The organism is Mesorhizobium sp. ES1-4 (assembly GCF_020164745.1).
In the GTDB taxonomy this organism is placed as follows: domain Bacteria; phylum Pseudomonadota; class Alphaproteobacteria; order Rhizobiales; family Rhizobiaceae; genus Mesorhizobium.
Map to the genome: position 1 here is coordinate 679190 of NZ_JAIUGV010000001.1, position 47163 is coordinate 726352.

A 47163-nucleotide genomic window follows, 5' to 3' on the forward strand; every position below is an offset into this window, starting at 1 on the left:
GCGACGTCGTTGTTGTCGGCTGCTCTCAGTTGGGTTCTATCTGCCATTATTGTTCCCGAACTCGCACTCATTCGGACGCCATGGACGTCGCGCAGGGTTGGCCCTTACCAGCGCAATGTGGGCAAAAGGTGACAGGTTTTTTAGTCAAACCTAACGCATTTCGGTGGGCGCGGCGGCTCCGATCAACGTCAGGCCGGACGTCAGAACATCCGAAACAGCCTGCACCAGCCCTAGTCTGGCATGCGTCAATTCTCGGTCGTTAACCTTAACAAAACGTAAGTCCGGATTATCCGTGCCCCGGTTCCAGTGTCCATGGAAACTGGAAGCCAGATCATAGAGATAAAATGCCAGCCGATGTGGCTCGAGCGCAAGTGCCGCGGACTCGATCAGGCGCGGATATTCGGCAAGCTTCCTGATCAGGCCGATTTCACCTTCGTCAGTCAGCGATGTTGCCGCGGCCGACAGTCTGTTGCGGTCGAAATTCGCCTCCCCCAACTGTTCGCTCGCTTGCCGGAACACCGAATGGCAGCGCGCCGAAGCGTACTGTACGTAAAACACCGGATTGTCCTTGGACTGCTCCGTCACCTTGGCGAAGTCGAAATCGAGCGGCGCATCGTTCTTGCGGTAAAGCATCATGAAGCGGATCGGATCGCGTCCGACTTCTTCAACCACCTCGCGCAGCGTCACGAAGTCGCCGGAGCGCTTCGACATGCGGACCGGCTCGCCGTCGCGAAACAGCTTGACCAGATTGCACAGCAGGACGGTGAGCTTGACGTCGTCGCCGGCGATTGCCCGCGCCAAAGCTTCCAGGCGCTTGACGTAGCCGCCATGGTCGGCACCGAGAACATAGATCAGGTCGACGAAGCCGCGATCGACCTTGTCCTTCAGGTAGGCCACATCGGCGGCGAAATAGGTAAACGAGCCATCGGACTTGACCAGCGCCCGGTCCATGTCGTCGCCAACCGCGGTCGAGCGGAACAGCGTCTGTTCGCGGTCTTCCCAGTCGTCCGGCTTCTCTCCCTTGGGCGGCGGCAGCTTGCCCTTGTAGATATGGCCCTTCAGCGTCAGGTCGTTGATCGCCGAGCGGATCTTCCTGGCATTGTCTGCATGCAGCGTGCGTTCGGAAAAGAACACGTCGTGATGCACGTTGAGCAGCGCCAGGTCCTCACGGATCATCGCCATCATCGCATCGATGGTCCGGTCCTTGACGATGGCCAACGCCTCGTCATCCGGCATCTGCAGCAAGGAACGGCCGAACTCCCCGGCAAGGGCTTCGCCGACCGAGACGAGATAGTCCCCGGGATAAAGGCCTGCCGGGATATCGCCGATGTCCTCGCCAAGCGCTTCGCGGTAGCGCAGCATCGCCGAGCGCCCAAGCACGTCGATCTGCGAGCCGGCGTCGTTGATGACGTATTCCTTGGTCACGTCGTAGCCGGCGAACGCCATCAGGTTGGCGAGCGCGTCACCGACGACGGCGCCCCGGCAATGGCCGACATGCATCGGCCCGGTCGGGTTGGCCGAGACATATTCGACGTTGGTTTTGTGGCCGGCGCCGATCGTCGAGCGGCCATAGTTGCGCCCCTCGCCCAGCAGCGCCGAGAGATGCGCCTGCCAGAAACCATCCTTGAGCCGCAGATTGACGAAGCCTGGACCGGCAACCTCGGCGGCGGCGACATCGCTGTCGGCCCGCAGCGCTCCCGCCAGCTTCTCGGCCAGCGCGCGCGGGTTTTGTCCGGTGGGCTTGGCCAGCACCATTGCCGCGTTGGTCGCGAGATCGCCATGTGTGGCGTCGCGCGGCGGCTCGACCGCGATACGCGACAGGTCGGGCGAAACGCCATTGCTGTCTTTCAGCTCGAGCGCTTCGACAGCCTTTACGACTCGCGCGGTGAAATCGGCGAAGATGTTCATGGTGTATGCTCTGGCGGCTTTGTGACGAATCCGGCCCGTTGGCCGGCAAATCGAGCCCGCCCTAGCTCAAATCCGGGGTCCGGTCAAACAAACGCCTGTGTTCCTTGAGCGCGTAAGTGTCGGTCATGCCGGCCAGGAAGTCGGCGACGCTGCGCGCCTTGATGCGATCCTCTGCCCGTTCCAGCCCTTCGCGCCAGCCGTCCGGCATGGCGCGCGGGTCGGCGAAATAGACGTCGAACAGGTCCCGAACGATCTGCTCGGCGTCCGCACGCACCCGCATCACCTCCTTGTGCCGGTAGAGATGCTTGTAGAGAAAGGCCTTCAGTTCCCTCTCGGCTTCTGCCATCTCGGCGGAAAAGGTCACCATGGTCTCGCCCGCCGCCCTCACGGCATCGGCGCTCTGCGGCCCGACGCGCTCCAGATTGGCGGTTGTCGACTTGATCACATCCTCAACCATGTCCGTGATCTGCCGCCGCATCAATTCATGGCCGGTGCGCACGTCATCAAGCCTGGGATAGCGCTCGCGCACGCCTTTCAGGATCGCTCCCGGCAGCGAGACGGCCTCCAGCATGTCAAGCGTCAGCAGCCCTGACCGCAGCCCATCGTCGATATCATGCGTGTTGTAGGCGATGTCGTCGGCAATCGCCGCGCATTGCGCCTCGATGCCGGCGAACCGGTCGAGTTCGAGATCCTGCAGTTCCGAGTAATCGCGGATCGCCTGCGGTATCGGCCCTTTCAGACCCTTGCCGCTGCTGTCGGTCAGCGGACCATTGTGCTTGACCAGGCCTTCCAGCGTCTCCCAACTCAGGTTCAGCCCGTCGAATTCAGCGTAGCGCGCCTCGAGCCTCGTCACGATGCGCAGCGATTGCGCGTTATGGTCGAAGCCGCCCCAAGCCGCCATCTTTTCGTTCAGCGCGTCCTCGCCCGTGTGGCCGAAGGGTGTGTGGCCGAAATCATGCACCAGCGCCACCGCCTCGGCGAGGTCCTCGTCGCCACGCAGCGCCCGCGCCAGCGCGCGCGCGATCTGCGCCACTTCGATCGAATGGGTCAGCCGGGTACGATAATGGTCGCCTTCATGGGCGATGAAGACCTGCGTCTTGTGTTTGAGCCGGCGGAAGGCCGTCGAATGGATGATGCGGTCGCGGTCGCGCTGGAACGGCGTTCGGGTCGGACTTTCGGCCTCGTCGAACAGCCTGCCGCGCGAACGCGCCGGATCCGTTGCATAGGCCGCACGCGGCCGATAGCCGAATCCGATGTCGCCAAGCTCATTTATCATGGCTGATGCCGCCGCAGTTGACTTGCCCCGTCGCGCTTCATACCTATCATGTAAAACCGAAAGCAAGGTGACGCCCATGGGCGCGGATGCCAAGACCGCCATGAAAGTCGAGATGACCGAGGCCGCCGCCAGGCGGATCGCTCAAATTGTCTCTGGCGAGGCCGGCAAGACGGCGCTGCGCGTTTCCGTCGAAGGCGGCGGCTGCTCCGGCTTTTCCTACAAGTTCGATCTGGTCGATGCGCGCAACGACGACGACGTCGCCATCGAGAAGGACGGCGCCACGGTGCTCATCGACGATCTGTCGCTGGTTTATATGGGCGGCTCGGTCATCGACTTTGTCGACGATTTGATGGGCCAGTCGTTCCAGATCAGGAACCCGAATGCGGTCGCCTCCTGCGGCTGCGGCACCAGTTTCTCCATCTAGCAGCATGCCGGCCATCGGCGCGGTCCGTCAGGTCGCGCTGTCGGCCGGGCGCGATCTCGACGCAACGCTGGCCTTCTGGCGCGATGTGCTCGGCATGAACGTGCACGCGCGTTTCGACCCGCCAGGCATAGCTTTCATCATGGCCGGCGACGTCAGGATGTTGTTCACCGACGGCATTCCAGCCGGAACCGTCTACCTCGACATTGTTGGCCTTGAAGGCTTCCACGCCGAGGCAAAAGCCAATGGCGTCCCCTTCACCGCGCCGCCGGCGCTCGTCCATCGCGACACCGAAGGCCAGTTCGGTCCGGCGGGGGAAAGCGAATGGATGGCCTTCCTAAAGGACCCTGCTGGCAATACGATCGGCCTGGTCGAACGCCTTGCGCCGGAAGAACATTGAGGTCCCCATGAAAATCGTCACCTGGAACATCAACGGCGTACGCGCCCGACTCGGCAACCTTACCCATTGGCTGACCGAGAGCGCGCCTGACATCGTCTGCCTGCAGGAGATCAAGACGGTCGACGAGCAGTTTCCGCGCGCCGAGATCGAGGCCCTTGGCTACAATGTCGAAACCCATGGCCAGAAGGGTTTCAACGGCGTCGCGCTGTTGTCCAAGCTGCGCTTCGACGAGGTCATCAGGGGCCTGCCGGGCGACGATGCCGACGAACAGGCGCGTTTCATCGAAGGCGTGTTCTCGACTGACAAGGGGGCGCTTCGCGTCGCCTCGCTCTATCTGCCGAATGGCAACCCGATCGATGACGAGAAGAAGTTCCCCTTCAAGCTGTCCTGGATGGCGCGGCTCGAGCGTTGGGCCGAAGAGCGGCTGAGGTTGGAAGAGGCGCTGGTGCTGGCCGGCGACTACAACGTCATTCCCGAGCCGATCGACGCACGGTTTCCCGAAAACTGGCTGGGCGACGCGCTGTTCCAGCCGCGGACACGGCAGGCCTTCCGCCGGCTGCTGAACCTCGGTTTCACCGAAGCGGTGCGCGCGGTAACCGATGCCCCGGACACCTACACATTCTGGGATTACCAGGCCGGCGCCTGGCAGAAGAACAACGGCATCCGCATCGACCATCTGCTGTTGTCGCCGGAAGCCGCGAACCGGTTCTCATCGGCGTCGATCGAAAAGCATGTGCGCGCATGGGAAAAGCCGTCCGATCACGTCCCCGTGGCGGTCGACCTCGCGCTGCAGCCGGCCTGACGCAGACCCTTATGCCGCCAAACCGTCCGGACCTCCTGTCGCCACAATCAGGCGCATGATAGGAAATCATCATGGCGGCCAGGGTTCCCGTGACCATTCGATTTGCTCTTTGTCCGATCGGCTTGGCATTTGCCACGGCTGCGATCATGCCGGCCTCCGCCGCTCCGGAATGCCTTGCCAATGGAAAATCCTATCCCGTCGGCCAGGTCGCCTGCCTGACGGTTGCCGGCCAGAGTCATTTGGCCCGCTGCGAGATGGTGCTCAACAACACATCATGGACCAAGGTCGGGGACAACTGCCCAGAAAACACGACGGCGCCGCATGTCGATCCAACGCCGATCTCGACACCAGCGCCGGGCACGGTTCCAACGGAGCCGACCGAGAACTGAGTGGCTTAATTGGGCGGCAGCGCTCCTTGCTCGCGGCGACAGCTAGCCCTGCCCCCTCTCCCCGTCACTGCGGGAGAAGATGCCGGCAGCCAGATGAGGGCAGCGCCACGTTTCCAGATTGAGGAATTTTTCGAGACAACCGGCAGGAAATAAGTGCCGGCCCTACTGATCGGCGTTGTTGCCCTTGGTCAGGATGTCGTCCGCCAGCGAGATCGCGGTGCGCCGGTCGGCTTCGCCGGCAGCGGCGAAAGCCTCTTCCTGCATGCCGCGGATCCACGGCTGATCGGCCGGTGACGCGCGTTCGAGCGCCGCGGTCATCATCGCCAGGCCGCGCACGATCTTGCCGCTCTGGAACAACAGGTGGCCAAGCGTTGCCTGCGCACCGGCATGGCCCTTCTCGGCGGCGAGTTGGAACCAACGCCCGGCCTGCTTGATGCTGGCCTTGACACCGCCCTCGCCCTTCAGGAACATCTGGCCCATCTCGAATTGGGCGTTCGGGTTGCGGTAGTTGGCGGCGGCGCGCATGTAGTATTCCTGTGCCGCCACCTCGTTCTCGGTGACCGGGCTGCCGGGAATGCCCTTGCGCAGATAATCGCCCAGCGCCACCAGCGCGTCCGAGACGTAGCTTTCTTCCGGAGAGCCGGGCTCGACGTCCTGGTCGACGATCTCCGAGAAGAATTTGAACGCCTCATAATCGTCGCGGGCCACGCCGTCGCCTTCGGCATACATGCGTGCAAGCTTCCAGGTGGCGCCGATCTGGCCGTTCTCGGCGGCGTATTTATAGGCCTCGGCGGCCTGCTCCTTATGGCCGTTCTTGTAGGCGGAGAACCCGAACTGGAACACCGCCCAAGGGCTGGACTGCGGCTTCACGCCGGTCTTGTCGTCGAACACCTTGTCGTCGAAGGCCATGGCCTGCCCCACGGCGCCAAAGATCGCAACCGCGACCAGTGCCGAAAGGACAGATGACTTCAACAACTCTGGTGTCGACTTCAACAACTCAGATGTCCGCATAGCAATGTGTTTCTTTCGCACCGCCCGGATGGGTGACCGCGCCATCCCTGGCCGACCCTACCGTCTGTGCGTATTTCCATATCGCGCCCGACTGATAGTCGGTTGTGCGCGCCTTCCATGTCGTCGCCCTTGCCGCCAGTTCGGACTCCGTCAGCGCCACGTCGATCGTGCCGTTCACGGCGTCGATCGTGATCACGTCGCCATCCCTGATGAGACCGATCGGACCGCCAACCGCTGCTTCCGGCCCGACATGGCCGATGCAAAAGCCGCGCGTCGCGCCTGAGAAACGGCCGTCGGTGATCAGCGCCACCTTGCCGCCCATGCCCTGGCCGTAGAGTGCCGCCGTCGTCGACAGCATCTCGCGCATGCCAGGACCGCCGCGCGGCCCTTCATAGCGGATGACCAGGACCTCGCCTTCCCGGTAGGCACGGTTCGTCACCGCCTCAAAACATTCCTCTTCCGAATCGAAGCAACGCGCCGGGCCGGAGAATTTCAACTCCACCATGCCCGCGACCTTCACGATCGCGCCTTCGGGGGCAAGGTTTCCCTGCAACCCCACGACGCCGCCGGTTTGGGTAATTGGCCGGTTGGCAGGGCGGACCACATCCTGATGTTCATTCCAGGCAACGTGCTGCATATTTTCGGCCAAAGTACGGCCAGTGACCGTCAGGCAATCGCCATGCAGATAGCCGTGGTCGAGCAACGTTTTCATCAGCAGCGGAATGCCACCGGCCTCGAACATGTCCTTGGCGACATATTTGCCGCCTGGCTTGAGGTCGGCGATATAAGGCGTCTTCTCGAAGATCTTCGCCACGTCGAACAGGTCGAACTTGATGCCCGCCTCATGCGCGATCGCCGGCAGGTGCAGCGCCGCATTGGTCGAGCCGCCGGTTGCCGAAACCACGGTCGCCGCATTTTCAAGTGCCTTCAGCGTGACGATGTCGCGCGGTCGAATGTTTTTGGCGACGAGTTCCATGATCTTTTCGCCGGAAGCGAAATTGAAGCGGTCACGCATTTCGTAAGGCGCCGGCGCGCCGCAGGAATAGGGCAGCGCGAGACCGATCGCCTCGGCGACGGTGGCCATGGTGTTGGCGGTGAACTGGGCGCCGCAGGAACCGGCCGACGGACAGGCGGCCTGCTCGATTTCAAGCAGTTCGGCATCACCGATCGTGCCGACCGAGTGCTGGCCGACCGCCTCGAACACATCCTGCACGGTGATCTGGCGGCCGCGATAGCTGCCTGGCAGGATCGAACCGCCATAGATGAAGATCGACGGCACGTTGAGCCGCACCATGGCCATCATCATGCCCGGCAGCGACTTGTCGCAGCCGGCGAGACCGACCAGCGCGTCGTAGCAATGACCGCGCATGGTGAGCTCGACCGAATCGGCGATGACCTCGCGCGACACCAGCGACGACTTCATGCCCTGGTGGCCCATGGCGATGCCGTCGGTGACGGTGATGGTGCAGAATTCGCGCGGCGTGCCGTTGGCGGCCGCCACGCCCTTCTTGACCACCTGCGCCTGGCGCATCAGCGAGATGTTGCAAGGTGCTGCTTCGTTCCAGCAGGAGGCAACGCCGACCAGGGGCTGCGCGATCTCGGCGGCGGAAAGCCCCATGGCATAGAGATAGGACCGGTGCGGCGCACGTGCCGGACCGACAGTCACATGGCGGCTAGGGAGCTTAGCCTTTGAAACGACCTTGGCGTCCATTCTCTTCCTTGCCGCGGGCGGTGCGGCCTGTCCCATCGCCGAGCCTTCTGGCGCGCATCCCGGGACCAATTCGAGGTGCGCCGGGTTTATGGCGGGAAATGGGCAACTTCCTCGGCCTGACCTTTAGCGCAGGGGTTGCTCAGAGAGTGTTGCCGAAACGTCACAATCGCAGGAGGCGGCCCCAGTGCGGCTAATATGCAACGCCCTTTGGCTAACGGGATCCTCGACGAGGTCCGGCCCGACAAAAAGGCCGGGCAATGCCCGGCCTTTCACGTTCAATTTCAGATAGTTACCACTTGATGCTGTAGCCACCCGACAGCGCATAGCCCCAATCGCCCTGCACGGTACGATTGAGCAAAGAAGGCGTATACTGGGTCTCGGACACGGACGCCAGATAGATCGCGGCAACACCCAATCGAAGTTCACCGCCTAGCTTATCCTTCATCGCGACGCCGGTACCGACTGTGTAGGTATCCCCCGTCAAATCCCAACCGGTGCTCACACCCCGGTCATAGGACGCGAAGATGGTTCCAGAAAACTGGTCGTTGAACTTATGACCAACGCCGCCCGTGACGGTCCAGCCATCGCGCCAAAAATAGTCATTGCCGTTCTCGATTCCTAAGGTCGGGGAGTGAAGGTTCAACTGCTTGGTAACCGACCAATCTGTCCACTTGACACTACCATAGACAAGCCAGTCTGGTGCTACGCCGGTTTGAGCCTTGAACTCCAGCGACTGTGGGAACTTGGTGTCGCCCGTCGCAGGCTGGGTGATGGACACTGGGAAGGGACTCAGCGGAGGGCTAGCAGTCGCCGAACCGGACGCATCGATCGATACACCGGAACGGTACATCAACTGTGCGCGTAACGCGATCTCTGGAATTTCGTAGGCAACGCCCGCACGCCACCCCAGATTGCTGTCCTTCAGATTGACATTAAGCAATCCAGCAACAGCGAGGAGATTGTAGTCGACATCCTCATGGTAGACGCCGCCAAGCACCCAAAAGCGGCCTTTCCTCAAATCAAATTTCACACCGCAGGTGACTGCGCCCTCGTAGATTGTAAAATTTTCCTTGAGCTTCAAAAGAGTTCCACTGGGCGACGACCATGTCGCTCCACCGCCATAAGATTCTGTGTAGGTACCTGCGCAAGATAGGCTGTCCGACAGCTTGAATTTCACAGCGGCCGAAGGGACAGCGTAAGCGTCTGCATAGTTCTCGCCAACCAAACTGGGATTGAGCAGGTTTTTGGAATATTTTCTCGTCGGCGCGACATAGGTCACGCTGGTGCGCATGTTGAAATTGCCGTCCTCAAAAAGAATGTCGGTATCGGCCGTGCCGCGCGAGAAGCCGCCGGCGTGCGCCGAGCCCATCAAAGCCAGCGAAAAACACCCCGCCCCCAGCAGTGCTTTCAAACGCAGATTGTTCATGAATGTCCTCCCCGAATAACCTAGTGGATCAAGCTAGAACCAATTCGGGTTAACGGCGCAACAACGAATTCAAGAGCCGTACACGTACATGTGACCCAAACGCATTTCCGACAAAATTCAAGCCGGAGTCACGCGGCCAAAACCATTCATCTCGACATCAATCGGCGGTAAAAAGCGGGAGAAAACGGCCCAAAAAGGTCGAAAATGACCAGTTTTAAGGGGTCAATGGCCTCATTGTTACATTATGGCAACAATGAGGTAAAAGTTTCCGTTTACGTCAACATTAACGCAACGGAATGCCTCTTTTCGAGGCAGTTGACGCATGGTAATTCGCGCCGGCGCAAGGGCGACTCCCGTTCTTCAGCCGGCTTCACGAACCCTGGTCAACGCCACTGAAAGCTTGTCCTGGGTGTCGCGATATTCGGCCAGCTTTTCGCGCTCGGCATCGACGATCTCGGCCGGCGCGCTGGCGACGAACCGCTCGTTGGACAGCTTCTTGTGCAGGCGCGCGATTTCCTCGGTCACCTTGGCCAGTTCCTTCTGCAGCCGCGCGGCCTCCGCGGCGAGATCGATCAGGCTGCCGAGCGGCAGACAGATCGTCGCCTCGTTGAGCACGATCTGTGCCGAGCCCTTGGGTGCGGCATCGGCGAGCGAGATGTCACCAACGCGCGCCAGCCGCTTGATCGCGGAATCCTCGCGAACCAGCCGTTCGCGCGTCACGTCGTTGGCACCGACCACGACCAGCGGCGCGATGGCCGCCGGCGGCACATTCATCTCCGAGCGCACCGAGCGGATGCCGGAGACGAGATCGACCAGCCAGTTGATGTCCGCGGCAGCTTCAGCATCCTCGAAGTCCGGCGACGGCCATGCGGCGTGGCACAGCAGCGAGGCTCGTTCCCTGCCCTCGCCCGCGGTCTGCGCCCACAGCTCTTCGGTCATGAACGGCATCATCGGATGCAGGAGCTTGTAGATCTCGTCGAGCACGAAGGCCACGCAGGCGCGGCTTTCGGCCTTGGCCGCCTCGTCCGTGCCCATGAACACCGGCTTCAGCAGTTCCAGATACCAGTCGCAGAACAGGTTCCAGACGAAGCGGTAGGCGGCTCCCGCCGCCTCGTTGAAGCGGTATGAGGTGATGCCGTCGGTGACCTCGCGCGCGGCGCGCGTCAGCTCGGTCAGGATCCAGCGGTTGACCGCCAGCTTGGCGTCGTTCAGCCAGAAATCGTCATTGCGCGCGACTTCGTTCATCTCGGCGAAGCGCGTGGCGTTCCACAGCTTGGTGCCGAAATTGCGGTAGCCGGCGATGCGCGCCGGGTCGAGCTTCACGTCACGCCCCTGCGCCGCCATCACGGCGAGCGTGAAACGCAGCGCGTCGGCGCCATATTCATTGATAAGGTCGAGCGGATCGATGACGTTGCCTTTCGACTTCGACATCTTGGCGCCGTTCTTGTCGCGCACCAGCGCATGCACATAAACCGTGTGGAACGGCTCCTCGTCCATGAAGTGCAGGCCCATCATCATCATGCGGGCGACCCAGAAGAAGATGATGTCGAAGCCGGTCACCAGCACGTCGGTCTGGTAATAGGTTTTCAATTCCGGCGTCTCATCCGGCCAGCCCAGCGTCGAGAACGGCCACAGCGCCGAGGAGAACCAGGTGTCGAGCACGTCCTCGTCGCGGGTCAGGATCTCGCCCGGCTTGAAGTTTTCCAGCTTGTCCTCGACCCAGGCCTTCCAGGGCCCTTCCAGCGCCAGATAATATTCGATCGCCGCGCCCAGCGCCTCTTCCTCGGTCTTCTCGACGAAGACACGCCCGTCAGGGCCGTACCAGGCCGGGATCTGATGCCCCCACCAGAGCTGGCGCGAGATGCACCAGGGCTGGATGTTCTCCATCCAGTCGAAATAGGTTTTCTCCCAATTCTTCGGCACGAAGTTGGTACGCCCCTCCCGCACCGAGGCGATCGCCGGCTTGGCCAGTTCCACCGCGTTGGCGTACCACTGCTCGGTGAGGAACGGTTCGATCGGCACCCCGCCGCGGTCGCCATGCGGCACGGCATGGCGATGCGGTTCGACCTTGTCGAGGAAGCCGCCGGCTTCCATCAGTTCGACGATCTTCTTGCGCGCAACGAAACGGTCGAGGCCGTCGAGTTCGTCCCAGACGGCCTGACGCTCCGGCGTCACGTCGAGGCCGGCGAGGAAATCCTCATTGTCCCTAAGCTTGATGGCGGCTTCGACGGTCAGGATGTTGATCGCCGGCAGCTTGTGGCGCTTGCCGACCTCGAAGTCGTTGAAATCATGCGCGGGCGTGATCTTGACTGCTCCGGAGCCCTTTTCCGGATCGGAATACTCGTCCGCCACGACAGGTATCTTGCGCTGGACGATCGGCAGAACGACGTTCCTGCCGACGAGATGCCGGAACCGCTCGTCGTCCGGATGCACAGCGACAGCCGTATCGCCCAGCATCGTCTCCGGGCGCGTCGTCGCCACGACGATGAAGGTCTTCGGGTTTTCCGGATCGAAGGTCGCGCCTTCGATCGGATAGCGGAAGTGCCAGAGATTGCCGTTGACCTCCTGCTGCTCGACCTCGAGATCGGAGATCGCGGTCAACAGTTTCGGGTCCCAGTTCACAAGACGCTTGTCCTTGTAGATCAGCCCTTCCTTGTAGAGCGTGACGAACACTTCGAGCACGGCCTTGGAGAGGCCCTCGTCCATGGTGAAGCGTTCGCGCGACCAGTCGGCGGAAGCGCCGAGACGCTTCAGCTGGTTGAAGATCGCACCACCCGATTCGGCCTTCCACTCCCACACTTTCTCGATGAACTGTTCGCGCGTCAGATCGCGGCGGTGGATCTGCTTTTCCATCAGCTGGCGCTCGACCACCATCTGGGTGGCGATGCCGGCATGGTCCATGCCGGGCTGCCACAGGACGTTCTTGCCGCGCATGCGCTCGAAGCGAACGAGTATGTCCTGCAGCGTGTTGTTGAGCGCATGGCCCATATGCAGCGAACCGGTGACGTTGGGCGGCGGAATGACGATGGTGAAGGCCTCGGCCCCCTCCTCCGCCCCGGCGCCGGCGCGAAACGCATCGGCTTCCTCCCACACCTTGGCGATCTTCGGCTCGACGGTCTTGGCGTCGTAAGTCTTTTCAAGCATGGGAAACCGGTCCGCGCTGTCGGGAATTTTGCTGGTTCGGTGTAAATCGGAAGGTCTTGGCCAAGTCAACCGCGAGGGCCGCCTGGCCATCACAAGCAGATAGGCGCGGCCTTGTTCATTTCAACGAAGGCCGCGCGGTGACATCACAAGGCGTCACCGCGAACCGAGCCCTGGGGCTCCCGCACCTTCATTGTCAGCGACCCGGACGGCAACTTGATCGCCTTCGCCAGTTCGGCAACCAGCGGCTGATCTCATCACAACGACAAACGCCGCCTCGGCGGCGGCGTTTCTTCCGGAATGCAAGGCCTGGACTATTGCGCCCCGCGTGCCACGCGCTCGATCTCTTCGCGCACCAGCCTTTCGACCAGAGTCGGCAGATTGTTGTCCAGCCAATCCTGCAGCATCGGCCGCAGCATTTCCTCGGCCATCTCGTCGAACGTCTTCTTGCTGCGGCTTGCAAAGGCGTCGGACAGTTCGCCGAAGGCGGCTGCGACCTGCCGCCCTGTGTGTTCGGAAAGAATCGCGGGACGTATCGCTTGCGCCTCGTTTGCCGCCGCGCGCGTCCGAGCCGTGCCCGTTGGCACATCGTTTGACGAAGGCCGCTCGATCGCCGGCTCCGCCGCCGTTTCGCCCACCGATACCTCTGGCTGCGCCACCGGCTTGCGGATTCTCCGGTCCGGCATCGCTTCGGCTTGCTCGCCAACCGTGGCGATCTCGCGCCGCCAATCGGCGGCGATGGCTTCCCTCGCATGCTCCGCGGGGGCGGCTGGCGTGTCGCGGCTGGCAGCAGGCACCGGCTCGGCGGCAACCCGGGCGCCAACCTCGGCCAGCGTCGTGGGCGCCCTGCCCGGGGCCGGATCGGCACGCGGCGGCACTTCCGTGCGCGCGGTCGCCGGCTGTGAGCCCGGCGCCTGGACTTCGGCGATCGCGGCCGGTTTCCTGACCTCGGGGACGGCATGCAGCTCGGCGCGGAATGCGTCGATGTCCGCTGCCGGAACGGCACTCGGCGCAGGCTCCAGGTCCTGCTGCAACTCATCGGCCTCGCCGGGCTGCTTGCGACCGTTGTCGCTGTCTTCGATGATCCTCCTGATGGAAGCCAGTATCTCTTCCATCGAAGGTTCGCGCTGCGCGCTGCTTGCCGTTGCCATCGTCACATCCGCCGCCCTTGTGACCCGTTGCAGGTTTCCGCTCCGGCAAAAGCCGGATTCGAATCATGGCGACAGCGTAACCGACGGATCGCCGCGCGAGAATCCCCAATCTGGGGACATGTGGGATTTCAACAGATTAGAGTGATTCCGCCAAACCCGTGGGCCCCGTCAGCAATCAACCCGACGACAACACGGTCCGGCGCTTTCGGCCGAACCGCACAGGCGGAAATGCCGTTCGAACGGTGGCCTAGCGGCCATCCGGCGTGCGCAGGCCGATCCACTTGTCCTTGACGGCGTTGTAGTGCTCTTCAGGCCTGTACTTCGTCACCTGCAGCGCAAGCCGGTCGACCGACAGGCGGCCCACCGCGGAAAGGATCGCATAACTTGCCACGACGACGTCGTGTTCGGAGTTGGCCTGGTTGATCTTGGCGGTGATGACGGCGGCTTGCGCATTGAGCACATCGAGCGTCGTGCGCTGGCCGACATTGCGTTCCTCGATCACGCCGTTCAGCGCCAACTGCGCCGCGTCGATCACCTGCCTGTTGGCGGATACACTTTGCTGCGCGGCGGTGTATTGCGACCATGCCGTGGCGACAGCCTGGCGCACCTGGTCGCGGCTGACGTCGACCTGGATACGCGCTTGCCCGAGCGATTCCTTGCTCTGCCGCACCAGTGCGGAGGTGCGTCCGCCCGAATAAATCGGAACGGTCAACGTCGCACCGATGTTCGCCGAGGTCGAATTGCCGTTGGTGCCCGAGAAGTTGGGAATTGCGTTGCGATAGTTCTCCGAAATGCCGGCCGAGGCGGATAACTTCGGTAGCAGCGCGCCCTCGGACGATTTCACCGAGAACGCCGCGGCGTCGACCAGATGCTGAGTGGCAAGGATGGCCGGATGTTCGGCCGAGCCGATGGCGATCGCCGCATCGAGGCTCGACGGCAGTAACCTGCTCAGTGGCGAAGCGGGCTTGAGCTTGCCAGGCTCGTCACCAACGACCTGGTGATAGGTCGCCGCACTGGCCAGGGCCTGCGCGCGGGCCGCGCTCAGCGATGCCACCGCGGAAGCGCGCGAGGCATCGGCCTGCGCGACGTCGGTACGCGTGCCTTCGCCAACCTCGAAGCGCGAGCGCGCGGCGCGCGCCTGCTCGGTCAGGAACTGCAGGTTCTGCTCGGTCAGCACCGCGATCTGCCGGTCGCGAATCACGTCCATGTAGGCCGTGGCCGCGCTGAACAGCGTGTTCTCCTCGGTGTTGCGCAGGCTTTCCACCGACGCTTTGACCTGGGACTCGGCGGCCGCGACATTGTTCCTCGTCTGGAAGCCATCGAACAAGGTCTGGTCGATCTGGATGCCGTAACTGCCGCTCGTCAGCTTCGAATTGCCGCCGCCATTTGCCTGACGCGTGTTCGTATAGTCGATGTTTGCCGATCCGGTAACCGTCGGGCGCCAGCCCGACTTGGCAATGGCAACGCCCTCGTCGGTGACGCGCACGCCGGCACGCGATGCATTCAGCGTGGAATTGTATTGATAGGCCTTTGCCAGCGCGCCGGTGATGGTTTCAGCCGAAGCAGCCAGCGGGGATAGCGCGGTCGCCGAAACAAGGACGGCGGTGAAAAGTGATTTGCGTACTGACGGCACGGTATATCCCTCATTCGTTTTCCATGGGAACCGCGCCGCGCCGGCTTCTCCTTCCGGAGCAGCCGGCGTGGCGTGTTTCAGGTTCCCTGCTGCCTAGCCCAAAGTGCCCCCAGTCTGGGATCAGCAACGATCATTCGAACGCAAGCGACCATGACAAAGCCTTTGCTGCAAGGCAAAATCATTCAGAATTCGAAAGCATGCTCACGTTCGAAACCGGGTAGTGGCTTAATTGCCGCATTAAATGCCCTTCTCCCGGTTACAACCCCCCCGGCCTTGAAAAAAAGGCGCGCCACGCCCGAATTGCCCTGGCCCTCGACAGCCACCAGGCGGCCGCCTTCGGCGAGTTGGTCGAGCAGCGACGCCGGCACTTTGCCGACACTGCCGCCGATGAAAATGACATCGTAAGGCGCCTTCGCCGCATGGCCTTGCGCCAGCGCGCCCTGAACCACGGTCACATTGCCGCAGCCCAGGCTGGACAGGATCGACGCAGCGGTTTGCGCCAATGCCGAATCGCTTTCGAGCGCCACGACCGACCTTGCCAGCCGCGACAGGATCGCCGAGGCGTAGCCGGTGCCGCAGCCGACATCGAGCACCGAATCGGTCGCGTTGATCTCGGCCAGTTGCATCAGCTTGGCCAGCGGCGAAGCTTCCATCAGGTAGCGCGGGCCATCAGCGCTGTCGGCGATACGGATGTCCTCGTCGATATAGGCGAGATCGCGCTGGCGGTCGCCGACGAAAACCTCGCGCGGCACGGAAAGCATCGCGTCGAGCAGCGGTGCGCTGGTCACGTCGGTGGTACGGACCTGACCATCGACCATCTTGACGCGAAGTTCGGAGAAATCAGCGCTCATGTCCCAACCAATCCGCTTGCCGCGTCACGATCGCGGTTCATTTCGACCGGAACTTCAGGCTCCGGCGCTGATGCGCGGGAGCCCGGGGCATTGGAGGCCTCGCCCGGAATCGAACCGGGGTGCAAGGATTTGCAGTCCTCTGCGTAACCACTCCGCCACGAGGCCTCATTGCTCCCGGCGTTCCACCCGGTTCCAATAGGTTGCGGCGAAAATGCCGTCAAGCGGCCACTATGCATTCGGCGCTCTTTCCTCTGTGCCGGCTCGGGCACCCGCTTTGGATCGCCGTCACAGTCGCTCATTCATATTAGCAATTCGTTAAGCATGACGGATGATCGACCGAAACCCCGCGCACCGGCTTGCGTTGAGAAACAGGGAGGACCGCGCCATGCCCCTGCCAAAGCCGAAGGACGAAACGCACGAAACGGAAAGCGTGCCGCTTCTGGGGTGCGAGGAATTGGTGCGCTACGCCATTGAGTGCCTGAGAATTGAAGGCAGGCTTTCGCCGCGTGACCGCGCGCGTCTGGCGTCGGCTTCCGCGGTGCTGAAGGAGATCAGCGAGGATTTGAAGGCAGGCGCACAACCGGATTCGGAGGAATCCGGCGCCGGCACGCAGAGACAGCACCGCGATTGATTGTCAGCGAAGGCCGCTGCCGTGCGAGATGCATCGGCGAAGGCCGCTCAATCCGGCCGGCGCCGCCGCTCCCACCAGACGACCAGGCGGCGCCGGTGGCGGCGCACCATGGCAAATTCGTAGGAGAGCACCAGCAATCCGAGCGGCACCATCCAGAAGCCGAGGATCGGCAAGAATCCGAGAATGCCGCCAATGGTCAGCAGCACGCCAATCGTGATTCTGAGGCCACGCGACTGCGGCATGGTGAACTCGCGCCCGAAAACCGAGAGCTTTCGTGCGGGGATCCGGTTTTCGTCCGCTGCCGTCATCGCGAATAGCTGCCTGTTTGAGGGCTCGGTACCGTCTATTTGCGAAAGCTGCGGCTGCCCTTTCGGTTCCGCGCCCGTCGCCAAGACGGCTAATATGAGGGTGGGCAAGGCCGATTGCGAGAAACCGCCGCGCGAAAAAGTCTCGGAAAAATGCGAAATGCTTCTTTGCAAAGCCGAAACGGGTTTGCTATAGGCTGCGCCACTTGCTGAAGAGCCTCCGTTCCCCGGTAGCTCAGTGGTAGAGCAACCGGCTGTTAACCGGTTGGTCGCTGGTTCGAATCCGGCCCGGGGAGCCAAATCTTTCAAAATTTCATATTGGTCGGGATTCCGTCTTCGCTTCGGCCGAGACGTGCGTCAGCGTGATTTCTGACTTGGTGCCGGCTGCGGCGGGTCAAGCGGGCGCCATTCAGGCAAGCTGACCAGGAATCTCCCATGCAATCCGGGTTCAGAACCCGAACTGCTCCCTGCGCAAGGCGTCTTCATATTCTTTCTTCGAGGCCAGTACCTTGCCGCGCACTTCATCCTCCTTGAAGTGAGCCGCTTCCCATTTGTCGATTTCGGCCACCGAATGATTGCCGGAGGCAAGCTCCTCTTCTTCCCGGATCGCCGCTATCCATTCCTCCACGGCCGCCTTGTAGGCGTTCTGGAGTTGATCGAGATCTGACGTATCGACTGCCATGACACTCTCCGTCGTTGATGCCACTTTGTAGGTCAGGTCGATGAATGCACAAAGACAGCCGGGATGCCGTCATCGTCGCGTGCCTCTTCGGATGAACGGGCATCCGACCCTGGCTCGCAATCGCCGACGGTCTCGCCGGCAGGCTTGCGCGTGCGAAGTCTCCGGAGCAATGCTGCGGGCGTGGAGGAATCATGCGGAAAATTCTCGTAGCGGCATTGCTGGCTTCGGCTGCGCTGTATGCGAATTGTGCCTTGGCGCTGGACAGCGGCGGCACGCCGGTCGTCGTTACCCCGCTGGCGTCGCGAACCACCACCGCTTCCGGCCAGCCGATCACGCTGCCGCGGAAGAACGTTCAGGTGCTGGTTTCGACCTACGACATCGCGCCTGGCGCGACCTTGCCGGTCCATCGTCACCCCTTTCCGCGCTATGCCTATGTCGAGGCCGGAACGCTGAAGGTCACCAATGTCGAGACCGGCAACAGCAACACCTACAAGACGGGCGATTTCATTATCGAAATGATCGGGCAGTGGCATCAGGCCACAAACATTGGCGATGGCTCGGTCAAGCTTCTGGTGATCGACCAGGTCGAGGAAGGCGCGAAAAACACCGAATTGCGCCAGTAGCCGCCAAGGTTATCCGCGAAGGCTGGAAGGCCGGCCGCCTTCCCGCGTGGTATCTTACAGGATAGCCAAGCAGGGAAATGTCGCCTGGCCCAAAGGGCGCGTAGCGTTCACGCTTCCGCACCAGACGCCCGGGTGCTAAGGGCTTGCGCGACATCATGGATTGGATCGCCCCCCTTGACCACGAAAATTCGCCCGCCGCTGATCGAAATCTGTGTCGAGGGCATTGATGGCCTGCTCGCCGCGCAGGCTGCCGGCGCCGACCGGGTTGAACTCTGCGCCAGCCTTGTGGAGGGCGGCATCACGCCGAGCCTCGGCACGGTGCGTGCCGCGCTCGACCAGGCGTCCGTGCCGTTTCACGTCATGGTGCGGCCGCGCGGCGGCGATTTTCTCTATAGCGAAACCGAATACCGCTCGATGCTGGCCGACGTCGCGGCGCTCAGCGATCTCGGTGTGCCCGGCGTGGTGTTCGGCTGCCTGAACGCCGACGGCACCATCGACGAGAAGCGCATGAGTGAACTGACGCAGGCCGCCGGCGCCTTGAAGGTCACCTGCCACCGCGCCTTCGACATGACGCGCGATCCGGCCGAGGCGCTGGAAGCGCTGATCCGCTGCAAGGTCGGCCGCGTGCTGACCAGCGGCCAGCGCGACACCGCCATCGAAGGCCTGCCGTTGCTGGAAGAACTGGTGAGACAGGCCGGCGGGCGCATCGTAATCCTTGGCTGCGGCGGGCTCGATCTCGGCAACATCGCCGAGGTGCGCGCAAAGACCGGCCTGGCCGAGATGCACTTCGCCGCCCTCAAGGACGTGCCGAGCGCCATGCGCTACCGCAATCCGAAGGTCGGCATGGGCGGCTCCGATCTCGACCGCGAATACACCAACACACTGACCGATACACCGCTGGTGGCGGCGACGATCGCGGCGGCCAAGGCATGACCTCCCCCATGGAGCGCATAGCGCGGGACGACGAAGCGGCCATACTGGCGCTGAACAACGAGCACGCCGCCGAATTGTCGTGGCTCGAAGCCGAACGGCTGTCCTTCCTGCTCGGCGAGTCCTTCTATGCGCGCCGCATCGGCGATCTCGATGCCTTCATCATGACCTTCGACCAGGATGCGAACTACGACAGCCCGAACTTCGTGTGGTTCCGCGAGCGCTACGAACGCTTCGTCTATGTCGACCGCGTTGTCGTGGCCGCGCACGCAAGAGGCCGCGGCCATGCTCGCCGGCTCTATCAGGACCTGTTCGACCATGCGCAGAGCGCAGGCCACACGCTGGTCACCTGCGAGGTCAACAGCGACCCGCCGAACCCGGCTTCCGACGCCTTCCACGCCGCCCTTGGCTTCAGCGAAGTCGGCGACGCGGTGATCCATGGCGGCAAGAAAGCGGTGCGCTATTACGTCAGGCAGATCGCCGCCTGACGACGCAACTATTGGAACAGCGCCGCGGCACTCATCAAGGTCATCCAGAAACCCCACACCAGCGGGATGCCGACCAGTAGCCAGACCAGCGTCAGCTTGATCGAATTGCTGTTGTCTTGCGGCATGATCGTTCTCCTTAGAGCAATCTCAGGAAAAGTGCGTAGCGGTTTTCCGTCCGGAATTGCGTGAAAACAAAGAGTCTAGGCGGCCACCGGCTCGGTCTTCATGTGGAAGCGCGCATCGACCGGCCGCATCATCAGGTTGAGCACGAAGCCGACCACGAGGAGCGCAGCCATGATGTACATGGTGACGGTATAGGCATCGGCCTTGGCCACCCCGCTGTCGATCTGATACTGCCGGATATAGTTGACCAGCACCGGGCCGAGCACGCCCGCCACTGACCATGCCGTCAACAGCCGGCCGTGGATGGCGCCGACGTAGCGCACGCCGAAGACATCGCGCAGATAGGCGGGGACGGTGGCGAAGCCGCCGCCATACATGCTCAGGATCACGCCGTAGAACAGCACGAACAGGAAGACGCTGCCGGACTGACCGGTCCAGGGCACCGCCGCGTAGAGAACGACGCCCAGCGCGAAGAAGATCGCATAGGTCATCTTGCGGCCGATAAAGTCGCTGGTCGATGCCCAAAAGAAGCGGCCGAGCATGTTGAAGATCGACAGCAGGCCGACGAAGCCGGCGGCCGCAGCGGCCGAAATGCGGCCCGGAAACATCTCCTGGCTCATGGCCGAGGCCTGGCCGAGGACCCCAATGCCCGCTGTCACGTTCAGGCAAAGCACCCCCCACAGCAGCCAGAACTGCGGTGTCTTCAGTGCGTCGTCGAGGTGGACATTGGCTGATGTCACCATGGTGTTTTGTGTCGCCGGGGGCGTCCAGCCGGCGGGCCGCCAGCCTTCCGGCGGCACCCTGACTATCACTGCGCCAATCATCATGAAGACGAAATAGACGATGCCGAGCACGACGAAGGTTTCGGCGACGCCGATATGTTCAGGCGTCGAAAACAGCTTCATCAGGTAGACCGAAAGCGGCGAGGCGATGAAGGCGCCGCCGCCGAAACCCATGATGGCCATGCCGGTCGCCATTCCAGGCCGGTCGGGAAACCAGGTGATCAGCGTCTTGACCGGCGAGATGTAGCCAAGTCCGAGTCCAATGCCGCCCAGCACCCCATAGCCGAGATAGATGATCCACAACTGATGCAGGTGGACGCCAAGAGCCGAGACAATGAAGCCGCCGCCAAAGCAGCAGGCCGCCGCCACCATGGCCTTGCGCGGTCCGACGCGGTCCAGCCAGCCGCCGCCAAACGCAGCGGCTATGCCGAGGAAGAGAATCGCGATCGAGAAAATCCAGCCGAGCCCGGTCAGCTTCCAGTCGTCGGGTGCCGATTGCGTAATGCCGATCAGTTTCGACATCGGCAGGTTGAAGACGCTGAACGCATAGGCCTGACCGATGCAAAGGTGGATGCAGAGCGCCGCGGGCGGCACCATCCATCTGCTGAAGCCGGGCTCTGCAACGGTGTGCGAGCGATCAAGCCAACCGCCCGCTTCTTCTCCAGTCGTGACCATTCCATCCTCCCAGATTTGTTCTCGAACGATCTCCCCAGACGCGTCCCATGAACAAACTAGCAAGCCGACTGTGTGTGGCAACAAGGAATGGCTGGCCGTGCGTAAGACCAAGGTATAAGGCGACCAGACCATACGCAAAAGCGCGCCGCCAAGCCTTCATCATGTCCGCTCAACGAGCAGGCGAAGCTCAACAGCTATTCAGCACTGTCTGGCAGGGACGATCGCGACATTCACCAATTACGGTTGAGCCATCCGCGGGCCGGCCGCTCGATAAATGGCACCGCGAGAAGGTAGTGGAACGGTGTCGGCACCGAGCCCATGAACAGGAAAAACGCACCGACAGTCGCCGCAACGGCGACATAAGGGCTGTCAACAGGGTCGGCAGTTTGCCGAGCGCAGGCCACACGCAGGACTCGACGCAATGTGTCGAAAATAAAGAAATCGTTTATTGTGCAGCGCAACAAAGCCTACTAGGCTGCAAGGCGTTGACACAGAAGCGGTGCTGGTATGCGGACCATCGGTGATGTGCTAGACCGAAACAAAGGCATCGGGCCGGGCTTTGATTTTTTGCGGATCGCGCTTGCCATGTCCGTGCTGTTCGCCCATTCGTTTCTGATTGCCGAAGGCGAGCGATTTCAATACAGCACAGCACCTTTGGCGTTGATGCACGCAAGCATCATTCCGATGTTCTTTGCCCTGAGCGGATTTCTCATAACGGGCAGCGCAATGCGACTCCGTTTAAAAGACTTCATCCTAAACAGAGGCATGAGAATAGTTCCGGCTTTGGCCATGGATATATTTTTCGCCGCCATCGTGATAGGACCGATCTTTACCACACTCAGCCTAAAAGAGTATTTTTCAAATTACGAATTTGCATCTTACTTTGCCAATATCCTCGGGTTGATCCATTACGTTCTGCCTGGCGTTTTCGAAAACAACCCATTCCCCAATACGGTAAACGGGTCGCTGTGGACGGTCCCGTTTGAGATTGGATGCTATGTGCTCATGGCGCTGGTCATCGTCACCGGCCTGCTGAAGCACCCGCGAATTCTTTTGTGCGCCGCACTCGTTTTCGCCCTGTTCGTCTTCATCTCTCGCCTACGAATGGGTTCCCTTTGGTGGCGAAGGTCGGATATTCACGGCCACGAACCATTTCCTCAAGAGCGACGGCAGAGCCCTCTACGTCTACTTTTTCGCGGGCATTCTGCTGTATCTGTTCCGCGACAAAATACCCTTCCATCCCGCAATTTTCGGCGCTGCGATCCTGTTGTATTTCTTGGCGGCGTTTGATGTATTTGCTGCTTTGCCGCAAATGCCGGTGAAGCTTCTGCTAATTCCGGTTGTCGCCTATGCAACGGTCTACATTGGCCTATCGCCGATCCCCCGCATTCCAATCTATGATCGAGGCGACTACTCCTACGGCATCTATCTCTACGGCTACCCATTTCAACAGGCTTTGGTAAGCCTGTTCCCAAGGCTGACATCGCCATGGCTGCATTTTGGCATCTCCTTGGTCCTTGTGACAGGAGTGGCGATGCTCTCGTGGCACTTCATTGAGAAGCCCACTCTTGGATTGCGCAAAAAATACAGCTTCACCGCCCGCAAGGGTGATGCCAGGGAGGAACTCCCGACGATTGCGGCACCATCCACATCTGGCAAAAAGGAAGAAGTCCCTATGAGTGCTCTCCCGACAACCGGGAATGTCGGATAAAACATGCATCTTCGCGCAGAAAGAGGCAGCTAACACCCTTCCTTTTGATAGAAATCGACGACCGTCAGGCGTTGGCTGCCGCCACCGCGCGTTTTGCCATGACCGCAATCAGATTGGCGCGGTAGTCGGCGGAGGCGTGCATGTCGCTCATCAGGTTCTTCGCCGGCACTTTCACACCTTCGAGCGAGGCGGCATCGAAGCTCTTGGCAAGTGCCGCCTCGATCTCCTTGGAGCGGAAGACGCCGTCGTCGCCGGCGCCAGTCACGGCAACGCTGACGCCGTCTTTGCCCTTGGCCACGAACACGCCGACGATCGCGTAGCGCGACGCCGGATTTCGGAATTTTTCATAAGCGGCCTTTGCCGGCGCGGTGAAGGAGACCGCCGTGATGATCTCACCATCCTTCAATGCGGTTTCGAACAGCCCCTTGAAGAACTTGTCGGCTGATATTTCGCGCTTGTTGGTGATGATGGTGGCGCCCAGCGCCAGCAGCGCCGCCGGATAGTCCGCCGCCGGATCGTTGTTGGCGATCGAACCGCCGATGGTGCCCTTGTGACGTACCGCCGGATCACCGATCAGCGACGCCAGATGGGCAAGCGCCGGGCAGGCCTTGCGCAGCTTCTCGTCATTGGCGACGTCGAAATGCGTGGCGGCGGCGCCGATCGTGACCGCCTTGCCTGACACCTTGACGCCCTGCAACTCCTTGATGCGTGACAGGTCGACGAGGTCGGAAGGGGCCGCCAGCCGCGTCTTCATGGCGGGAATCAAGGTCATGCCGCCGGAGAGCAGCTTGGCGTCGCCGCTCTTCGCGAGTTTTGCGGCTTCGGTAACCGAAGCGGCACGGTGATAGTTGACTGCGTACATGGGAGCCTCCCTCCTGAACGTTCAGTGCTTCGTCGCGGCGCGGATCGCGGCCCACACGGTGGACGGTGTGGCCGGCATGGCGATATCGGCAATGCCGATGGCGTCGGTGATGGCATTGATCACCGCCGGCGGCGAGCCGATGGCACCGGCCTCGCCGCAGCCCTTGATACCCAGCGGGTTGCTCGGGCATGGCGTGTTCGACGTCGAGACCTTGAACGATGGCAGGTCACCGGCACGCGGCATGGTGTAATCCATGTAGCTCGCCGTCAGCAGTTGCCCGCTGGCGTCGTAGTGAGCGCCCTCCAGCAGCGCCTGGCCGACGCCCTGGGCGATGCCGCCATGCACCTGGCCCTCGACGATCATCGGATTGATGATGTTGCCGAAATCGTCGGCGGCCACGAACTGGACGATCTCGGTCGTTCCGGTTTCCGGATCGATCTCGACCTCGCAGATGTAACAGCCGGCCGGGAAGGTGAAGTTCGCCGGATCGTAGAACGCCGTTTCCTTCAGTCCCGGCTCCATGCCGGCCGGCAGATTGTGCGCGGTATAGGCGGCCAAAGCCACCTGGAACCAGGGCACATTCTTGTCGGTGCCAGCGACCTTCAGCGCGCCGTTCTCGATGACGATGTCCCCTTCGTCGGCTTCGAGCAGGTGCGCGGCGATCTTCTTGGCCTTGGCCTCGACCTTGTCGAGCGCCTTGGCGATCGCCGACATGCCGACCGCGCCGGAGCGCGAGCCGTACGTGCCCATGCCCATCTGCACCTTGTCGGTGTCGCCGTGGACGATCGACACCGAATCGATCGGCACCCCGAAACGCTGGTTGACCAGTTGCGCGAACGTCGTCTCGTGCCCCTGGCCGTGGCTGTGCGAGCCCGTCAGCACCTCGATGGTTCCGACGGCATTGACCCTCACCTCCGCCGATTCCCACAGACCGACGCCGGCGCCGAGCGAGCCGACCGCAGCTGATGGCGCGATGCCGCAAGCCTCGATGTAGCAGCTCATGCCAATGCCGCGCAGCTTACCCATCCTCGCCGCATCCGCCTTGCGCTTGGCAAAGCCGGCATAGTCGGCGGTTTGCATGGCCGCGTCGAGCGACGCTGCATAGTCGCCGGCGTCATAGTTCATGATCACCGGTGTCTGGTGCGGAAACGAGGTGATGAAGTTCTTGCGCCGCAGTTCGGCCGGGGAGACGCCGAGCTCGCGTGCCGCGGCTTCCATGGTGCGTTCCAGAAGATAGGTGGCTTCCGGCCGCCCTGCTCCGCGATAGGCGTCGACGGGTGCCGTGTTGGTGTAGACCGTGCGCACATTGGCGTGGATGGTGGGAATGTCATACTGGCCCGACAGCAGCGTCGCGTAGAGATAGGTCGGCACGCAGGACGAGAACAGCGACATGTAGGCGCCGAGATTGGCGATCGTGTCGACCTTCAAACCGGTAATCCTGTTGTCCTTGTCGAAAGCCATTTCCACCGTCGAGACGTGGTCGCGGCCATGCGCGTCGGTGAGGAAGCTTTCGGTGCGATCGGCGACCCATTTGACCGGCACGCCGGTCTTTTTCGATGCCCATAGGCAGACGATCTCTTCGGGATAAATGTAGATCTTGGAGCCGAAGCCGCCGCCGACGTCCGGCGCGATGACGCGCAGCTTGTTTTCGGGCGCGACATTGTAGAAGGCGCTCATCACCAGCCGCGCGACATGCGGGTTCTGCGATGTCGTCCAGCAGGTGTAATGATCCTCCGCCTTGTCGTAGTGGCCAAGCGCGGCGCGCGGCTCCATGGCGTTCGGCACCAGCCGGTTGTTGACGATTTTCATGCGGGTGACGTGCGCAGCCGCCTTGATGGCGGCGTCGGTCGCATTGGCATCGCCGATCTCCCAGTCGAAGATCAGATTATTCTCGGCCTCGGCATGGATCTGCGGCGCGCCGTTTTCGAGCGCCTTCGTGGCATCGACGACCGCCTTCAGTTCCTTGTAGGTGATTTCGACCGCCTCGGCCGCGTCGCGTGCCTGGCCCTTGGTTTCCGCCACCACCACCACGACCGCATCGCCGACATAACGGACCTTGTCGACGGCCAGAGGCGACCATGCGCCCATCTTCATGGGCGTGCCATCCTTGGAATGGATCATCCAGCCACAGATGAGGTTGCCGATGCCGTCGGCCTTGAGCTCCTTGCCGGTCAGCACGCCGATGACGCCCGGCATGCCCTGGGCCTTTTTCACATCGATCTTCTTGATCTGCGCATGGGCGTGCGGGCTGCGCACGAAGGCAGCATGCTTCATGCCGGGAACCACCATGTCGTCGACATAGCGGCCGGCGCCGGTGATGAACCTTTTGTCTTCCTTGCGCGCGACCCGAGCGCCAACACCTTCAATGCCCATCAGAATTCCTCCGGAATTTAGGGAATAGGTGGTAGCAAACAGTCAGTAGGAAAATTGCTCCTGATCCCTACCGTCCATTGCGTACCGCCTTGTTCATGCCACTTGTTTTGCCTTGCCCTTGACACTCTTCGACATCGTTTTCGACGCGGCGAGGATGGCCTTCACGATGTTGTGGTAGCCTGTGCAGCGGCAGATGTTGCCTTCGAGTTCTGCCCGCACGGTGGCCTCGTCGAGACCTTCGGGATGGCGGTTGATCATGTCGGTCGCGGCCATGATCATGCCTGGCGTGCAAAAGCCGCATTGCAGGCCGTGATGTTCCTTGAACGCCGCCTGGACGGGATGGAGGTCGGCGCCGCCGGCGAGACCCTCGATGGTAACCACGGTCGATCCGGATGCCTGGACCGCGAGCATCGTGCAGGACTTGACCGCCTTGCCGTCGACATGGACCACGCAGGCGCCGCATTGCGAGGTGTCGCAACCGACATGCGTTCCAGTGAGGCCGAGATTTTCACGCAAGAAGTGAACAAGAAGCGTTCGATCCTCGGCGGCGGCGACGACACGCCTGCCGTTCACCATCAACGAAACGTCTGACATGGTCCCCTCCCTGGGTATCAACCTTGGTCATCAGGCTGAAGACTGGCTCTTTGCACTTCGGCCATGCGTTATTCGTACACCGCACAACGCACAAAAAACAACACGACGGGAAAGGCGGGTCATTGTACTTTCGGTCGTGGCCAAGGCATCGAAGTGCATTCCTCCGGCCCCATTGCCAAAACGCCTCCCGGCGGCAACAATGCCTCGACGCCCGCGCGCCGGAAGTACTCGAAAAGCAGCGCACAAGAAGGCGTCGGAGGAAATGCGGGAGAACGCCGCTGACAAGTTCACGGACGCGATACGCATGCGGCTTGTCGGCGCTGACCACGGACGAGCCCGATCTGGATGTGTTCGCACGCGCGGTAGCCGCCGAGGCCTCGGCCATCGATGCCGGCTTCGCGCTCGTGTTCTTTTCCCAGAGCCTTGTCGAGGCCGGCGCCCTGTCGCGGGCACTCTCGGTCCATGCGCCGCACCTCCACCATGCCGGCTGTTCCACCGCCGGCGAGATCACACCGCAGGGGCTCGAGGAAGGTCACATGCTGGCGATGCTGCTGCCTTCGGCGTCCTTCACGGCTGTCAGCGCCATGGTCGACAATTTGTCGACATCGGGCATGGACAGGATCACCGAAGAGGTCGAGGCCCTGCGGCGCATGCTGCGCGCCCGGCTCGGCGGCCTGGGAGCCAGGAACACCTTCGCGCTCTGCTTCATCGACGGGCTGTCTTATGCCGAGGAAGCGGTCAGTTCAGCCATCCACTGGGGTCTTGACGACATACCGCTGCTTGGCGGCTCGGCCGGCGACGACCTGAAATTCGAGACGACGCGCCTGATCTCGAACGGCAGGGTCACCTCGGACAGCGCCATCATCGTGCTGATCGCCACGGAAATTCCGTTTCACGTCTTCAAGACCGACAATTTCGTTCCGACAGACGAAAAGCTGGTGGTGACGGCGTCCGATGCCGATCACCGCATCGTGCGCGAATTCAACGCCGCCAATGCGGCCGAGGAATATGCCGCTTCCGTCGGCATCGTCGCGCAGAGCCTGACGCCGCTGAGCTTCGCCTCGCATCCGGTGGTGGTGAAGGTGGGCGGCGAATATTACTGCCGCTCGATCCAGAAGATGCACCCGGACGGGTCGCTGTCGTTCTTCTGCGCCATCGACGATGGTGTCGTGCTGTCGATCGCCCAGCCCAAGGACATGGTGGAATCGACACGCGCGGCGTTACGCGAGGTCGAGGAAAGGCTCGGCGGCATCGACCTGATCCTCGGCTTCGATTGCGTGCTGCGCCGGCTCGATGCGCGCAACCGGCAGGTCTTTCGTGACATTTCGGAACTCTACCGGGTCAACAATGTCGTCGGCTTCGGCACCTATGGCGAACAATATCGGTCAATGCACCTGAACCAGACGTTCACCGGCATCGCTTTCGGTGAACGGCAGGCCGCTGAATAGGGCGGCGACACGGCATGCCGCTCAGGGACATAAACGACCTCGACAGGCTGAAGAAGATCAACGCCGCCCTGGTCAGCCGCGTCGAGCGCTCGATGGATCAGCAGGGCAATGCCTTCTCGCTGTTCCAGACCGCGATCTCACTGGAAAACCGGGTGCGCACGCGCACCGAGGAACTGCATTCGACCTTACGCAGGCTGGAGCAGTCGAACATCGACCTCAGCGCCGCCAAGGAAAACGCCGAACTGGCGAACCTCTCCAAGACACGCTTTCTCGCCGCCGCCAGCCACGACGTGCTGCAGCCGCTGAACGCCGCCCACCTCTCGGTCTCGGCGCTGGCCGAATTGCAGACCAGCGACGAGGGAAAAAAGCTCGTTAGGCAGGTCGAGCGTTCGCTGGAAACGATGGAGGACCTGCTGCGCACCTTGCTCGACATCTCCAAGCTCGACGCCGGCGTGGTCCGGGCCGACATCGGCGACGTCAGCCTGGAGGCTTTGTTCTCCTCGTTGCGCTCGGATTTCCAGGCCGTGGCGGAATTGAAGGGGCTGTCGCTGAAATTCCGGCCGGTCAATGCCGTGGTGCGCTCGGACAGGACGCTGCTGCGGCGCATCCTGCAGAACATCCTCTCCAACGCCCTGGGCTATACACGCTCGGGCGGCGTTCTCGTCGGCACGCGCCATCGCGGCGACACCATTCGCATCGATGTCGCCGACACCGGCTGCGGCATTCCGGAGGAACAACGCGAAGCGGTATTCGAGGAGTTCCATCGCGGCACATCACAAGCCAGTGCCGAATTCGACGGCGGCGGGCTTGGGCTCGGCCTGGCTATCGTGCGCCGCATGGCCGGCGCGCTTGGCCACCCGGTGACATTTTCATCCAGGGTCGGGCGCGGCACCATCTTCCATATTGATGTCCCCGTCGGCATCGGCGCGCCCGCCGACGCCATCGCCAGCGCCGCCAGCCCGGAGCGGCCCCGTGGCTACGGCCTGTTCGGCACCAAGGTGCTGCTGGTCGAGAACGACGCCGAGGTGCTGGAAGCCATGACGTTCCTGCTCGAGCGCTGGCAGTGCCTGGTGCGGGCCGCGACGTCGACCGGCGATGCGCTCGCCATGCTTGGCGACACCGACTGGGTTCCCGACATCGTCATCGCCGACCAGCATCTCGACGGTGGCGATCTCGGCACCGCCACCATATCGGAGGTCCGCGACTATCTCGGCCGCGCCGTGCCGGCGCTGATCGTCACCGCCGACAGTTCCGAGGAGATCGCCAAGGCGGCCCGCGCCGGCGGTATCGAACTGATGCGCAAGCCGCTGAAGCCGGCGCAGCTACGCGCGCTGCTGGCGCATTTGCTGGCTTAGGTCCCCGGCAGGGCGTTAGGGCTCAAAATCCCATCTGGTCGCGAAACAACTCCGCGCTGTCCAGCTTCGACACCTCGATCACCGCTTGCGTGCGGCTGTAGACGTTGAGCTTGCGCAATATCTCCGAGACATGCGCCTTGACGGTGGTCTCGCCGACCTGCAGCTCATAGGCGATCTGCTTGTTGAGCAGGCCCTGGCGCAGCATCTGCAGCACCCTCAGCTGTTGCGGCGTCAGCGTCGACAGGCGCTGGACCATGTCGGCGCGGTTGCTGCTGTCGGCGTCCCTCGGCTGGCCCTCATAGGTTTCCGGCACATAGATCGCGCCATCCATCACCGAGCGGATTGCATTGGCCAGATCGCTCTTGCGCGCCGATTTCGGGATGAAGCCGGCGGCTCCATAGGACAGCGCCTCCGAAATGATCCTTGGCTCCTCATGACCCGACACGATCACCACCGGCAGGCGCGGATAGCGGGTCCTGAGCTGCAGCAGGCCATCGAAACCATGGACGTCGGGCATGCTGAGGTCGAGCAGCGCAAGGTCGAACGGCTTTGCATCGGCCAGCAATTCGACCGCCTCGGTGATCGAACGCGCCTCCACCGTGTCGACCTCGGGATAAGCCATCTGCACCGCGCTATGCAGCGCCTCGCGAAACAGTGGGTGATCGTCGATGATCAGGAACCGGGCGCGATCGGTAGGGGCTGTCATAGGGCTCGTTCCGGTTTACCGGCCACACCTTAGTCTCCTGACCATGGCCGGATTATTGGCAAATAGTCTATCGCCGGTTGCCGGATTGATCGCTGCAAAAATGATGGGAACGCGTGAATTGCTCATGCAGCCGCGGCGAAGCCCGTGCTTTATGAAAAGCGACGCCTTGCCCGGCCCCGGAAATCGGTCGAATGTGCCGCCAGCTCCCATCGAAACGCAGAGACCACCATGACCGCCTTCGTCCTTCCCGTCCCACCAACGCCTTCTGTCGCCATCACCGGCTCAGCGGAGCGCTTTGCCGTGCGGCGTATCTTCTGCGTCGGCCGCAACTACGCGGCGCATGCGCGCGAATTCGGCAATGACGAGCGTGATCCGCCCTTCTTCTTCACCAAACCGGCCGACGCGGTGGTCGACTCCGGCACGGAGATCCCCTACCCGCCGCTGACCGAAAACCTGCATTTCGAGATCGAGCTGGTGGTGGCGATCGGTACATCAGGCTTTCGCATTGCTCGCGACCAGGCGCTCGATCATGTCTGGGGCTACGGCGTCGGCATCGACCTCACCCGCCGCGATCTGCAGGACGCCGCCAAGAAGGCGGCGCGGCCATGGGACTGGTCGAAGGCTTTCGACCGTTCCGCGCCCTGCGGCCCGCTGCTTCCAGCACGGAAATCCGGGCACCCGGCGAAGGGGCGCATCTGGCTCGCCGTGAACGGCGCGGTGAAACAGGATGCCGATCTCGCCGAACTCATCTGGCCGGTGGCCGACATCGTCTCGATCTGCAGCGAGGCAGTCGAACTGCGACCGGGCGACCTGATCTTCACCGGTACGCCCGCCGGTGTCGGCGCGGTCAAGCCGGGCGAGACGATGACCGGCGGCATCGACGGCATCGGCACGATCGAGATTACCATCGGCCAGCCGGCTTCATGAGCGACATCGTCCTGCACAATTACTACCGTTCCTCCACCTCCCACCGGGTGCGGATCGCGCTGGAGATGAAGGGGCTGAGCTATGACTACGTCCCGCATCACCTGCGCCATGGCGAGCATCTTGAGCCAGCCTATCTCCGGATCAATCCGCAGGGGCTGGTGCCGACGCTCGTATGGAACGACGGCATGTTGCTGACGCAATCGCTGGCGATCATCGAATTCCTCGACGAGAGCAAGCCCGAGCCGCCATTGCTGCCGGAGGACCCGTCGGGCCGGGCGCGTGTCAGGATGCTGGCGCAGATGATCGCCTGCGACATCCACCCGGTGAACAATCTGCGCGTGCTGACCTCGCTGCGCACCCTGTTCGGTGCCGGCGACCAGGACATCGCCAACTGGTTCCGCCACTGGGTCAACGAAGGCTTCCAGCCGCTTGAAAAGATTCTGGCTTCCTCGCCGCGGACCGGAACATTCTGCCATGGCGAGGCGCCGGGGCTGGCAGACATCTGCCTAGCGGCACAGGTCACCAGCAACGCGCGCTTCGGCGTCGACCTGGCGCCCTACCCGACCATCGCCCGCATCAACGCCGCCTGCATGGCGCTGCCGGCCTTCCAGAAAGCCGCGCCGCAGAACCAGATCGATGCCGAATAGGGAAGCCCGCCGAGTTGCCGCCGCTCTGGCGGAATCGATTTCCGCTTGACCGGTCAGGGAATCGGCTATCGTTTCCGGCAGCGTATGCCGTCCCAAGGGTGGAGTGACCGATGAAAGCCGTCGTCTTCGAGAAATTCGGCGAAGCACCGACGATCCAGACCGTTCCCGATCCGAAGCCGGCTGCCGACGGCGTCGTCATCAAGGTCGAAGCGACCGGGCTCTGCCGCAGCGACTGGCATGGCTGGATGGGCCATGACGCCGATATCCGCCTGCCGCACGTGCCGGGCCACGAACTGGCCGGAATCGTGGTCGCCGCCGGCAAGCACGTCACCCGCTGGAAGGCGGGCGAGCGCGTCACCGTCCCGTTCGCCGTCGGCTGCGGCCATTGCTTCGAATGCACGTCGGGCAATCACCAGGTCTGCGAGCACCAGTCCCAACCCGGCTTCAACGCCTGGGGCTCGTTCGCCGAATACGTCGCCATCGAGCATGCCGACACCAATCTGGTGCGCCTGCCCGACGAGATGGAATTCGCCACCGCCGCCAGCCTTGGCTGCCGCTTCGTCACCTCGTTTCGCGCCATCGTCGACCAGGGCCGCGTGACGCCTGGCGAATGGGTTGCGGTGCATGGCTGCGGCGGCGTCGGCCTGTCGGCAATCATGATCGCCAGTTCGATGGGCGCCAATGTCATCGGCATCGATCTTTCCGACGACAAGCTGAACTTTGCCAGGAAGATCGGCGCGGTCGCCACCATAAACGCCTCGACAACACCGAACGTGGTCAAGGCGGTCAAGCAGATCACCAATGGCGGCGCCCACATGTCGATGGACGCGCTCGGGCATTCAACGACGTCCTTCAACTCGATAGCCAACCTCCGCCGGCGCGGCCGTCACGTGCAGGTCGGCCTGATGCTGGGCGAGCACGCCCGCCCGCAAGTGCCTATGGACAAGGTGATCGCCTTCGAGCTTGAAATCCTCGGCAGCCACGGCATGCAGGCCTATCGCTATCAGGCGATGATGGACATGATCCGCAACGGCAAGCTCAAGCCGGAACTGCTGGTCGGCAACAAGATCAGCCTCGACGAAGCGCCCGCGGCCTTGATGGCGATGGGCGGGTTTGAAGGCATCGGCATCGGGGTCGTGACGAAGTTTTAGCAAAAGGCGCGAGCATCACTATGCAGCCGCACGCCGTGGCAGGTCCCGCTTGGCAAACTTCTTCGCCCCAAACACGCACGCCACCACGCCGAGCGTGACGAGCACCATCATCGGGCTGACCTGTTCATGCAGCAGCGTCGCCGCCAGTGCGAGGCCGAAGAACGGCTGCAGCAGTTGCAACTGCCCGACCGCCGCGATGCCGCCTTGCGCCAGACCGCGATACCAGAACACGAAGCCGATCAGCATGCTGAACAGCGAGACGTAGGCGAGGCTGATCCAGGCGTTGGCCCCGACCGCCGCGAAGGACGGTGGCAAGGTGAGCAGGGTCAGCACCAGCATGACCGGCAGCGACAGCACCAGCGCCCAGCAGATCACTTGCCAGCCGCCGAGCTTGCGCGACAATGCGGCGCCTTCCGCGTAGCCCAGGCCGCAGACGATGATGGCCGCAAGCATCAGTCCATCGCCGACCGGCGAAGCCGTCACGCCTTGCGCAAGCGCGAAACCCGCCACCAGCGCACTGCCGAGGCACGAGAACAGCCAGAAGGCCGTTCTTGGCCGTTCAGCACCGCGCAGCACGCCGAAGATCGCGGTCGCCAGCGGCAGCAGGCCGACAAAGATGATCGAGTGGGCCGAGGTGACATGCTTCAGCGCCAGCGCAGTCAGCAAGGGGAAGCCGACCACCACGCCTAGCGCAACGATGATGAGCGACAGCAAGTCATGGCGCCCGGGGCGCTTCTCGCGGAATGCAAGCAGGAGCGCCAGGCCAAGCAGGCCCGCTATGACGGCGCGGGCCGATGTCAGGAAGATCGGGTCGAGATCCATCACCGCCACGCGCGTCGCCGGCAGCGAACCGCTGAAAATCAGCACGCCGATAAATCCATTCACCCAGCCGCTCGCCGTCTTGTCCATCGCAAGCTCCCATCTGTTTTGCCTTCTATCGTGCGGAAGCCGATGGTGCAGCCAGAGACAATAGGGTACAATTCGACAAAACTGTAATGGCGGATCGAGCAGTACGGATGACGGACCTTGTTTTGGAAGCCGACGGTACGCGCACCCTTGTGGAGAGCGTCATGGCGACCATCCGTAAGCGGATCGCCGCGCGCAGCCTGACGCCGGGAACCCGATTGCCGTCGATCCGCGCCTTCGCGAAGTCCATGCAGGTGTCCAAATCCACCGTCGTCGAAGCCTATGAGCGCCTTGCCGCCGAAGGCGCGATCCGCTCCCGGCCGGGTTCCGGTTTTTATGCCGCCGGCTCGCTCGCGCCGCTGTCTTTGGCCGAGATCGGTCCCCGGCTCGACCGTGCCGTGGATCCGCTCTGGGTCTCGCGCCAGTCGCTGGATGCCAGCGGCGAGACCCTGAAGCCGGGCTGTGGATGGCTGCCGGCCTCCTGGATGCCTCAGGCCGGCTTGCGCCGCGCACTGCGCACGGTGGCGCGCGCCGATGATAGCGCACTCGCCGATTATGGCACGCCGCTCGGCCTGCCGCCGCTGCGGCAATTGCTGGCGCGGCGCATGGCCGGGCACGGCATCGAAGCTTCTCCCGAACAGATCATGCTGACGGAATCGGGCACGCAGGCGATCGACCTGTTGTGCCGGTTCCTGATCGAGCCCGGCGACACGGTGCTGGTCGACGACCCCTGCTATTTCAATTTCCACGCTTTGCTGCGCGCCCACCGCGCCAAGGTCGTCAGCGTTCCCTACACGCCGTCGGGGCCTGATATCGAATTGTTTGCGCAGTCGCTGGCCGAGCACCGGCCGCGCCTCTACATCACCAATTCCGCCATCCACAATCCGACTGGTGCGATCCTGTCGCCGGTCACCGCGCACCGTTTGCTGAAGCTCGCCGACCAGTCGGAGCTGACCATCGTCGAGGACGACATCTTCGCCGATTTCGAACACACCCCTGCTCCGAGGCTGGCGGCGTTCGATGGTCTGAGCCGCGTCGTCCACATCGGCAGCTTCTCCAAGACACTGTCGGCATCGCTCCGCTGCGGTTTCATCGCCGCGCCCCGCGACTGGATCGAGGGCCTGACCGATCTCAAGATCGCCACGACCTTTGGCGGCGGGCGGCTGGCCGCCGAACTGGTCCTGACGCTGCTGAAGGATGGCAGCTACCGCAAGCACATGGATTTGCTGCGCGCCCGCCTTGCGCGTGCCATGGTCGAGACCGGCGCCCGGCTGAAGGCGATCGGCATCACGCCATGGATCGATCAGCCGGCCGGCTTGTTCCTGTGGTGCGGCCTGCCGGAGGGCGTGGACGCGGCCGAAGTCGCTCGCCGCGCCCTCGCCGACAATGTCGTGCTGGCGCCCGGCAATGCGTTCAGCCTGTCGCAGACGGCCAGCCGTTTTCTGCGTTTCAATGTCGCCCAATGCGAAGACGACCGGATTTTCAAGGTGCTGGAAACGGCCATGAAGCGGTGATCTCAGGCGTCCGTTCGATCAGCGGCTGGCGCAGACTTCCCGCACGCGCTCACGCAGCCAGCGTTGCGCCGGATCGGCATCCAGGCGCGGATGCCAGAGCATGGAAATGGTGACCTCCACGGTGGCGACCGGCAGCGGAAAACTGCGCATGCCGGCCCGCGCACCGGCAGTGTGCCGCTCGGGCACGCTGGCGATCAGATCCGAGGCGCGCGCCATGGCAAGTGCCGCCGAGAAACCCGAGACCATGCACACGACCGTCCGCTGCAAACCAAGCGCGCTCAGGGCGTCGTCGATCGGCCCCTTCTCACGGCCACGCCGCGATACGCCGATATGCCGGCCCGCCGCGTAGCGCTCGGGGGTCACGGTGCCATCGCCCAGTGGATGGCCTGCTCGAACAGCACCGATGAAGCGGTCGCGAAACAGCGCCTGGATGCGCACTTCGGGTCCGGTTTCGCCGGCAACGCTGATTTCCAGGTCTACCGCCGCGTCGCGCAGCGACATCGAATCCTTGTCGGACTTCGGCGCAAAACGCAGCCGCACCCCAGGCGCATCGGTCTCGATGCAGGCGACAAGACGCGGCCCAAACTCCTCGACGAAGCCCTCATTGGTGCGCAGCGTGAAAACCTTGTCCAGGCGCGGGAGATCAAGCAGTTCTGTGGGGCGCAGGAGGACTTCCGCGTCCTGGACGATACGGCCGACCCGTCGCCGCAATTCTTCCGCACGCGGCGTCGCCACAAGGCCGCGCCCGGCGCGCACCAGCAGGGGATCGCCGGTCGCCTCGCGCAGTCGCGCCAGCGTCCGGCTCATCGCCGAGGGGCTGAGGCGCAGACGGCGCGCCGCGCCCGCCACGCTGCCCTCTGCCAACAGGACATCGAGGGCAAACAGCAAATTGAGATCGGGTGATGTCATCGGCCGGTCATAGCATGACATGGCGTTTGACGCACGGATAAGATGCAAATGCTGCGTCTTCCGCCACATCATACACAAGACTAAATCTCCGACAGCTCCGATTCTGGAGCAGACAGAAAGGAGATCGCCTTGGCAGTCGCTGAACAAGATCGGGAGCCAATATCGGCGCCACGACAGGTCCGTTCCACCGGCCTGGCGCTTGCGAGCCTGTCGCTCGCAACGCTGCTATCGTCGTTGGGGACCAGCATCGCCAGCGTCGGACTGCCCTCGCTGATGCAGGCTTTCGATGCATCGTTCCAGTCCGTGCAATGGGTGGTTCTCGCCTATCTGCTCGCCATCACGACGCTGATCGTCGGCGCCGGGCGGCTGGCCGACATGTTCGGCCGCCGGCCGTTGCTGCTCGGCGGCATCGCGCTGTTCACGCTGGCATCGGTGCTCTGCGGCCTGGCGCCGACGCTCTGGCTGCTGATCGCGGCACGCGCCATGCAGGGAATTGGCGCGGCGCTGATGATGGCGCTGACACTGGCCTTCGTCGCGGAAACCGTGAGCAAGGAACGAACCGGCAGTGCCATGGGTCTGCTCGGCGCCATGTCCGCGATCGGCACGACGCTCGGCCCGTCGCTTGGCGGCTTTTTGATCGCCGGCTTCGGCTGGCGGGCGATCTTTCTTGTCAATGTCCCGCTGGGCGTTCTGACCTTCGCCCTCGCCTGGCGTGCCTTGCCGGCGCGCAGCGAAACGGTGGAGGCCGGTCGCGGCACATTTGACGTCACGGGCACCGTCCTACTGGCGGTTACCTTGGGCGCCTATGCCCTGGCATTGACACTTGGCAGAGGCAATTTCGGCTTGCCCAATTTGGGCCTGCTGGTCGCGGCCGGTGTCGGCGTCATAGTGTTCGCCATCGCGCAGGCGAAGGCGAAGGCGCCCCTCGTCCAACCCGCCAGCCTCCGCGACCCGCAACTGAGGAGCGGCCTCGCCATGAGCCTGATCGTCGCCACGGTGATGATGGCAACCCTGGTGGTTGCTCCGTTCTACCTGTCGCGCGGGCTCGGATTGGATGCCGCGATGGTCGGAATGGCGCTTTCGACGGGACCGCTTGTCTCGACCCTGTCGGCGCTGCTGGCCGGCCGGCTGACCGATCGCTTCGGAGCGCGCAGGATGATGGTTGGGGGGCTGGCCTGCCTTGCCACGGGAACGTTCCTCCTGTCGCTTGCCCTGACCAAGCTAGGCATTGCCAGCTACGTCGTTCCAATCACCGTCACCTGCTTCGGCTACGCCCTGTTCCAGACCTCCAATAATGCCGCCGTGATGGGCGGTGTCGGCGCCGGTGAGCGCGGCGTCATATCGGGTCTGCTCAACCTGTCGCGCAATCTCGGCCTTATCACCGGCGCATCGCTCATGGGCGCCGTATTCGCGGTTGCATCAAGTGATGCACAGGGAGGGATTGGGCAGCAGCTCCTGAGTTCTGCTGCGGTGGCCCGAGGCATGCAGGTCACCTTTCAGACGGCGACGGCCCTGGCGCTGGTTACGCTGTTGCTCGCGCTGTTCTCATTGCGCTTTGCCGGCCATAGGCGGCCCGGGCCTGCGTGACCGTTTGGCGGTTGCCGGCCGCGGGCCGCCCAAAGGACCGCCGTTCAGGCCCCTGCCCGTTTGCGGCGCTCGTAGAGCATGACGAGGGTTTCAGCCATCAGCGCCGGCTTTTCCTCGCCTTCGATCTCGACCGTGTTGGCTGCCTTCATCAGATACTGACCTGGGCCCCGGTCTTCCATGGAAAGCAGCGTCGTGCGCAGCCGGATGCGCGCGCCGACCCTGACCGGCGCCAGGAAACGCACCTTGTCGAAACCGTAATTGAAGGCGGCCTGCGTATTCTCGGGCACGATCCCCATTCCGAGAGCCAGCGCGCCGATGATCGACAACGTCAGATAGCCATGCGCGATCGTGGTGCGGAACGGGCTTTGCCGCCGCGCGCGTTCAGGGTCGACGTGAATCCATTGATGGTCGCCGGTGCATTCGGCGAACTGGTTGATACGGTTCTGGTCGACCGTGGTCCATTCCGAGACGCCGAGCTCCTGCCCGGACATCGTTCTCAACTGCTCGTAGGTTGGCGGCGTTTTAGGCCGTACTTCCGTCATTCCTGCTTTCCCGATCGCTTCCAACGCCTCCGGACCACGAACCGGCGGCCTCTGTCAATTCGTACTGCGCAAATCCGTTCCGGCGGGCTCGAGCTCACTCGTGCCATGGCTTGCCACGCGACGGCAGGCCCCGAATTCGGATTTCCGCCTTTCGGGTTGCTCGAATCTTATGGCGTGGCGTTGATGCAACTATGTGCAACGTTACGGAATCGCCAACCGGCGTGCCCGGCCGAGGGCGAAACGACGATCACGGGACCCTATTTCTGTCCGTAACCGGCGCGGATTTCCTCCATCGCCTCCTTGATGCGAGCGCGCAGGATGTCGATCGATTCGGTGCCGGATTGCCTGGCCAATTCCGCCACCTCACCGGCGTTCTTGAGCGCGGCTTCGAAGGATTTTCTGGCGAACTCCGTCTGCTTGGCCATGAGCTCCTGCGGATTGCCCGGTGCGCGATAGCTCTGCGCCATGTCGGCAGCCTCGCGCAGCGTGTCCTGCAGCATTTCGCGTTGCCTTGACAACAACGAGGATGCCCCGGCCGCACTGGCCCGAGCTGCCTTCTCCAGCGCTTCGAGATTCTTGCGGTGATGGGCAAGGATCGCCTCGACATCGACATTGGGTACCTTCAGGTCGCGGCCGAACCTGCCGAACATCTCCATGAAGGAATCGGATTCCGGTTGCCTTGCCATGATCGTCTTCTCCCCTTTGCCGCGGTTGCGTACGCCCTCGGCGGGGACAATAGCACTCAAGCGGCGTGTGTCCATTTCGAACACGCGCCTGGCGAACCGATGCGGATCAATTGACCGGGAGCAGCAACTCGATCGTGTAGAGCGCGATACCCGCCAGCCCGCCGATGATCATGCCGTTGAAGCGGATATATTGCAGGTCGCGGCCGATGTTCATCTCGATCAGGCGGGTCAGTTGCGCCAGATCCCAGCGCTTGACCTGGTTGGCGATGAATTTCGACACGCCGCTCTTTTGGCTTTCCACGAAGGAAGCCAGCGCCACCACGAATCCGCCGTTCATGTCGGCCCGGATCCGCGCATCGCCGGCAAGATGGCGGCCGACCTCGACGAACATGTTGGCGACATGCTCCCGGATCAGCGAATTCGGCGCCTTGGCGTCCTGCTCGATGAACAGGCTGAGGCTCTCCCACATGTCGCCGGCGAGCGCCCTGACTTCGGGTCGGGCGAGGAAATCGCGCTTCATTTTCTCCGCCCGCCTGGCATATTGCTTGGATGTCCGCAGCCGCTCGACGAAACCTTGTGCGAAACGGTCGAACTCGGCGCGCATCGGGTGGTTGGGATCGGCACGCACCTCGTCGAGCAAGGAACCCGCCGAGGCGACGATCTTCTTCAGGAGATAGGCATCGGCGCGGAACAGGTTGAACAGCGACGGCAGTTCTTCGCGGATCTTGTCGCGCATCGTCGCCAGTGCCTGTTCGTCGTTGAGGAACCGGCCGATGACCTTGATGAACTCGTCGAACAGCTTCTGGTGGCGGCGATCGTCGGTGAGCGCCGACAAGAGTTCAGCGGCCAGCGGCGCCAGCGGCACCTTTTCGATCTGCTCGAGCATGCGGCTGGTGACGAAACCGCGCAGACCGGATTGTTCGACGGCGGCAAGCGTCTGCGGCACCAGCCGCACGACGAAGCGCGACAGGCCGGCGGCGCGCTCGGCATCGGTCAGCCAGTCGGCGACCAGCGCCGAAAAATCGACCTCGGCGAGTTTCTCACGCACCGGCTCCGGCGCCAGGAAATTGACCTCGATGAAACGGCCGAGATTGTCGGCGATGCGGTCCTGGTTTTCCGGGATGATGGCGGTGTGCGGAATGGGTAGCCCCAGCGGCCGCTTGAACAGCGCCACCACCGCGTACCAGTCGGCGAGGCCGCCGATGGTTGCCGCCTCGGCGAAGGCGGCAACGAAGCCGAGCCACGGATAGCTGCTCTGGAAGGATCTGGCCAAGACAAAGACCAGCACGCAGAATGCCAGGGCCGCCGTGGCGACGAGCTTTGTCCGCCGCAGCGCGGAAAGCTTGGCTCCCGCGTCGGCGTCGAAACGTACTGCCGTAAGCGGCTGGGCCGATTGAGCCATGGGTGGGCCACTCCTCGTCGAACTCAGCCTATTTAGTGTTTCGATCAACGGAATGCCCGTGACAGCGACTTACCCCCGGAGGGCTCGCCCGGCTACGCACATAAAGTTGACGAGAAACTTCAGCTATGATGCGACGCCAGTCTGGAATTATTCCAAGCTATAGGCCATATTCGGCCGAGGCCAGTGGCGACTCCGAAAATCCGGATGAAGCCGCGCCAGCAAAGTCCCAGACTTCGGCGTGGTTGCACCGCGTGACCGCTTTGTGAGGATGAAATGCGGCTTACCCGCCAAACCAACTATGCCATGCGCATCCTGATGTATTGTGCCGCCAACAATGAACGGTTGAGCCGCATCCCGGAGATCGCGGCCGCCTATTCGGTATCGGAACTGTTCCTGTTCAAGATTCTGCAGCCTTTGGTGGAGAATGGCCTGGTCGAGACTGTTCGCGGCCGGAACGGAGGGGTACGGCTCGGCCGTGCCGCCGAAGCGATAAGTCTCTTCGACGTTGTGCGCGTGACCGAGGAAAGCTTTGCCATGGCGGAGTGCTTCGAGAACGACGCGGCCGAATGCCCGCTGGTCGATAGCTGCGCATTGAATTCGGCGCTTCGCGAAGCGCTCAACGCCTTCTTCGCCGTGCTCGCCCGCTACACGATCGCCGATCTGGTGGCGGCGCGGCCGAATGTGCGCAACCTGCTGGGCATAGACCTGCTGGAACGCCGCGCACCGGCAGCTTGAAGATCAGCTGACCGACGATTGAGGGAGCACGAACGGCATGTTGCCGGCCGGCGGCACGCCGACCTTGAGCCGGCAGTCGAACACCTTCTCGATCAGATCGTCACGCAACACATCCCGCGGCGAGCCGGTCGCGGCCAGCCGGCCGCGATGCATGACGAAGATGCGGTCGGCGAACATGGCCGTCAGATTGAGGTCGTGCAGGATCGCGACCACGCCCCCACCCCTCCTGGCGAAATCGCGGGCGATGTTCATGATGATAAGCTGGTGCTTGATGTCGAGGCTGGACACCGGCTCGTCGAGGAACAGATAGCGCGGCCCACCGTCGAGCACCGGTGCCCACACCTGGCATAGCACGCGGGCAAGCTGGACGCGCTGCTGCTCGCCACCGGAAAGCTCCTGGTAGAAACGCCCGGCAAAGCCGTCGAGATCGACGCGCGCCAGCGCTCGCTCCGGCAGCCGCGCGTTCTCGCCGGCCAGCGCGCCCGAGCGGCCGCCGACAAGGCCTAGCCTGACGATCTCGCGCACGGTGAAGGGAAAGGACAGGGTCGTCGCCTGCGGCAGCACCGCGCGCACCATGGCGGCCTCGACCGGCTTCATCGCCGACAGTTCGCGGCCGTTGAGGACCACGCGCCCGGTATAGGCGAGGTCCCCCGACAATGCCTTGAGGAAGGTCGTCTTGCCAGATCCGTTGGGGCCGACGATGGCCGCGATTTCGCCCGGCCTGATCTCGAAATCGACGTTGGCGACAATGCGCTTCTTGTCGATTGCCACTGAAACATCGCGCGCCTCGATCATGAAACACTCCTAAAGGTCGCCAAATCTCACAGGTCGATCACGCCGCGCTTGCGCAGCAGGATCCACAGGAAGAACGGCGCGCCGGATATCGCGGTGACGATGCCGATCGGCAGTTCGGCCGGTGCCACCATCGTGCGGGCGACCGCATCGGCCAGAAGCAGCAGCGAGGCGCCGAGCAGCGCTGAGGCAGGCAGCAGCCAGCGGTTGTCGGGACCGATCAGAAGGCGCAGCAGATGCGGCACGACGATGCCGACGAAACCGATGCCGCCGCTCACCGCGGCGGACGCCCCGACCGCCGCCGAGACGCCGATGATCGCCGTGTATTTCAGCCGCTGCACCGGAATGCCGAGATGGCCGGCGGTCGCTTCGCCCAATGCCAGCGCATTGAGGCCGCGGGCCAGAAACGGCATCGCCGTCAGTGCCAGAACGATGACAGGCCCCACGGAAGCGATCTTGGCCCACGTCGCACCGCCCAGCGAACCCAGGGACCAGAAGGTCAGGTCACGCAACTGGCGGTCGTCGGCCACGAAGATGAGGATTCCGGTCAGCGCCATGGCAAGGGCAGACAGGGCTATGCCGGCGAGCAGCATGGTGGCGACGGAGGTTTGCCCACCTCGCGTGGCGACCTGATAAAGCACCAATGTCGTGGCGAGGCCGCCGAAGAACGCCGCAAGCGGCAGCGCAAGCGTGCCGAGCAACGCGGCCAGCGGTGCCAGCACGGTCCCGCTGAGCACGATGACGGCCACCGCGCCAAGGCTGGAGCCGGCTGAAACCCCGATGAGTCCGGGGTCGGCCAGCGGATTGCGGAACAATCCTTGCATGACCGCCCCGGATACCGCGAGCGCCGCGCCGACCAGCATGCCCAGGATGACGCGCGGCAGCCGGATGTCGTAGACGATCAGGCTGTCACGCGCGTTGAGCGCCGCATCGCCGGGGATGATGCCAACGAGCCAACCGCCGATGACATTCACGGCGGATGCGTCCGACGCCCCGGATGTGAGCGAAAGCATGACGGCGATCGCCAGGCCCAGGCACAGCAAAAGGACGACGATGCGGGCGCGACCGGAACGATCACCTTCGGATGCATTCGCCTTGGCCGGGCCGGCGATCGATTGATCGACCATGATGCTCAATCCGTGACCTGTGCGCCATAAAGCGATGCGGCGAGGTCGTGGATGGCGTCGGCCGTCCTTGGCCCGAAGCCGAGCAGATAGGCGCCATCGATGCGGATCAGCTTGCGCGCGGCACCGGCTGGCGTCGAGGCGATGGATGGATTGCCGAACAATTCGTCGTCCGGGACCGGCGGCCCGGCATTGCTCATCATCAGGATCGCGTCCGGCCTGGCGGTGATGATTGCTTCGTCGGACATCTGCTTGTAGCCGGAAAAGCCCTCGATGGCGTTGACGCCACCGGCCAGCTTGATGATGCCGTTGGCCGCGGTATCGCTACCGGCCGCCAAGATCTTGCCGCCCTGCATCGAGAGCACGAACAAGACGCGCTTGCGGTCCGTGAGCGAGGCCGTCTGCTTCTCGGCCGCCGTCAGCCTGGCGTCGACCTCATTGACCAAGGCTTCGGCCTTGGCGTCGGCGCCGATCGCCTTGCCGACGATGCGTATCTTGTCGAGAATGCCTTCATGATCGTGCCGGTCGGGCACCTCGATGAAGGGAATGCGGGTCTTCTTCAGCACGTCAATCGCTTCCTTGGGACCGCTGCCGTGCAACGCCAGTATGCCAGTCGGATTGACCGACAAGACGCCTTCCGGCGACAGCTGGCGCATGTATCCGACATCAGGCAGGTCGAGGGCGGCCTTTGGGTACCGGCTGGTGGAATCGCGCGCAATCAGATGTTTCTCCTCACCAAGCGCATAGACGATTTCGGTGATGGAACCGCCAATGGCCGCGACCTTGGAAGGATCGGCGAAGACCGAAACGCCTTCGGCGGCGCCGGCCGGTTGCAGTGCCGCGAAAGCCAGGGAAAGGCTGATCGTGGAACCGATCATCGATCCGCGCAGGGCCGATAGTCTCGAAGGAAAACGCATTTCACTTTTCCTCAGGCTGCCGTCGGGCTTGGGATGCGCGGCAGGTTTTCGGCGAGGGAGCGCCAGTCGTCGCGCTCGCTCTCGCCTTCATGCCGCTTGCCGAAGAACTGGATGATCATGTCGCCTTTGGCGGCATAGACCTCGAGCGAGGTGACATGGCCATCCCCGGTCGGCTTGCGCACCGCCCAGACCTCATGGATGTGATCAGCACGCAGATGCAGATGGAAGGTCTCGTCCAGCACGTTGATCCACGGCCCCATCGGCTTGATCGACTTGACCGGGCCGGAATGAATCTGGATGCAGCCGCGGTTACCCACAAAGCACATGATCGGCATCTCGCCGTCGGAGGCGTGATGGAACATGGCGCGCACCGCGCTATTGTCGAGTGGCCAGGCATAGTCATGGCCGACCATGCGCACCGCCTGGCGGCGGCTGAGCTTCAATGTCTTCAGCATGCCGAAGAACTGGTGCACGTCCGTCAGCCTGCTCCAGCGGTCACGCAGATCGTCCAGGCTTGCGGTCGCCGCCGCTGTGTCGCTTTCCTCATCGAGACCAGACACTGAAATATCGATCATCGGTTCCCTGTTCGATGATTCCAGTGAGGCGACCAGTTTCTGGTAGGCATAGAGGCTGGAGGCAGGACGAAGATGCACCTTGTGCACCGCCTCGCCGGCCGCATCGAAGAACTGCAGACTGCGGCGGATATCGTCGCCGTCGCGTTTCTCCACGGCGAAACCATGCGCCCAGGCTTTCGGGAATATGCGCAGGTCGATAGCCTCGCCGAGCACCATGGCATTGTGATTGCCGGTAACGACCTTGTCGTAGACGCCGATCTTTTCGTGCACGGCACTTTCATTGCGCGTCAGCGCCATCACCTCGCCGACAGCCTCGAGCCCGGTCAGAAGGTCGTTGACGCGCGGCTCGATGCGAATGACGCCATCGCCGCAATGCGCCGCAACCAGCTCGGCCTCCGAAATGCCGAGTTGGGCGGCAAGGTCACGCTCGCGAGTCTTCGGATTCTCCGTCCGTGCCCGCCGGATTTCATGCAGTGCGGGTTTTACGCGCTGGTCCATGTCTTTACCCCTGATGTCTCGCCTTACTTGTTGAGAATGAGCTTGCCCTGGCGGGTGATCTTCAGCCGGTAGAGCGCGCCATAATGTTCGATGCCGATCTCGTGCTCGCCCTGGAACAGCGTGTTGCTGGACAGCGTTCGCACCGCCAGAGGGATCCGGTCGAAACGCGCCGCCCCCTCATCGGAACGGCGGGCGCGATGGCGAAAATCGTTGGGATTGTGCGTGTTCATCTGGGTCGATCCCTTTCCGGTGCCGGGCATCTGGCTAGGCACTGCAAAATTGCCGATTAATTCTTGACTCTAGTAATCATGTTTAATAGTCAGTGCAATACCGGACTAAATGAGTCAACATTTAAGATCCCGGATACGACCAAAAATGCCAGCAAGCCCAGGCAAGCCAGCACGGAACCTGGAGTTGGGGCATGGGGTTGATGAATTCGGAATGGCACCGCCGGTCGACGGCAAATCGTGCAGCGGCTTTGCTCGCAAGCGTGGCGGCTACCGCCTTATCCGCGCCATCAGTTAACGCACAGCAGGCGACGCAGCCAGCGGGCGAGCAGACAGATCAATCGAAGACGGCTGACCAGAACAAGGCAGTTCCGGCGGACGCGACACTGCTCGACAGGATCCTGGTGCTTAGCCGCACCGGCGAAACGGTGATCGAATCGCTGGCATCGGCCAGCCATGTCGACCAGGAGCAACTCGCCCGGCGCATGGCGACGACGCCAAGCGAGATGCTTTTCGGTGTGCCTAGTGTCGCAGCACAGGCAGACGCCAGGCGCGTAAGCACCAGCATCAACATCCGAGGCCTGCAGGATTACGGCCGCGTCGCTGTACTCGTCGATGGCGCGCGCCAGAATTTCCAGCGCTCCGACCACGGCACCCAGTCGACTTTCTACATCGATCCCGATCTCATCAAATCCGTCGATGTGATCCGTGGCCCGGTCGCCAACACCTATGGTTCGGGCGCCATTGGCGGCGTCGTCTTCTTCGACACCAAGGATGCGGAGGATTTCCTCAAGCCTGACGAGACCTGGGCCGGCTCCATCACCGGACGCTACGAGAGCAACGGCGAAGGTTGGACATCAAGCGCTTCCGGCGCTTATCGCATCAATGAGAACTGGGACGTGCTGGGCAACATCGTCTACCGCGATTACGACAACTACAAGGATGGCGGCGGCGATACGGCCAAGGGCACCGGTTTCGATGTGCTGAGCGCCCTGCTCAAGACCGCCATCCGGCCGACCGAGAACAGTGAGCTGAAGCTTGGCTGGGTCGGGTCAAGCGACGGCTGGAACGAAACCAGCGCCGGTGTCTCGGTCAACGATGTCGACCTGAGGTCGAACACCTTCACGGCCCGCTACAACATAACGGACCAAGACAAGAGCTGGCTCGATCTCCACATCAACACCTCCCACAACAGAACCAATCTCGACCTGACCAGTCTTGTGCCGCTGAGCCGCTTCGATCCGGTGACGGGTCTCCCCGTGGTGCTACCGGCAGGATCACGGTCGACATTCGATGTCGGCACGACCGGCATCGATATCTGGAACACGTCGCGATTCGAAACGAGCGGCATCTCGCATGAATTGACCTATGGCGGCGACTGGGTCGGCGACAGCGTGAAGACGGGCGGCGCGGCCGGCGGCGACAGTTTCTACACTCCGTCCGGCAAGCGAAATGTATCGGGCGCCTACGTCCAGGACAAACTCACCTGGGATTGGCTCGAAGTCATCGCCGGCCTGCGCTATGACAGTTACAGCCTGAAGGATTGTTTGAGAAGGATCGGGTAGTTTGGCGGCCGGGACTGCGGCCCATCACAGCCAGCAGTCCCGGCGGCAGGC

General features: G+C 62.8%; 45 protein-coding genes, 2 tRNA genes and 1 pseudogene (1 of these 48 running past the window's edge). 20 read left to right on the top strand and 28 right to left on the bottom strand.

Translation table 11 applies throughout. The annotated features are described in order from the left end of the window. From LB556_RS03445 to LB556_RS03455, 3 genes are all read right to left on the bottom strand, one after another. Positions 1–47, bottom strand: partial view of an SPOR domain-containing protein gene (locus LB556_RS03445; protein WP_224563635.1) — the 5' portion only. Its footprint begins 3319 nt before the window's first position; only the first 47 of its 3366 coding nucleotides appear in the window; its start codon is at positions 45–47; its stop codon lies off the left edge, out of view. Between the two features lie 103 nt (positions 48–150). Beyond that, positions 151–1908 carry an arginine--tRNA ligase gene (argS, locus tag LB556_RS03450; protein ID WP_224563637.1) on the bottom strand — a complete coding sequence of 586 codons (1758 nt, stop codon included), beginning with the start codon at positions 1906–1908 and terminating at the stop codon, positions 151–153. 61 nt (positions 1909–1969) lie between these two features. Further along, positions 1970–3184 carry a deoxyguanosinetriphosphate triphosphohydrolase gene (locus tag LB556_RS03455; RefSeq protein WP_224563639.1) on the bottom strand — a complete coding sequence of 405 codons (1215 nt, stop codon included), beginning with the start codon at positions 3182–3184 and terminating at the stop codon, positions 1970–1972. 76 nt (positions 3185–3260) lie between these two features. Here LB556_RS03455 and erpA point away from each other — a divergent pair, with 76 nt between their 5' ends. The 4 genes from erpA to LB556_RS03475 all read left to right on the top strand — a co-directional run bounded on the left by erpA (position 3261) and on the right by LB556_RS03475 (position 5196). Beyond that, positions 3261–3608, top strand: a complete 348-nt coding sequence (gene erpA, locus LB556_RS03460) for an iron-sulfur cluster insertion protein ErpA (RefSeq protein ID WP_224563641.1) — start codon at positions 3261–3263, stop codon at positions 3606–3608. Between the two features lie 4 nt (positions 3609–3612). After that, positions 3613–4005 carry a VOC family protein gene (locus tag LB556_RS03465; protein ID WP_224563643.1) on the top strand — a complete coding sequence of 131 codons (393 nt, stop codon included), beginning with the start codon at positions 3613–3615 and terminating at the stop codon, positions 4003–4005. Between the two features lie 7 nt (positions 4006–4012). Beyond that, on the top strand, positions 4013–4807 hold the full coding sequence (xth, locus tag LB556_RS03470; protein WP_224563645.1) for an exodeoxyribonuclease III: 795 nt from the start codon (positions 4013–4015) through the stop codon (positions 4805–4807). A 71-nt stretch (positions 4808–4878) separates the two neighbouring features. Continuing rightward, entirely contained in the window at positions 4879–5196 is a 318-nt protein-coding gene (locus tag LB556_RS03475; RefSeq protein ID WP_224563647.1) for a hypothetical protein, read from the top strand. 162 nt (positions 5197–5358) lie between these two features. Here the strand turns inward: LB556_RS03475 and LB556_RS03480 are convergent, their stop codons facing one another. The 8 genes from LB556_RS03480 to LB556_RS03515 all read right to left on the bottom strand — a co-directional run bounded on the left by LB556_RS03480 (position 5359) and on the right by LB556_RS03515 (position 16285). Next, complete coding sequence (locus LB556_RS03480) at positions 5359–6207, bottom strand: tetratricopeptide repeat protein (RefSeq protein WP_224563650.1); 849 nt, start codon at positions 6205–6207, stop codon at positions 5359–5361. Beyond that, a complete protein-coding gene (ilvD, locus tag LB556_RS03485; RefSeq protein ID WP_224563653.1) occupies positions 6194–7918 on the bottom strand; it encodes a dihydroxy-acid dehydratase in 1725 nt (574 codons plus the stop codon). Before ilvD ends, LB556_RS03480 begins: the two co-directional genes overlap by 14 nt. 289 nt (positions 7919–8207) lie before the next feature. Beyond that, positions 8208–9344: an OmpP1/FadL family transporter gene (locus tag LB556_RS03490; RefSeq protein WP_224563656.1), complete on the bottom strand. Its 1137-nt coding sequence runs from the start codon at positions 9342–9344 to the stop codon at positions 8208–8210. A 360-nt stretch (positions 9345–9704) separates the two neighbouring features. After that, positions 9705–12488 (bottom strand): valine--tRNA ligase, encoded by a 2784-nt coding sequence (locus LB556_RS03495; protein WP_224563668.1) that lies wholly within the window; start codon positions 12486–12488, stop codon positions 9705–9707. A gap of 311 nt (positions 12489–12799) precedes the next feature. Beyond that, positions 12800–13636 (bottom strand): PopZ family protein, encoded by an 837-nt coding sequence (locus LB556_RS03500; protein WP_224563670.1) that lies wholly within the window; start codon positions 13634–13636, stop codon positions 12800–12802. A gap of 247 nt (positions 13637–13883) precedes the next feature. Further along, positions 13884–15269, bottom strand: a complete 1386-nt coding sequence (locus LB556_RS03505; protein WP_224563672.1) for a TolC family outer membrane protein — start codon at positions 15267–15269, stop codon at positions 13884–13886. A 182-nt stretch (positions 15270–15451) separates the two neighbouring features. Then, complete coding sequence (locus LB556_RS03510; RefSeq protein ID WP_224563689.1) at positions 15452–16120, bottom strand: protein-L-isoaspartate O-methyltransferase family protein; 669 nt, start codon at positions 16118–16120, stop codon at positions 15452–15454. 91 nt (positions 16121–16211) lie between these two features. After that, a tRNA-Cys gene (locus tag LB556_RS03515) sits at positions 16212–16285 on the bottom strand. Positions 16286–16505: 220 nt separating this feature from the next. On the opposite strand from LB556_RS03515, the gene LB556_RS03520 reads away from it, so the two are divergent. Then, complete coding sequence (locus LB556_RS03520) at positions 16506–16751, top strand: hypothetical protein (protein ID WP_224563692.1); 246 nt, start codon at positions 16506–16508, stop codon at positions 16749–16751. 47 nt (positions 16752–16798) lie between these two features. On the opposite strand, the gene LB556_RS03525 is transcribed toward LB556_RS03520, so the two are convergent. Next, positions 16799–17059 (bottom strand): hypothetical protein, encoded by a 261-nt coding sequence (locus LB556_RS03525; protein WP_224563695.1) that lies wholly within the window; start codon positions 17057–17059, stop codon positions 16799–16801. A gap of 221 nt (positions 17060–17280) precedes the next feature. Here LB556_RS03525 and LB556_RS03530 point away from each other — a divergent pair. Next, positions 17281–17355: transfer RNA gene (locus LB556_RS03530), tRNA-Asn, on the top strand. A gap of 149 nt (positions 17356–17504) precedes the next feature. Here LB556_RS03530 and LB556_RS03535 read toward each other — a convergent pair. Next, positions 17505–17738 (bottom strand): hypothetical protein, encoded by a 234-nt coding sequence (locus LB556_RS03535; RefSeq protein WP_224563698.1) that lies wholly within the window; start codon positions 17736–17738, stop codon positions 17505–17507. A gap of 191 nt (positions 17739–17929) precedes the next feature. Here LB556_RS03535 and LB556_RS03540 point away from each other — a divergent pair, with 191 nt between their 5' ends. The 3 genes from LB556_RS03540 to LB556_RS03550 all read left to right on the top strand — a co-directional run bounded on the left by LB556_RS03540 (position 17930) and on the right by LB556_RS03550 (position 19779). Beyond that, on the top strand, positions 17930–18361 hold the full coding sequence (locus LB556_RS03540) for a cupin domain-containing protein (RefSeq protein WP_224563701.1): 432 nt from the start codon (positions 17930–17932) through the stop codon (positions 18359–18361). Positions 18362–18535: 174 nt separating this feature from the next. Then, positions 18536–19294: a copper homeostasis protein CutC gene (locus LB556_RS03545; RefSeq protein WP_224563704.1), complete on the top strand. Its 759-nt coding sequence runs from the start codon at positions 18536–18538 to the stop codon at positions 19292–19294. Then, on the top strand, positions 19291–19779 hold the full coding sequence (locus LB556_RS03550) for a GNAT family N-acetyltransferase (RefSeq protein ID WP_224563706.1): 489 nt from the start codon (positions 19291–19293) through the stop codon (positions 19777–19779). The genes LB556_RS03545 and LB556_RS03550 overlap by 4 nt, the downstream gene beginning before the upstream one ends. Before the next feature lie 200 nt (positions 19780–19979). Here the strand turns inward: LB556_RS03550 and LB556_RS03555 are convergent, their stop codons facing one another. Beyond that, a complete protein-coding gene (locus LB556_RS03555) occupies positions 19980–21359 on the bottom strand; it encodes an OFA family MFS transporter (RefSeq protein WP_224563709.1) in 1380 nt (459 codons plus the stop codon). A 585-nt stretch (positions 21360–21944) separates the two neighbouring features. Here LB556_RS03555 and LB556_RS31990 point away from each other — a divergent pair. Further along, positions 21945–22379, top strand: a pseudogene (locus LB556_RS31990) (acyltransferase family protein); the annotation flags it as partial. A gap of 112 nt (positions 22380–22491) precedes the next feature. Next, positions 22492–23070 (top strand): acyltransferase family protein, encoded by a 579-nt coding sequence (locus LB556_RS03565; RefSeq protein ID WP_411908562.1) that lies wholly within the window; start codon positions 22492–22494, stop codon positions 23068–23070. A gap of 64 nt (positions 23071–23134) precedes the next feature. Here the strand turns inward: LB556_RS03565 and LB556_RS03570 are convergent, their stop codons facing one another. From LB556_RS03570 to LB556_RS03580, 3 genes are all read right to left on the bottom strand, one after another. Then, positions 23135–23932, bottom strand: a complete 798-nt coding sequence (locus tag LB556_RS03570; protein WP_224563717.1) for an FAD binding domain-containing protein — start codon at positions 23930–23932, stop codon at positions 23135–23137. Positions 23933–23953: 21 nt separating this feature from the next. Continuing rightward, positions 23954–26305: a xanthine dehydrogenase family protein molybdopterin-binding subunit gene (locus LB556_RS03575; RefSeq protein WP_224563720.1), complete on the bottom strand. Its 2352-nt coding sequence runs from the start codon at positions 26303–26305 to the stop codon at positions 23954–23956. 93 nt (positions 26306–26398) lie between these two features. Next, the gene (locus LB556_RS03580; RefSeq protein WP_224563723.1) at positions 26399–26899 is read right to left on the bottom strand and encodes a (2Fe-2S)-binding protein; all 501 of its coding nucleotides are present in this window, start codon (positions 26897–26899) and stop codon (positions 26399–26401) included. Positions 26900–27210: 311 nt separating this feature from the next. On the opposite strand from LB556_RS03580, the gene LB556_RS03585 reads away from it, so the two are divergent. After that, entirely contained in the window at positions 27211–28347 is a 1137-nt protein-coding gene (locus LB556_RS03585) for an FIST signal transduction protein (protein WP_224563726.1), read from the top strand. Positions 28348–28361: 14 nt separating this feature from the next. Then, a complete protein-coding gene (locus LB556_RS03590; RefSeq protein WP_224563729.1) occupies positions 28362–29702 on the top strand; it encodes a hybrid sensor histidine kinase/response regulator in 1341 nt (446 codons plus the stop codon). 22 nt (positions 29703–29724) lie between these two features. On the opposite strand, the gene LB556_RS03595 is transcribed toward LB556_RS03590, so the two are convergent. Beyond that, the gene (locus LB556_RS03595) at positions 29725–30408 is read right to left on the bottom strand and encodes a response regulator (protein WP_224563732.1); all 684 of its coding nucleotides are present in this window, start codon (positions 30406–30408) and stop codon (positions 29725–29727) included. A gap of 228 nt (positions 30409–30636) precedes the next feature. On the opposite strand from LB556_RS03595, the gene LB556_RS03600 reads away from it, so the two are divergent. The 3 genes from LB556_RS03600 (at position 30637) to LB556_RS03610 (ending at position 33133) form a co-directional block, all read left to right on the top strand. Next, the gene (locus LB556_RS03600) at positions 30637–31335 is read left to right on the top strand and encodes a fumarylacetoacetate hydrolase family protein (protein WP_224563735.1); all 699 of its coding nucleotides are present in this window, start codon (positions 30637–30639) and stop codon (positions 31333–31335) included. After that, on the top strand, positions 31332–31982 hold the full coding sequence (gene maiA, locus LB556_RS03605) for a maleylacetoacetate isomerase (protein WP_224563738.1): 651 nt from the start codon (positions 31332–31334) through the stop codon (positions 31980–31982). Before LB556_RS03600 ends, maiA begins: the two co-directional genes overlap by 4 nt. Positions 31983–32092: 110 nt before the next feature. Continuing rightward, the gene (locus LB556_RS03610; RefSeq protein ID WP_224563741.1) at positions 32093–33133 is read left to right on the top strand and encodes a zinc-dependent alcohol dehydrogenase family protein; all 1041 of its coding nucleotides are present in this window, start codon (positions 32093–32095) and stop codon (positions 33131–33133) included. A gap of 18 nt (positions 33134–33151) precedes the next feature. On the opposite strand, the gene LB556_RS03615 is transcribed toward LB556_RS03610, so the two are convergent. Then, positions 33152–34042 carry a DMT family transporter gene (locus LB556_RS03615; protein WP_224563743.1) on the bottom strand — a complete coding sequence of 297 codons (891 nt, stop codon included), beginning with the start codon at positions 34040–34042 and terminating at the stop codon, positions 33152–33154. A gap of 107 nt (positions 34043–34149) precedes the next feature. Here LB556_RS03615 and LB556_RS03620 point away from each other — a divergent pair, with 107 nt between their 5' ends. Beyond that, positions 34150–35553 (top strand): PLP-dependent aminotransferase family protein, encoded by a 1404-nt coding sequence (locus LB556_RS03620; RefSeq protein ID WP_224563748.1) that lies wholly within the window; start codon positions 34150–34152, stop codon positions 35551–35553. An 18-nt stretch (positions 35554–35571) separates the two neighbouring features. On the opposite strand, the gene LB556_RS03625 is transcribed toward LB556_RS03620, so the two are convergent. After that, positions 35572–36462, bottom strand: coding sequence for a LysR family transcriptional regulator (locus LB556_RS03625; RefSeq protein WP_224563751.1), 891 nt, complete (start codon positions 36460–36462; stop codon positions 35572–35574). Between the two features lie 129 nt (positions 36463–36591). Here LB556_RS03625 and LB556_RS03630 point away from each other — a divergent pair, with 129 nt between their 5' ends. Then, entirely contained in the window at positions 36592–38049 is a 1458-nt protein-coding gene (locus LB556_RS03630) for an MFS transporter (protein ID WP_224563754.1), read from the top strand. Positions 38050–38093: 44 nt separating this feature from the next. Here the strand turns inward: LB556_RS03630 and LB556_RS03635 are convergent, their stop codons facing one another. The 3 genes from LB556_RS03635 to LB556_RS03645 form a co-directional block, all read right to left on the bottom strand. Further along, positions 38094–38591, bottom strand: coding sequence for a MaoC family dehydratase (locus LB556_RS03635; RefSeq protein WP_224563756.1), 498 nt, complete (start codon positions 38589–38591; stop codon positions 38094–38096). Positions 38592–38848: 257 nt separating this feature from the next. Beyond that, a complete protein-coding gene (locus LB556_RS03640; protein WP_224563889.1) occupies positions 38849–39277 on the bottom strand; it encodes a phasin family protein in 429 nt (142 codons plus the stop codon). Positions 39278–39383: 106 nt separating this feature from the next. Continuing rightward, complete coding sequence (locus LB556_RS03645; RefSeq protein ID WP_224563759.1) at positions 39384–40679, bottom strand: DUF445 domain-containing protein; 1296 nt, start codon at positions 40677–40679, stop codon at positions 39384–39386. Between the two features lie 273 nt (positions 40680–40952). Between LB556_RS03645 and rirA the strand changes: the two genes are divergently transcribed. Beyond that, positions 40953–41414, top strand: coding sequence for an iron-responsive transcriptional regulator RirA (gene rirA / locus LB556_RS03650; RefSeq protein ID WP_224563762.1), 462 nt, complete (start codon positions 40953–40955; stop codon positions 41412–41414). 3 nt (positions 41415–41417) lie between these two features. Here the strand turns inward: rirA and LB556_RS03655 are convergent, their stop codons facing one another. The 5 genes from LB556_RS03655 to hemP are packed head-to-tail and all read right to left on the bottom strand — an operon-like array spanning position 41418 to position 45550. Continuing rightward, positions 41418–42209, bottom strand: a complete 792-nt coding sequence (locus LB556_RS03655; RefSeq protein ID WP_224563765.1) for a heme ABC transporter ATP-binding protein — start codon at positions 42207–42209, stop codon at positions 41418–41420. Positions 42210–42235: 26 nt separating this feature from the next. Next, the gene (locus LB556_RS03660) at positions 42236–43333 is read right to left on the bottom strand and encodes a FecCD family ABC transporter permease (protein WP_224563768.1); all 1098 of its coding nucleotides are present in this window, start codon (positions 43331–43333) and stop codon (positions 42236–42238) included. 5 nt (positions 43334–43338) lie between these two features. Beyond that, a complete protein-coding gene (locus LB556_RS03665; protein ID WP_224563771.1) occupies positions 43339–44247 on the bottom strand; it encodes a hemin ABC transporter substrate-binding protein in 909 nt (302 codons plus the stop codon). An 11-nt stretch (positions 44248–44258) separates the two neighbouring features. Further along, the gene (locus tag LB556_RS03670; RefSeq protein ID WP_224563774.1) at positions 44259–45320 is read right to left on the bottom strand and encodes a hemin-degrading factor; all 1062 of its coding nucleotides are present in this window, start codon (positions 45318–45320) and stop codon (positions 44259–44261) included. 23 nt (positions 45321–45343) lie between these two features. Next, on the bottom strand, positions 45344–45550 hold the full coding sequence (gene hemP / locus LB556_RS03675; RefSeq protein WP_224563777.1) for a hemin uptake protein HemP: 207 nt from the start codon (positions 45548–45550) through the stop codon (positions 45344–45346). Positions 45551–45741: 191 nt separating this feature from the next. Here hemP and LB556_RS03680 point away from each other — a divergent pair, with 191 nt between their 5' ends. Then, on the top strand, positions 45742–47112 hold the full coding sequence (locus tag LB556_RS03680) for a TonB-dependent receptor plug domain-containing protein (RefSeq protein WP_224563779.1): 1371 nt from the start codon (positions 45742–45744) through the stop codon (positions 47110–47112). Positions 47113–47163: the final 51 nt, after the last annotated feature.

Bases quoted from the DNA above. Each gene is read 5' to 3' on its own strand.
- argS (WP_224563637.1), bottom strand. From the start codon at position 1,908: ATGAACATCTTCGCCGATTTCACCGCGCGAGTCGTAAAGGCTGTCGAA.
- LB556_RS03455 (WP_224563639.1), bottom strand. From the start codon at position 3,184: ATGATAAATGAGCTTGGCGACATCGGATTCGGCTATCGGCCGCGTGCG.
- erpA (WP_224563641.1), top strand. From the start codon at position 3,261: ATGGGCGCGGATGCCAAGACCGCCATGAAAGTCGAGATGACCGAGGCC.
- LB556_RS03465 (WP_224563643.1), top strand. From the start codon at position 3,613: ATGCCGGCCATCGGCGCGGTCCGTCAGGTCGCGCTGTCGGCCGGGCGC.
- xth (WP_224563645.1), top strand. From the start codon at position 4,013: ATGAAAATCGTCACCTGGAACATCAACGGCGTACGCGCCCGACTCGGC.
- LB556_RS03475 (WP_224563647.1), top strand. From the start codon at position 4,879: ATGGCGGCCAGGGTTCCCGTGACCATTCGATTTGCTCTTTGTCCGATC.
- LB556_RS03480 (WP_224563650.1), bottom strand. From the start codon at position 6,207: ATGCGGACATCTGAGTTGTTGAAGTCGACACCAGAGTTGTTGAAGTCA.
- ilvD (WP_224563653.1), bottom strand. From the start codon at position 7,918: ATGGACGCCAAGGTCGTTTCAAAGGCTAAGCTCCCTAGCCGCCATGTG.
- LB556_RS03490 (WP_224563656.1), bottom strand. From the start codon at position 9,344: ATGAACAATCTGCGTTTGAAAGCACTGCTGGGGGCGGGGTGTTTTTCG.
- LB556_RS03495 (WP_224563668.1), bottom strand. From the start codon at position 12,488: ATGCTTGAAAAGACTTACGACGCCAAGACCGTCGAGCCGAAGATCGCC.
- LB556_RS03500 (WP_224563670.1), bottom strand. From the start codon at position 13,636: ATGGCAACGGCAAGCAGCGCGCAGCGCGAACCTTCGATGGAAGAGATA.
- LB556_RS03510 (WP_224563689.1), bottom strand. From the start codon at position 16,120: ATGAGCGCTGATTTCTCCGAACTTCGCGTCAAGATGGTCGATGGTCAG.
- LB556_RS03520 (WP_224563692.1), top strand. From the start codon at position 16,506: ATGCCCCTGCCAAAGCCGAAGGACGAAACGCACGAAACGGAAAGCGTG.
- LB556_RS03525 (WP_224563695.1), bottom strand. From the start codon at position 17,059: ATGACGGCAGCGGACGAAAACCGGATCCCCGCACGAAAGCTCTCGGTT.
- LB556_RS03535 (WP_224563698.1), bottom strand. From the start codon at position 17,738: ATGGCAGTCGATACGTCAGATCTCGATCAACTCCAGAACGCCTACAAG.
- LB556_RS03540 (WP_224563701.1), top strand. From the start codon at position 17,930: ATGCGGAAAATTCTCGTAGCGGCATTGCTGGCTTCGGCTGCGCTGTAT.
- LB556_RS03550 (WP_224563706.1), top strand. From the start codon at position 19,291: ATGACCTCCCCCATGGAGCGCATAGCGCGGGACGACGAAGCGGCCATA.
- LB556_RS03555 (WP_224563709.1), bottom strand. From the start codon at position 21,359: ATGGTCACGACTGGAGAAGAAGCGGGCGGTTGGCTTGATCGCTCGCAC.
- LB556_RS03570 (WP_224563717.1), bottom strand. From the start codon at position 23,932: ATGTACGCAGTCAACTATCACCGTGCCGCTTCGGTTACCGAAGCCGCA.
- LB556_RS03575 (WP_224563720.1), bottom strand. From the start codon at position 26,305: ATGGGCATTGAAGGTGTTGGCGCTCGGGTCGCGCGCAAGGAAGACAAA.
- LB556_RS03580 (WP_224563723.1), bottom strand. From the start codon at position 26,899: ATGTCAGACGTTTCGTTGATGGTGAACGGCAGGCGTGTCGTCGCCGCC.
- LB556_RS03590 (WP_224563729.1), top strand. From the start codon at position 28,362: ATGCCGCTCAGGGACATAAACGACCTCGACAGGCTGAAGAAGATCAAC.
- LB556_RS03595 (WP_224563732.1), bottom strand. From the start codon at position 30,408: ATGACAGCCCCTACCGATCGCGCCCGGTTCCTGATCATCGACGATCAC.
- LB556_RS03600 (WP_224563735.1), top strand. From the start codon at position 30,637: ATGACCGCCTTCGTCCTTCCCGTCCCACCAACGCCTTCTGTCGCCATC.
- maiA (WP_224563738.1), top strand. From the start codon at position 31,332: ATGAGCGACATCGTCCTGCACAATTACTACCGTTCCTCCACCTCCCAC.
- LB556_RS03610 (WP_224563741.1), top strand. From the start codon at position 32,093: ATGAAAGCCGTCGTCTTCGAGAAATTCGGCGAAGCACCGACGATCCAG.
- LB556_RS03615 (WP_224563743.1), bottom strand. From the start codon at position 34,042: ATGGACAAGACGGCGAGCGGCTGGGTGAATGGATTTATCGGCGTGCTG.
- LB556_RS03620 (WP_224563748.1), top strand. From the start codon at position 34,150: ATGACGGACCTTGTTTTGGAAGCCGACGGTACGCGCACCCTTGTGGAG.
- LB556_RS03625 (WP_224563751.1), bottom strand. From the start codon at position 36,462: ATGACATCACCCGATCTCAATTTGCTGTTTGCCCTCGATGTCCTGTTG.
- LB556_RS03635 (WP_224563756.1), bottom strand. From the start codon at position 38,591: ATGACGGAAGTACGGCCTAAAACGCCGCCAACCTACGAGCAGTTGAGA.
- LB556_RS03640 (WP_224563889.1), bottom strand. From the start codon at position 39,277: ATGGCAAGGCAACCGGAATCCGATTCCTTCATGGAGATGTTCGGCAGG.
- LB556_RS03645 (WP_224563759.1), bottom strand. From the start codon at position 40,679: ATGGCTCAATCGGCCCAGCCGCTTACGGCAGTACGTTTCGACGCCGAC.
- rirA (WP_224563762.1), top strand. From the start codon at position 40,953: ATGCGGCTTACCCGCCAAACCAACTATGCCATGCGCATCCTGATGTAT.
- LB556_RS03655 (WP_224563765.1), bottom strand. From the start codon at position 42,209: ATGATCGAGGCGCGCGATGTTTCAGTGGCAATCGACAAGAAGCGCATT.
- LB556_RS03660 (WP_224563768.1), bottom strand. From the start codon at position 43,333: ATGGTCGATCAATCGATCGCCGGCCCGGCCAAGGCGAATGCATCCGAA.
- LB556_RS03665 (WP_224563771.1), bottom strand. From the start codon at position 44,247: ATGCGTTTTCCTTCGAGACTATCGGCCCTGCGCGGATCGATGATCGGT.
- LB556_RS03670 (WP_224563774.1), bottom strand. From the start codon at position 45,320: ATGGACCAGCGCGTAAAACCCGCACTGCATGAAATCCGGCGGGCACGG.
- hemP (WP_224563777.1), bottom strand. From the start codon at position 45,550: ATGAACACGCACAATCCCAACGATTTTCGCCATCGCGCCCGCCGTTCC.
- LB556_RS03680 (WP_224563779.1), top strand. From the start codon at position 45,742: ATGGGGTTGATGAATTCGGAATGGCACCGCCGGTCGACGGCAAATCGT.